Here is a 54639-nt window from a genome sequence, read left to right on the forward strand (position 1 = left end):
CCCGGCTGCCCTCCCCACCCCGCCCCGCTATTGGACATCCCGGGGTGCGCACCCCTCTGAAAACCTCATGCCGGCACAAGCTCGACGATCAGGCCACAGCGTCGCGCGGTTCGACGACGAGCATGGAATCAAGGTCGGTCCGCGGCCGAAGGTAGCGGACGGCGTGCCGGTGCCGATGCCCGTCCTTGGCCGTATCCACCAGGATCTCGACCACCAAGTCCGGCTCCACACACGTGAAAGCAAGAGGAGCTTTCTGGCCGTACGGGCTGCCCACCCGACTCGGCACCCGGCTCGGCCGTCGACTCTTCGGACGGCCCGGCGGAAGGTGTGGGCCGGTCGGGAGCGGGCTGCGGGTCCATCGGGGGCCTCGTGTCTGCTGGGGTCAGATCGGGTCAGGCGGGATCGGCAGGCGAGCGGAAGACGTTGTGCTGGGTGAGGTTCTCACCGACCTGGACGCCGTGGGCATGCCGCGGGTCCACCACGTACTTGCCGGTGCCGATAGACGGCTCATCGGCGTCACCGGGCCGGGGGCGCGCTCGTCGCCCCCGTTGTCGCCCGCGTCGGCGGGTGCGGGGACCGGTCGCCACCTGCGGGGTCTGCTGCTCGGCTGCTGTCGTCTCGGGCGGGGCGATGCCGGTCGGGATGCGGTCGGCGCGGGTCTGCGCGCGCAATGCCATCACCGCGACCACGAGCCCGGCCGCGCCCAGCAGCATGCCGGTGAACATGCCGATCACGCTGGCCCGCTGGTCCAAAGTGTCCAGCAGTTGCGGGGGCAGGTTCAGCGGGTCGGCGAAGAACCACAGCAGTCCCGACGCCAGAGAGGCCGCCAGCACTACGAGCGCGATGATCGCCATGCCGCGCCACAGCCGCGAACCCGTCGCTCGTCCCGCCTCGGGCGTCGTCTTCGACATGCCTCCAGAGTGCCCCCTGAACCGGCGCGAGTGGGGCCGAAAGTAGCGAACCTCGATTGAGACAGTCAAGATCGAATTCGCACTTCATGGTGGCTGGCAACATCCGTCACTGCAGGTAGCCGTGTCAGCGATCGGCGGGTGTTTGTGTTACTGGTTGTCGTTGAGGAGCTGTTGTGTGCGAGTGAGGAATGCCTGGCGGACCTCTTCTGGGTGCAGTATCTGGAGTGGTCGGCCGAGGCTGAGCAGGTAGCGGGCCAGGCCGTCGGCGTCTGGCCCGCCGATGTCGATGATCGTTGCGTCATCGCCGTCCGGGTGGTGGACGCCGACCGTTGGTGGCACCAGCCTGCGGGCCTCATCGGCCGGTACGGCCAGGCGGATGGTCACCCGCACCGGGTAGGGCCTCAGCGCGATGCCCGTGCTGACCATCTGTGCTGGATCTGGCGGGTCGGGCAGGGCGGTGGCCTGCCCGGTGGCTGTGGCATCGATGATGCGATCGGTACGGAAGGTGCGCCAGTCCTGCCGCGTCAGGTCGTAGGCGAGGAGATACCAGCGGCGGCCGGTGTAGATGAGCCGGTGGGGGTCTACTCGGCGGGTGGACGTCGTTTCGGCCCCGTCGCGGTAGGTCAACTGGGTGCGTTCGCCTCGCCGGCACGCGGTGGCCAGGTCGAGGAGCAGCGCGGGGGAGATCTGGCTGTCGTCGGGTCGTGCGGTGTGGGTGAACGCGGCGTCCAGCTCTCCGAGCCGGTCGGCGATCCTGGCCGGCAGTACCTGGCGTAGTTTCAGCAGCGCCGACAGGGCTGCTTGGTCGCTGCCGGAGACTCCGCTGAAGGCGGCTGTGCGCAGCCCGACAGCGACCGCGAGGGCCTCCTCCTCGTCAAGGATCAGTGGCGGAGTGCTGGTTCCGGGCCCGAGGTGGTAGCCGCCCCATGGGCCCATCTCCGATTCGATGCCGTAGCCGAGTTCACGTAGCCGGGCGATGTCCCGGCGAACCGTCCGTTCGGTGATCTCCAGTTGGGCGGCCAGATCAGCGCACGTCCAGGACTGCCGCGTTGACAGCAAAGACAGCAGTTGCAGCAGCCGCGCCGAGGTGTTGACCATGGCTGACAGTCTGCTCGATAACCAGGACCGTTTCTGACCGGGTCATACCGTAACGTCGCCGGCATGACCGAGAACTTCTCGGCCGAAAAGTCCATTACGACGATGACCTCCGCCAAGGTGCGTTAGATGACGGAACCGGACGGGCCGAGGTAACCGATGAAGGAGCAACACTGATGGATGCACGCATGAAGAGCGTGGCGAATTCCGACGTGATCACAGCGGTCCAGCATCTCCAGAAGGCGATTCACGCCGGTGGCGTCGACCCGCTCGTGCTCGAGCTGGTCCATCTGCGGGCCAGCCAGATCAACGGCTGCAGCCCGTGTGTGTTCGCCGGCGTCCAGTCGGCGAAGAAGCATGGAGAGACCGAGGAGCGGCTGCACAGCGTGGTCGCCTGGCGCGAGACCCCGTTCTTCACCGAGGAGGAGCGGGCAGCGCTCGCGCTGACCGAGGCCGCCACCCGGATCCAGGACGGCGCGCCAGGCGTGACCGACGAGATCTGGGACGCTGCTGCCACCCACTTCGACGAGAAGCAGATGTCGGCGATCATCTTGAACATCGCAATCACCAACTTCTTCAACCGGATCAACCACACGATCCGGGAGCAGGCTGGCAAGGCCTGGTGAAGGCGGGCGGCCGTCATCCGTCCAGAGGACGCGGTGGCGACGTGGCGAAGGACGAGATCGGCCGGCTCCACCGCTGGCCGATCCAGCGCCACTGCCGGCAGGCCCCCGTTCTGGGCTCTCACCTTCGGTGACCGCCGACAACCATCCCTTTGGTGATCATCAGGGGCACAATGACGATGAGCAACGAACTACTGGAACTGACCGTTGCCGATGCCCGAGCCTGGCGGGAGTGGCTCAGCAGGCACCACGACAGCTCGGCAGGGGTGTGGCTGGTCCTCGCCAAGCAGAACACGACCCGGCCCACCAGCCTGACCTATGACCAGGCGCTCGACGAAGCCCTGTGCCACGGCTGGATCGATGGCCGGCTACGACGGCGGGATGAGATCACCTTCTGCCGGCGCTTCACCCCTCGCGGAAGGCAAAGTCCCTGGTCAGCGCGGAACGTTTCCATCGTCACCCGTCTGATCAGCGAGGGCCGGATGCATCCGGCCGGAATGACCGAGGTCGAACGCGCCAAGGCCGACGGCCGCTGGGACACGGCCTACGCGGGACAAGCCGGCATCGAGGTACCAGCCGACCTGGCCGCCGCATTGGCCGCGAACCCCCAGGCACAAGCGATGTTCGACATCCTCACCTCCCAAAACCGCTACGCCGTTCTCTATCGGATCACGAACGCCAAACGCGCCGAGACCCGAGCCCGCCGTATCACCCAGTTCGTTGACATGCTCGCCCGCGGCGAGACGATCCACCCACAAAAGCGCGCCCTCGGCAGTTGAACGCCGGACCACTCCTCTCCCCGCCTCGCTCCTCCAAGCCCACGCACATGGCGGCGCGGCGTTCGGCCAGAGCCGGAACCTGACCCAGCCCCGAAGAACCGTCATTGGCATGCTCCACGTCATCGTCGCGCTCACCCAGACCGGCCCGTAAGCACCAGGGGGTGGCCCGCGCCCGGCGCGGGCCACCCCCGAGATCGTTTGTCGCTCAGAGCGGACCAGCTGACGGTTGACCCTCAGCGCCCGGCCCCGGCCCGAGGTCGAGCTGTTTGCTCATGTCGAGCTCGAACTTGCCGTACAGGTTCAGATGGGACCAGAACAGAGCCGACAGGGCGCGCCGGTCGGCGTCGGTGAGCTTCTTTCGCCACTTCGGCTCGGCGAGGACGATCTGCACCATCCTGGTGTTCAGGTAGACGATCGCGGCCTGGACCAGGTGAAGGGCCAGCGCGGAGACCTCGACATGCTCACGGTCGTCGCCGGTCAGATCACCGGCCTTACCATAGAAGATGTCCTTGTTGGCCGAGTTCCAGTTCTCCACCACGTTCAGGTGCTCGTGGATTTCGCGGCGCAGTTCCTCTTCAGCCAGGTAGTCGCAGATGAAGACGGTGCGGATCACTCGGCCGAGTTCCTCGATGGCCCGGTAGGTGGGGTGCTTGGGGCCGCCGCGGGTGAAGCGGCGCAGCATCTGATGGGCTTCGGCGGTGCCCAGCCGTAGCGCCGTCGCGTACTTGATCATCTGGTCGTACTGGTTGGCGATCAGCTCCCAGTCGATGGTCTTGCCCGACAGGACGCCCTCCAACTGCGGCCAGGCCTCGCCTTCGGTCAGGCCCGGCCGGTACAGGCGGGCCGAGCCGATGTTCTTCAGCCGGGGCAGCAGCTTGAAGTCCAGCAAGTGCGAGAACGTAAAGCCAACGATCGAAGCTCCGTGCGTATCGGTGTACTGGCGATCGATCTCCGCGCTGGTCAGATGGCGCAGCAGGCCCTCGATCATCGAGGCCACCTCGGAGTCGGTGGTGGAGCGCACCTGGCTGTAGATGCACACGTTTCTTGCGCTCGACGTGCCAATACACCATGATCCCGGCGCCGCCGTAGCGCTGGTGCCACTCGGTCATGAAGTTCGCCGACCAGGAACCGAACTTGCGCGAGTCCGACGCGCACGCCGTGCCCGGCCCCCACAGCGAGACGTCGCGCACCTCCAGCGTCTTGTTGACCACCGTGCGGATCGCGGCCCGCAGGTTGTCGCGGTTGACGAACAGCCGGCGGGTCCGGCGTAGCGCGGCCTCGGTGTCGGCCTCCATCCCCTCGATCGCCGCGGTGCCGTCGGCGACCCGTTTGATCCCCATGTTCGTGCCAAGCCCGAAGGTGCACAGCAGCAGCCGGCGGCGCAGCACCTTCGCATCAGTCACCGTGCGCGAGGCCACCGAGGTGAACTCGCCAGTGAACTTCGTGACGTGGTCGACATTCTTGATCAGGTCCAGCAGGTCGATCACGCCCCAGCGGCGGGCGATCTCCTCCTTCAGCGCCTCCAAGTTCTCCGGCTCGACCTGCTTGCCCAGGGGCGGCACGCTGATCCACGGCTCACCCTTCCTCCTGGTAATGCTCACCCCGCCCGTCGTGGCCTTCTTCAGCCCCTTGTTCAGCCGGTCCAGCGCCGCCACGTGCCGCTTCTGCAGGTCGGCGATAAAGTCGGCCGGGTCGCGGGGCTTGGCCAGCGCCTCGTAGTGCACATCCCGGTTGTCCTCAAAGTCAGCGGGCAGATCCTCATCGGGGCTGCGCCACGTGTTGGCGCCCTCCACCCAGATCTCACGGCGCCGGATCGCTTTGCGCAGCGCCACCAGCACACACAGCTCGTACGGGATCCGCTCCACCAGGCCGCTGTCCGGGTCCAAGACCGCATCACGCCAATCGTCGGGCACCACGTGCTCCAACGGCACCGCCTCGGCGGCCGCGTAGAAGTCGGCGTCGGAACCGTCGTAGCGTTTCAGCAGGTCCAGCGCGTCCATCACCGGCTTGAAGGTGTCGTTGCTGGAGCGCAACCTCACCGCCTTGAGCAGCTTGGGCAGGCCGCGCCGATAGTGGTGGGAGTAGGAGCCGCGCAGCTTGGTCCGCACCCGGGTACGCAGCTCCTTCTCGTTCGCCTTGGCCTCAGCGATGATGTCGGCCAGCGTCCGCTCACCCACCACCGGATACAGCGCCTTGCGGACGATCTCCTCCGCCAGCTCCAGCGCCGCCGTGGCGAGCTTCACCAAGATCCCGTTCTTGCCCTGCACCCGCCGGAACTCGGCGTTGAGCTCGCCCTCGACCTTCTTCTCCGCCCGAACACTGATCTTGTGCACGAGCTGGACCAGCAGCTCCACCAGCCCGTCGATCAGCTCCGCCTGCCGCACCTGGCACAACGCGGCCAGCAGCGTGAGGCGCACCGGCGGCGCCGCCGCCTCGAAATCGGACGGGTACATCTTCATCGCCCGGGCCCGCCAGCCCGCCACGACCTTCTCCGAGACACCCTCGAACAACGCGGCCGGCAGACCGACCGCCTTGACCCGCTCCAGCTTCCCGATCTCCGCCAGCAGCGTCTCCAACTGCAGCGGCCCCGGGTCCTCCTTCAGCTCCTGCAAGAACGCGCGCCGGCCGCCACTGGCGACAGCGGCGGCCTGGGCCTGCCCGTCCCCTTCCGGAGCGTCCCCTCCGGCGACCGGGACGACGGGCGGGGGAGCTTGGGCGACGATCAGCTCTTCCAGCTTTCCGACCGACTCCAGCGACAAGCGCTGCACGGTCGTGGCGGTGAAGTTCCGCTCGAACATCGCCTCTGCCGCGCCCAGCACGCGTTCGATCCGAGTCGTCTTCGGCGGCTCGATCCGGTCTTCGCGGCAGCGCGCCAGCAGCGCGCCGCGCAACCAATCCCGCGACATCTCCACCGGACAGATCTTGGTGGCCAGCCAGTCGGCAAGCTTGTCCTCATCGCCGACCGTCGGCTCGCGGAAGTGGTGGAACTTCCTGATCTGCGCCCGGTGGTACTCGATCGTGCGCCCGGACCAGTCGTAGGAGGCGAACAACTCCGCGTTCACCTTGACCTGTCCCGCCATAAACTCCACCGCTGGGCGAGGCAGGTCCTCCCGGCGAGGGAACCTGGCTTCCAGCTCGAAGAACTTCAGCATCAGGCCGAAGCCGAGCCGAGTCGCCCCGGACTTGTTCGCCAGCAGCGCGAGTTCCTCCTCATCCAGCGTCCAGCACTCGATCAGGTCCTCGATCTCCCATTCGCGTCGCATGTCCCGCACCCCTTCTCCCGGACCTCCAACGAGATCAGGAAAAACATGGGTCGTAACCGTCCGGCTACCAACTGGTATGTCGCACCCGTGATGGCGACGCAACGCGCCGGAGACATAACGTTTTGCTACTTCGCGGCCGGGCCTGCGACGGAGCCCATGGCCACATCGCATAACTCTGGTTACTCGACGCCGCTGATGTGGCCCTTCTCGAGACGGGTGTACCAGTCGGTGCTCACGCCGGCCAGCACGGCGACCTCCTCGCGGCGCAGCCCCGGCACCCGGCGGCGGCTGCCGGGGGCCAGCCCCGCCTGCTGCGGGGTGATCCTGGCGCGTCGGCTGACCAGGAAGTCGCGGATCTCGTCTCGGTTGTCATGCACCTCTTCACAGTAGGGAGCGGCCGCGGGCGGAAGGGGGTGGAGGTTGTCCCCCGATAAACGCGACCTCCCGCCGGCGAATGGGACCGGGTTGGCTGGACCTTGCCCAGCGGCGGGAGGCGATCGTCGTCCGGCAAAGGAACGCCGTGCAGGAGGTCATCTTCTCCTGCGGCGCAGATGATCGGACCGTTCACGGATACAGGGCGAATGAAGGAGGGGGATGCGTCTGTCGGGTCGTCCGGCGGCCCAGGCCATGTTCGGGGATATCGCTCCACAGCTGGTGCACCTGACCGATGACGTGCTTCGGCGAGGTGTGGCCAGATCCGGCCCTGTCACGGCGCTGTCGGAGTCAGGTGACCGTGGCGGCGCCGGCGGCCCTGTATCGCGGCAACGAACTGGCCTTCCACCTGAAGACGGCCATGGACAACGGGTTGAGCGCGAAGGAGCTGAAGCAGGTGGCGTTCTACGCCCGCCGGCCGAACGCGATGACCGCCATGACCGAGCTGAAGAAGATCGGAGCTGACCTGAAGATGGAGCTGATGACGAAGCCACCGACCAGCAATGCCCCGGCCGAGATGTTCACCGGGGACGCCTGGTGGGATGTCATCTACCAGGGCCGGGAGCCGTCCCGGGCGCATGCGAACATGGTGCGATTCGCGCCGGGCGCCCGTACCGCGTGGCATTCCCACGGCCTCGGCCAGACCTTGTTCATCGTGGCGGGCGTCGCGCTGATCCAATCTCGCGGCGAGCCGCTCATCGAGGCCCATCCGGGCGACATCGTGCACACCCCACCGGGCGAGGAGCACTGGCACGGCGCCGCACCTGAGCATTTCATGGTTCATCCGGCGCTGTGGGAGGGCGATGAGACCACCTGGCTGGAGCACGTCGGCGACGCCGTTCGGGGCGGTCCACTCCAGCCTGCGCGGCTGAGCTCGGCGGCCTGCCGACCGGCCACGTCACGGCACATCTGGTCTGGTCAAGGAGATCCATCATGCGTGGAGCAGTGTTGTACGCCCCTGGCGACGTGCGCGTCGAGGACCGCCAGGATGCGGCGATCATCGAGCCGACCGACGCGATCATCCGCCTGTCGGCGACGTGTATCTGCGGCTCGGACCTGTGGCCGTATCGGGGCGTGGAGAAGCTCGACGGGCCGGCCGTGATGGGGCACGAATACGTCGGCGTGGTGGAAGAGGTCGGCAGCGAGGTCACCACCGTCAAGCCCGGCCAGTTCGTCGTCGGCTCGTTCGTCGCCTCCGACGGCGTCTGCGAGATCTGCCGCTCCGGCTACCCCTCCTCCTGCGTCCACCGGGTGTTCATGAACGAGGTCGGCACCCAGTCCGAGCGCGCCCGGATCCCGCACGCCGACGGCACCCTCGTGGCCACCCCGGGCATGCCCGGCGCGGAGGTGATCCCCAGCTTGCTGGCCGCCTCCGACGTGCTGGGCACCGGTTGGTTCGGCGCGGTGGCCGCGCAGGCCGGGCCCGGTAAGACGGTCGCGGTGGTCGGCGACGGCGCGGTCGGACTCATGGCGGTGCTGGCCGCCAGGCAGCTCGGCGCCGAACGGATCATCGCGATGAGCCGGCACGAGACGCGTCAGAAGCTCGCGCGCGAGTTCGGCGCCACCGACATCGTCACCGAGCGCGGCGACGACGGCGTGGCTCAGGTCAAGGAGCTGACGAACGGGCTCGGCGCGCACAGCGTCGTCGAGGCGGTCGGCACCCAGGAGTCGATGCGGCAGGCCATCGGCTCCGCCCGGCCCGGCGGCCACGTCGGCTTCGTGGGTGTCAACCACGACGTCGCCCTCAGCGGCGAGGAGCTCTTCATCGCCCAGGTCAGCCTGCTCGGCGGCCCGGCTCCGGTGCGCCGGTTCCTGCCCGAGCTGATCGAGCTGATCTGGGAACGGAAGATCGACCCCGGCAAGGTCTTCGATCTCACGCTGCCGCTGGACCGGGCGGCCGAGGGATACCGGGCCATGGACGAACGCCGCGCGATCAAAGTCCTCCTGGAGCCCTGACCGGCGGTTCGGGTTGGCGTCTCGTCCGTTCCTCCTGCTGATGAAGGAGAAGTGAGGCTTCATGTCCGATGAGCTCTCCGGTCACGACCGTGGCGATGACGCGGTGACGCTGGGGTCCCGGCGGGCCTTCCTGTCGACGACCACACTCGGCGCGCGGCGGCCGGCGTCCTGTCGTGCGCCGTCCCCGCCGAGCAGGCCGAACTGGCGGCAGTGACAGCAGCACGCTGTCGGTGATGGTGAACGGATGCCGCACCACGTGACGATCGGCAACCGGACCTCGCTGCTGGACCTGCGGCGCGAACATCTTGCCCTGCCGGGCACCAAGAAGGGCTGCGACCAGAGGGCGTGCGGCGCAGTGCCCGCGACCGGTGCCCGTTGGAGGGGATCAGATGAGCGCCACGCGCGTGCGCTTCTGCACGCCCGATGCCGAGATTGTCGTGCGTATGGCCGACAATCCGACGAGCCGAGACTTCGTCTCCGAGCTGCGGCTGGCCCTGGCGTTTGAGGACTTCGCCAGATCAGCCACCTGCCTGAGCGCCTCATCACGGACAGCTCGCCCGGCAGCGTCACCCGAAACGGTGTCCTCATCTCCTACAAGCCGTGGGGCAACCCCGGCTTCTACTACAACGCCGACGGCGGCCACGACGACGACGTCATCGAGTCGGGCCTGCGGCAGCCCGACAGTCTCGAACAAGGCCAGGTCACCGTCGAGGTGATCGAGTAGCCGCCGCCCTGACCCGCAGGAACCCCGGGACGGACCCAGGGTCGTCCGCTCAAGCGCGGGCCGTCGGCAGCCGACCGAAGAAGGCCGGCACCCGAGCAGAGAGCATCACCAGCCAGGAGAGAACACGAGATGAATCCCACCTACGACTTCACCGGCCAGGTCGCCTTCGTCACCGGAGCCAGTTCCGGGATGGGACTGGCCACCGCCCGCGCCTTCGCCGAGTCCGGGGCCGCAGTCGCCCTCACCGACATCAACGCCGAGGCCCTGCAGGCCGCGGCCAAGGACCTCACCGGCGCCGGCCACCAGGTCCTCGCCCTCACCTGTGACGTCAGTGACGAGGACCAGGTCGCCGCCGCCGTTGATCGCACCGTCGAAACCTTCGGCCGTCTCGACATGGCTTTCAACAACGCCGGCATCCAGATCCCGCCCAGCGACGCCGCCGACGAGCCGGTCGAGGTCTTCGATCGCGTCAATGCCGTCAACCTGCGCGGTGTCTGGGCGTGCATGAAGCACGAACTGCGGCACATGCGCGCCCAGGGCAGCGGCGCCATCGTCAACTGCTCCTCCCTGGGTGGCCTGGTCGGCATCCCCGGCCGCGCCTCCTACCACGCCTCGAAGCATGGTGTCATCGGGCTCACCAAGAGCGCCGCCCTCGAATACGCGCCCCGCGGCATCCGCATCAACGCCATCTGCCCCGGCACCATCGACACCCCCATGGTCTCCGACATGGTCGCCAAGGGGGAACTCGACCGCGCCCAGGCCGAAGCCGACCAGCCCATCAATCGGCTCGGCCGCGCCGAGGAGATGGCCCAGGCGGTGCTGTGGCTGTCCAGCCCCGGCGCCAGCTTCGTCATCGGCGTCGCCCTGCCCGTCGACGGCGGCTACGTAGCCCGCTGACCCCCAGCGTCCCCGAGATCTCAAGCCATGCGATCGAAGGACACCGTGATCGTTGCGGGCCTGTCGGCATTGCTCGTCCTGACGGCATGCGGCACGCCCGCGCCGGACGCCGTCCCCTCAGCATCTGAGCGGCCAACGGCACCCACGGCCCCGACTCCCCGCTCCGACGAGTCATTGAGGCTGAACCAGCCAGGCCCTGTGGACATTCGTCGATGAATGTAGCTATCGTCCCGCAGGTCAATTCGCGCCCCGAGCCATTGTGTCCCCGGAGGTCCGCATGTTTCCCTTGGCCGCTCACGAAAGAAGGGGGGTGTGGCGAACCATCTCCGGCCTCGCTGTTCCTCTTTTTGTGGCCGGGTCCCTCAATTTCGCTGCCCAGCTCGGAATTATCGCCATTCTGGGTCGTATGGGGGGAGAGGCCATTTATGTGCGTTCCCTGTATCAGCCTGTCAGCCTCATCGTCCTTGCCCTGAGTGTGGGCTTCGCGGTCTGCAACCAGGTCGCCGCCGCGATCAGCAGGGGGGCCGGGCGCCCCCACGACGTCATGTCGAACGCCGCCAGCCTGGCCAGGGTATGGCTCGGGCTCGGCGCGGCCCTGTACGTGGTCCTCACGGTCGCGACTCCCTCCCTGACCGGTCTCCTCCATATGGACGCCGGGCTGCGGGACACGTTTGCCTCCTTCCTGCGCTGGACGAGCGCCGCCAGCCTGCTGGCCGTCGGGGAGGAGATGTGTGCGTCCAGCCTGCGTGGCTATGGGTATGTGCGACAGGCCACCGTCCTGGTCATCTGTACGGCGATCGTGCGGATCGGCCTCGTGGCCGGCCTCGGGCTCGGTGCCGACATCGGGATCGCGGCGGTGCCCATCGCCGAGGCGGCAGCGGGTCTGACCGGCCTGACCATGGGTCTGGTGCTGCTGCGCCGCACCGAGCTGTGGCATCCGCCGGCCGCCCGGATCTGGCGGCGCGAGGTGTTCACCGACCTGCGCCGCATCGGTGTGCCCATCGCCATGTCCTTTCTCGTGCTCTCCGCGTACAACCTCGCGGTCATCGGCGTCCTCGGGAACTACGGGGAGAACGCCGTGGCCGGGTTCACGGTCGCGTCCACCCTGCAGAGCGTCGTGCTGCTGCCGGGGATGGTCCTGGGTACAGCCACAGCGATCACCATCAACCAGCAACGCGGCGCGGGCGAATGGCGGCGCATACGTGAATCGATGCGCGGTGGCATCGAGGTCACCGTCGTGACCTACGTGGTGATCGCGGCGCTGGTGTGGTCACTGCATGACCCGCTGGCGCGGCTGATAGGCGGCGACGCCGGGGTGGCCGCAGCTACGGGCAGTTACCTGGGCTCCGTGGGCCTCACCTACGCCGTCCAGGGACCTGTGCTCGCCTCGCTGACCGTCATGGAGGAGACCGGCGGCGGCTTCCGGGCCATCGTGCTCAACGCCATCTACTTCGGCCTGATCGTCGCGGTCAGCGCGGCGGCGGCACACGCCGTCGGCAGCGCGGACGGCTTCTACGCCGCGGTGGCGTACTGCAACCTGATCGGCGTGACGGTGCCGCTCATCGCCGTACAACACATACGGAAACTGTCGGCCAGGGGCAGCGCCGCTCAGGCAGCCGCCGCGACCGGCTGAATGAAACGGGCCGAACGACGACGCGCGGGCTGCGCACGACGTCGTCGACCTGAACGACATTCCCGGCACCGCCGGCCGCATCGCCACGGCCCCGCGCAAGGAGTTCGCCGAGGCAAGCCGAGCGCGAGGAGCAGGCAACGGTGGAGGCCCGCTCAGCGGCGATTCTCCCGGGGCGTGATCACGAAGGTCAGGCCGTCGAGCAGGCGTTCCAGGCCGAAGGCGAACAATGACTCCAGGTCGAGCTCCGTGCCCGGCTCGGCGACCTGGGCGATCAGTGGCCCGTCCACGGGCAGCCTGGCTCTGACCCACTGCTTGCTGGTCATCCCCGTGTCCAGCTCGGCGACGGCCTCGCTCTCGATGTTCACCGCCGTGCCCCGGACGTAGTTCACGATCGTGGCGTAGACGTGCATGCGGGTGGTCGGGTCCAGGCCGAGGCCGTCGAGCGCCCGCAGGGTCCACAGCCCGTACGCCAGCAGTCCTGGCAGAGTGACCGGCCGGGTGATGGAGACGAGGCGCGGCAACCAGGGATGGCGCTGGTAGGTCGCCCACTGCAGCTGAGCGGCCACCCGTAGGTGGGAACGCCAGCCCGGTGGCGGCTCCGGATAGTCGATCTCGGCGAACGCGGCGTCGGCGATCAGCTGGGTGAGCTCGGCCTTGGCCTCGAGGTGCCGGTAGAGGGTCATGGTGGCGACCCCGAGCTTGGCCGCCACCGACCGCATGGACAACGCGGCCAAGCCGTCGGCGTCGGCGATCTCCATGGCCGCGCGGACGACGCGGTCGCGTTCGAGACCCCCGGCCGAACGCGAGGGCAGTCTCCGGGGAGCGACCACGGCGCCGACCCGAGAGGTGGACTCGATGGCGCCTGCCTGCTTGAGCGCGGCCAGCGCCTTCGTGGCGGTCGCCATCGCGACGCCCCATTCACGCATGATCGCCCTGGTGGTGGGGATGGCATCGCCGGGCCGCAGCTCTCCCTCGGCGATACGCCGCTCGATGTCGGCGACGATCCGGAGGTACGGCGGTTGCGGATCGTTCACAACGGCCATGCTGCCACGCCTCAGCGGTCAGGCAGCCAGTTGCCGTGCAGACCGAGCGGCACCCTGACCGGGAGGTGGACGCGCGCGACGGGCCCACCGGTGAAGTCCTGCGCCGACAGGATCACCAGGTCACTGGCGCCTCTTGAGGCATCGTGCACGTACGTGAGGAGGTACCCCGCGTCCTCCTCCTGCCCCGTGGCGGCGTACACCGCCTCCCCGACCGCCTCGTCCTTGCCGAAGGCGTGCACCTCGGCCGTCCCCCGTTCCAGGTCGTGCTTGACCAGGGCGTTGGTGAAGGCCTGGTCCGGCGGCATGCCCTCGGGCGCGAACGGGATCCCGTACAAGGCGGTCGCAGCCGAGTAGCCATATCGGTACGGGCGGGTGGCACGCGCCTCGTTCACGCGCGGGAAGTCCTGCGGCCGGTCGTCGACGCGCCGCTGGCGGATCTTGTCCGGCGTGATCACCCAGCGGTCCAGCATGGGCCGGATCGCCCCAGGATCGGCTGGATCGAACGGCCCGTCGGCCGTGACCAGGTCGACCACGATCGAGTCGCCGTCGTCGTAGGCGTTGAGCGTGTGGCTGACATGAACCGGGTCGATGTCCAGCCAGCGCACGTCCCCACCGGTCCTGGACATGACGCCCACCCGTGTCGGGTGCTCGGGCAGCCACCGGCACGCGAACCCGTCGAAGCCGAGCGGCGTGTCCCACAACACCACGTGGTTCTCGGTGAGCGCGAAGTCGTGCAGGAACGGCGTGCGCGTCATGGGGATGGCGGTGGTCTGGACGACGCCACCCCCGGCGTCGGTCACGATGTGCTGCACGAAGTCGCGGCCCGGCATGTACGACAGCGAGTGCAGCTCGCCGGTGAGCGGGTCGTGCTTGGAGTGCGCGCCTGCCGTGAACCCCTCCGCGGTCGCTCCCAGCTCGCACCCGCCCACGGTGTTCAGCTCCTCGTCCAGCTCGGCGGGCGGCAGGCCACCCTCTGCCATGGCGAACGTACGCTGGGCGTGCTCGATCACGTGCACCATGGGCGCGAAGCCGGGCGTGCGCACGAAGCGGTTGCGATACCACTCGGCCCGGCCGTCACGCAGCCGTACTCCGTGCACCATGCCCTGGCCCATGCCCCAGATGTGCACAACGGGGTCTTCCACACCCAGCGGGTTGGGCCCGTTGCGCAGGTAGCGGCCGTTGAGCTCGGCCGGGATCCGCCCGGTGACAGGGAGGTCGTAGGCGGTGACTTCTTCAGTGACGGGCGCGAAGGGCCCTTCGAGGTATCTCACGTGAACACCGTACGCAGGACAACAGGCGAGGCCCCGATCACGGCGGGAAAGGTCGTGCTGTGCACTAGTGCAATGCTGGTGCCTGGACTCATCCGGCTGCGGCGTTCAGAGGGGTGTTCGATCCGCTACCCGGTTACCCGGGAGCCGGCGAAGGCACCGGCCGATGCGGCGAGGACGGCGGTTCTGGCCGCATGGTCGGGGAGATCCGGGTCGGGTGGCGTACGGAGCAGCACCAGGTGGTGGTACAACGGCGCGGTGGCGGCGACGAGCAGTCGCCGCGCGTCGGTGTCCGGCGGGAGTTCGCCGCGGCGAACGGCTCGGCTGACGATGACCTCGCAGCGGGCGTAGCGGTCCTCCCAGAGCCGACGCAGGCCGCGGGCGGCTTCCGCGGAGCGGAACGAGGCGGCGATCAGGGCTGCGGCGATCGACGGCCGCTCGGTCAGGGCCGCCTGGTTCTCGTGGTTCAGTGCCGCCAGGTCGCCCCGCAGGGAGCCGGTGTCCTGGGGCTGCCAGTCATCGTCACCCGTCGCTTCCAAGAGGTCGGCGAGCAGGCCGCCGACATCCCGCCAGCGCCGGTACACCGTTGCGCGATGGACTCCCGCACGGGCCGCGACGGCGTCCAGGGTGAGCTCGTCGTAGCCGCGCTCGCCGAGCTCGGCGCGGACCGCGTCGAGCACCTGTTGACGGATGCGGCTGGTACGGCCACCCGGCCGGCGTCGGATCGGCGGGGCCGACGGGCCGCCCTGCGGTGATGGAACCGCGGAAGTCAACGATCTGTCTCCGGTTTGCTCAGCGGACAACGTCCATGACAACATCTTAATGTAGCAGTTGTCGCGTTAGTGGCGGTCTCGATGCTTTGGAAGCAGCGCGCCGTGCCGACGGTCTCCGCCAGGTCCTGACGCCCCGCGAGCACCTGCCGTCAGCAGGACTTCGAGAGGAAACGATCCATGCAGCCCCGCGTTCCCGCCGATCCGACCGTGGTGCATCCCATGCCCGAGCAGCCGCGGGTGGTGCTGCTCCGGCCGTTGGTCACGTCGCCGTTGATCGAGGTGGGGGAGTATTCGTACTACGACGATCCGGACGATCCGACCGCGTTCGAGACGCGCAACGTGCTCTACCACTACGGGCCGGAGAAACTGGTCATCGGCAAGTTCTGTGCGCTGGGCACGGGGGTGCGGTTCCTCATGAACGGCGCCAACCACCGCATGGACGGCCCGTCGACCTTCCCCTTCCCGACCATGGGCGGTTCGTGGTCCGAACATTTCGACCTGCTCACCGGCCTGCCCAACCGCGGGGACACCGTCGTCGGCAACGACGTCTGGTTCGGCCACGGCGTCACGGTGATGCCAGGCGTACGGATCGGGCACGGCGCGATCATCGGCGCCGGCGCCGTGGTCACCTCGGACGTGCCCGACTACGGGATCGCCGGAGGCAACCCGGCCCGTCTCATCCGCACCCGCTACAACGAGCGGGACATCGCCCGGCTGCTGGCCGTGGCCTGGTGGGATTGGCCCGCGGAGCACATCACCGAGCACGTGCGGACGATCATGTCGGGCGACATCGGCGACCTGGAAGCCGCTGTCCCGAACACCTGACGTACGCGACACCGGCACGGGACTCCCATGCCGGTGTCCCCTTCCTGCTCGGACGGCCAGGCGGCTAGCGACCTCGCGCACGATCCGGAGATCCGTCCAGCATGGTGACGAGGACACGGAAGATCACTCGTTCGTGTCAGCGGCCGTGTCAGCACGACAACGGCGCGGTATCAGCGCGGTCGGCGATGGTGGATGCCGTGAACGGATCAGCGATCGCGGCCCGACGAGAGGAATGATCATGGAACATGTCGTCACCACGCTGCCGACCACGCGTCAGCCCGGCTGCCCCTTCGACCCGCCCAAGGAGCTGATCGAGGCCCGCGAGCACGGCCCGATCAGCCGCCTGCCCTTCGCCGACGGACACCAGGGCTGGTTGATCACCGGATACGACCTGGTCAGGTCGGTCCTGGCCGACCAACGCTTCAGCTCCCGCAGGGAGCTCATGCGCCACCACCCGACGATCGACTACGGCGAGATCGAGGTCCCGCCGGCGCCGCCCGGCGAGTTCCTCCTCATGGACGAGCCGCAGCACAGCCGATACCGCAAACCGCTGGTGGGCAAGTTCACCGTCCGGCGGATGCGGCAGCTCACCGAACGCGTCGAGCAGGTCACCGCCGAGCACCTGGACGCGATGGAGAAGGCCGGGCCCACGGCGGACCTGGTCACCGCGTTCGCCAAGCCCATCCCCGCCATCATGATCTGTGAGCTGCTGGGCGTGCCGTACGAGGACCGGAGCTCCTTCCAGGAGCAGGTCGACTTGTTCATGAGCGGGGAGACGAGCGACGAGGACCTGATGGCGGCCTACACCGCGACCCAGAACTACCTCGCGGAGCTGGTGGCCGCCAAACGCGCCGACCCCACCGACGACGTGCTCAGCGACCTGACCGACAGCGACTTCACCGACGAGGAGCTGAGGGGAATCGCCCTGATCCTGCTGGCGGGCGGTCTCGACACCACCACCAACATGCTGGCGCTGGGCACCTTCGCCCTGCTGCGGAACCCGGAGCAGCTGGCCGCGCTGCGCGCCGACCCCACGCTCACCGACAACGCCGTCGAGGAGCTGCTGCGGTACCTGACCGTCGCCAAGACGGGTCAGCGGGTCGCGCTGGAGGACGTCGAGCTGGGCGGTCAGACCATCAAGGCCGGTACGACGGTCATCCTGTCGCTCAACACCGCCAACCGGGATCCCGAACGTTTCACCGACCCGCACGTGCTCGACCTGCGCAGGCAGGACGGCGGGCATCTGGCCTTCAGCCACGGCATCCACCAGTGCCTCGGCCAGCAGCTGGCCCGCGTCGAGATGCGGGTCGCCTTCCCCGCTCTGATCCACCGCTTCCCCACGCTGCGCCTGGCCGTACCGGCTGAGGAGGTCGCCCTGCGCCCGGAGACCGCGGACATCTACGGGGTCAAGAGCCTCCCGGTCACCTGGGACGCGTCTTGAGCACCTGAAACCCCCGATGAGCACGGTTCTTCCGGCGAGAGCCCGCAGCGCCGGGGTGACGGGCCGAGCCGGCCTACGGCGACCTGCCTGGACAACTTTGGGCGCGCCGGCGGAAAACCGGCACACTCCGCCAGACGTGCAACGGTAACGATCCGATGAAGGCCGGCGGTGTTCGCGGCTGGTGCGCAGTGGCGATTCGTCGGTATTCGCCATGGTTCGGCACAATTGCCGATGTGCGAGTTGAATTGCTCGGGCCGTTCGAGGTCCGGAACCCCGATGGGGCCGTGGTGGAGGTTCCTGGAATTCGGCTGCGCGCGCTGCTCGCCGCACTCGCCCTCGAACCTGGCCGGATCGTCACGCGTTCGAGGCTGGTGGACTGGATCTGGGGGGAACGGCCACCCGCGGACGAAGTGAATGCCTTGCAGGCGTTGGTGTCCCGGCTGCGCCGGGTGTTGCCGGACGGTGTGATCGAGGCGCACTCCGGCGGGTACCGGCTGGCCGTGGCGCCTGACGCCGTGGACGTGTACCGGTTCGAGCACCTGGTCGGTCAGGCCCGCGCCGCCGACCCTGCGGCACGGGCTGATCTGCTGCGCTCGGCCTTGGCATTGTGGCGCGGTACGCCCATGGCGGACATCGCACTGCGCGACAGCGACGCGTTCGACGCCGTGGTCGCGCGTCTGGGCGAACTTCACGTCGCCGCGCTCGGGGATCGGGTGGACGCGGATATCCGCCTCGGCCGCGGCTCGGAGTTGGTCTCCGAGCTGACCGAGCTGGTCGCCGCGTATCCGCTGCGGGAAGGGTTCGTGGCGGCCTTGATGCGAGCGCTCGCCGAGGCGGGGCGTGGGAACGAGGCGCTGACCGTGTACCAGCGCACGCGCGAGCGGCTCGCCGAGGAGCTGGGCGCCGATCCATCGGCCGAGCTCTCCGCGCTGCACACCGCGTTGCTGCGGGGCGAGCTGGGCGAGCGGGCGGAGAATCGCCGGACGAACCTGCGCGCCGAGCTGACGAGTTTCGTCGGCAAGGACGGTGACGTCGGCGCGGTCGCCGGTCTGGCCATGAACCACCGGCTGGTCACCCTGACGGGGCCGGGCGGCTCCGGCAAGACAAGGCTGGCCACGGAGACCTCGCGGACGATGCTCGCCGAGCTCCCGGACGGGGCATGGCTGGTCGAACTGGCCTCGGTGCGGGCAGGCGGTGAGCTGGCGCAGGTCGCCCTTACCGCGATCGGCCTGCGTGACCAGGCCTTGCTCGGTGGTGCGCGGGGTGGCGAACCGATGGATCGGCTCATCGCCGCGGTGCGGGAGCGCGCGATCCTGCTGGTCCTGGACAACTGCGAGCACGTGATCGAGGCGGCCGCGGCTTTGGCGGATCGGCTCCTGGGGGAGTGCCAGAGGCTGCGGATTCTGGCCACGAGCAGGGAGCCGCTCGGTATCACCGGGGAGGTCCTGTGGCAGGTCGAGCCACTCGCGCTGCCCGCGAAGGGAGCAGACCCCTCCGAGGCAGGGTCCTCGCCCGCGGTGCGGCTGCTGCGGGACCGCGCGGATCTGGTGCGCAAGGACATCGGCTCCGACCCGCACACCTTGTCGGCCATGGCGCGGATCTGCCGGGCGCTCGACGGGATCCCGCTGGCCATCGAACTGGCCGCGGCACGGCTGCGCACCATGTCCGTCGATCAGCTGGCACATCGGCTCGATGACCGATTCCGGCTGTTGACCAGTGGCAGCCGTACGGCGCTTCCCCGGCACCAGACGCTGCGCGCGGTCGTGGACTGGAGCTGGGATCTGTTGACCGAGGCCGAACGTGGTGTGCTGCGGCGGCTCTCGGTGTTCTCCGGCGGGGCGAGTCTGGAAGCGGCCGAACGGGTGTGCGGCGACGAGACGTTCGCGGGGGAGCAGCTGTTCGACGTGCTGGCCGCGTTGATCGACAAGTCGCTGCTGCTCGCCGACGGCGAGGGCACACCGCGCTACCGGATGCTCAACACCATCAGGGAGTACGCGGCGCACCGGCTCGACGAAGTGGGGGAAACCGAGGCGGCGCGCCGGGCGCACCTCGCCTACTTCACCGAGCTGGCTGAGACGGCCGATCCGCATCTGCGCCGGGCCGAGCAGCTGGAGTGGTTGTCCACGCTCAAGGCCGAGCACGACAACCTCAGTGCGGCCGCGCGCGGGGCGATCGCCGAGGGATGGGCCCATGAGGCGATGCGGCTGGTCGCGGCCGTGGGCTGGTACTGGTTCCTCGCGGGACACCGGGCGGAGGGCACCGAGTTGAGCATCGCGGCGGCCTCGCTGCGCGGTGAGGTGCCCGATGAGGTGCGGGCGATGGCGTACACCATCGTGACGATATTCGTGTCCTCCGGGCCCGGCGGCGATCAGTATCAGGCGCGGGAGTGGATCCACGAGGCGCACCGGTTCATCCAGCGCAGCGGGTATCGCAACCCGCTGCTCGGCTTCGTCGTGCCGCTGGAGCGGATGCTGCACGGGCCGACGGAGTTCCTGCCCGCGTTCGACCCGCTCATCGCCGACGACGATCCATGGGTGCGCGCGCAGGCCAGGCTCTCTCGTGGCCGGCTGCGGCTCACGCTCGGCGGCGACGAGACCGACGTGGACAGCGACCTCGAAATCGCCCTCGCCGAGTTCCGCACGCTGGGTGACCGGATGGGGATCTCGCTGGCGCTGACCTACGTGGCCGATCGGCTCGCCATGCGCGGCGAGTTCGCACGCGCGTGTGAGCACTACGAAGAGGCGGTCGTGGCGGTGACCGAAGTAGGCGCGACCGAGGACGTGGTCGGGCTGCGGGCGCGGCAGGCTCAGCTGTACTGGTTGCTCGGCGATGAGCGATCCAGCACCGCCGCCATGACGGAAGCTCAGCGGTGCGCGCGTGGCGAGATCGCCTGGCCGGACACGCTCGCCGATCTGGCGGTCTCGAAGGCGCAGCTGGCCCGCTGGCGCGGTGAGCCGGACGAGGCACGCCAGCACCTGGCCACGGTGCGGACGATGCTGGGCGACGCGGAACCGAAGAACGTGCTCCGCGCCAAGGCCATGGACCTGCACGGCTACCTAGCCGAGGACCTCGAGGAGGCCCGCGCGCATCGGACCGAGGCGTACCACGCGGCCATGGAGCACGCGTATCCACCGATGATCGCCGAGGTGTTGATCGGCATCGCGGATCTCGCGCTGCGCCAGGGACAGTACGAGCAGGCCGTGCGGTTGCTCGCGGCAAGCGACGGCGTCCGCGGTACGCCGGATCGTTCACAGCCGGACGCCTCCAGGATCGCCGCGGACGCGCGGAATCGCCTCGGTGAAACCGCGTTCAGCGAGGCGACCCGTGCCGGACGGCTGCAGGATTGGCGTCAGCTGGCGGAGATCACCCTCGCTTCGTGAACGTTGTGCGCGCCCACAGGTAGCCGATCAACGTGAGTCCGGCACACCAGGGGATCGCCGTGATGGCCGGGCCCGCCGACGGCGCGCCGGTCGGCAACCCGCGCGGGTTCTCGATGATCGAGGTGAACGGCTGGTGCTCCGCGCATTCCCGCACACCCGGCCCTACCTTGTCGGCCGGCACGAATGCGCTGCTCGAATAGGGAAGGAGCATCAACGGGACAGCGGCGAAGCCAAACCCGACCTCCCCGCCCGCTTCGCCCACGGCATCCCGCTCAACGCCACTGATACCGCCCGCCTGTACGCCCACGGACCTGCCGGGTACATCGACTACCCCCGCACGGACGCCAGATCCCGCACGCTCTCAGGAGCGTCGGCTCAACGGCTGATCTCGGTTGCTGAACTGGTCAGTGACTGGCTCGGGCGGCCTTCGGCCGTGCGCCTCGGGTACGACCAGCGCCATCCGCCCGCCCTGAGCTGCGCACGAGGCCGCCGGTGCGCCTCCGCGGCCGCTCGGGCGTGGGCACGGGCCGCGTCCTCGTCGCCGAGGCGGCGGGCCAGCCGCTCCAGGACCAGGTGGGTGGAGCCCCAGCAGGCGGTTCCCATGCCGGCCACGACGAACTGGTCCGCGTAAGGCGCGAGGCGGTCATAGAGCGCACGAGGGCCCGGAACGCCGAGGTGGGCGGCGACCAGGCCCCAGACCGGGAGGAGGAAATCGGCGACCCAGTCGTCGGGGACGTGGGTTCCCCACCGGTCGATCAGCTCGCGGGCCAGCGCGGGACGGTCCGCCTCGACGGCCGCGAGCACGGCGACGGGCCGCAGGGGTAGGAGGTGCGGCTCGTCGGCGGCGGCCAGCAGCTCGTCCAGGATCTCGGGGACGCGGCCTTGGGCGCGGCGGCAGGTGAACGTGGTGACCAGGCGCCGGAACGGCCTGCCCCACAGTGTCGATCCGAACCGCATGTCGCCGTACCTGGCGAGCAGCTCTTCGGCGTCGTCCCACCTGCCGTCGAGGGTGGCGCGGGCGGTCTCGGCGATGCGGACCATCGCCAGCAGCTCCGGACGCGGCCGCGTGCCCAGCAACGCCTCGCAGCGGGCCAGCTCGCGGTCCCAGCCGGGCAGGTCGCCGTCGCGCAACAGGCAGGACATCAGGAAGACCCGCGCCATCACCTCGCCGCTCGCCGGGAGCCCGGGCAGGCCGGCCAGCTCTTCGGCCACCGCGCGACGCTCGGCGTTACGGCCGGGGCGGAACGCGGCGAGCAGGTAGTTGTTCATCGTACGGGCCAGGAGCGGCGTGTCCCCGGCCCGGCGTGCGAGGCCGACGGCCTCGGCGGCGTGACGCTCGCCTTCGGCGCTGCGCGGGCCGTAGTGCAGCTCCAGAGCGAGGGCGCCCAGGAGCCCGGCGCGGTCGGCGTCCGGGAGCGGGCCGTCCAGCAGGTCCTCGATGACGGTGACCAGGTCGTCGTCGACGACGCCGTACGGGCGCCAGTTCCACAGGGCCGGTCCGCCGATGGCGGTGACCGCGGGGATGAGCGCCTCCCGGTCGCCGATTGCGCGGGCCAGGCGAATCGCCTCCTCCCAGGCGCGCAGCGCGTCCTGCGGCCGTCCGGCGGCGCGGTGGGCGTGTCCCATCTCGGGGAGAACGCGGGCCCGTTCGCCGTCCCGGCCAGGCGGGAGCGCCGACAGGGCCATGGTCCAGAAGTCGACCGCCTCGGTGTACGCGAGCTGGCCGATGGCGTGCCTGGCGGCGCGGGAGGCGTACTTCACCGTCTTGTCCGGCTGGCCCAACCGGCCCGCCTGCGCGAAGTGGTGCGCCAGCGTGGCGGACTCCGATTCCGGCAGAACGGGTTCCAGCGCCTCACCTGCCCGCAGATGGAGACGTGAGCGTTCCAATCGGGTGAGCCCGGCATAGAGCGCCTCGCGGACGAGGGCGTGCGAGAACCGGTAGTCGGCCCCGGACTCCGGCTCGGCCAGCAGGCCGGTCGCGACGGCGGGCTCAAGGGCCGCCATCACCTGCTCCGCGGTGGTGTCGGTGACGGCCTCCAGCAGGTCGATGCCGAGGTCGCGGCCGACGACCGCGGCGGCCGCGAGCATGGCACGCGTCTCCTCGGGCAGCCGGGCGACCCGGCGTCCGATCACGTCCCGTACGCCGCTCGGCACTTTTCCCTCGCTGCCGTGCAGGCGCAGAACCTCCCCCAGGAAGAAGGGGTTGCCGCCGGTTCGCTCCAGCAGCGCCTCGACCAGGCCCGGCTCTTCGGCGACCTTCCTGGTACGTAGGTACGACGCCACGTCGTCGGCCGTGAACGCGGGCACCTCCAGCCTTTCGCCGGACCGCGACAGCACGGCCAGGGTGTCGCGCAGCGCATCGGGGTGGTCGCCAGGCTCCGGACGGCAGGTGACGAGGACGAGCAACCGGTGGCGGGCGGCGGACTCCGCGACGAAATCCAGCAGCCGCAGCGACGACACGGCCGCCCAGTGCAGATCGTCCACGACGACCGCCAAGGGCGACTCTTCCCGGGTCAGGACGTCCACGACCTGCTCGTACAGACCGAACAGCGCGGCGGCCGGATCCTGCTCGGGCACCGGCGCCGTTCCGGAGAGCAGGCCGGAGACGTCTCCGGCCGCACGCAGGATCTGCGTCCACGGCCAGAACGCCGGTGCGGTGCGGTCCGCGCAGCGCCCCCAGGCGACCCGGAAGCCGCGCGCCGCGGCGAGTTCGGCGGCCGCGCTCGCCAGCCGGGTCTTGCCGATTCCCGCCTCGCCGGTGACCAGGACGACACCGCCCCGGCCGCGCCGCGCCTCGCTCAGCCGCAGCTCCACCAGCTCCAGCTCGGCCGACCGCGCGATGAGGCCGTCCGGCTCCGGCGCGGTGACGACGACGGGGGCGGCCGGTTCCGGCACGGGAAGGCGCAGCTCCGGCGCCTGGTCGAACACCGCCCGTTCCAGTTCCCCCAGGTCGGGTCCGGGGGTCAACCCGAGGTCGTCGGCCAGCCTGGCACGCACCCGGCGCAGCGCGGCCAGCGCGTCGGCCTGCCGGCCGGCCCGGTAGAGCGCGCGTACGAGCAGCGACCAGGCGCGCTCGCGGTAAGGCCCGTCCTCGACGAGTGTCTCCAGCCCGGGGACCAGGGACGCGGCCTCGCCCAGGGCCAGCCGGGCGTCGAAGCGGTCCTCCAGCGCGGTGATGCGTGTCTCGGCGAACCGGGTGACGACGGGCTCGGCGAACTCCTGATCGGCGAACTCCCCGAGGGGATCGCCCCGCCACAGATCGAGGGCCCGGTCGAGGGACTCGAGGGCCTTGTCGTGCGCGCCTCTGGCCAGCGCCGCCCGGCCCTCGTCCGCCCACGCGACGAACCGCCACAGATCAACCTGTCCCGGCGCGACGGCGAGCAGGTAGCCCGGTTCGCGGGTCAGCAGGACGTCCGGCGGCGTGCGCGGCGGCCGATCGGGTTCCAGGACCTTGCGCAGGTGAGCGATGTAGGCCTGCAGGGTGCGGGTGGCGCGGGCGGGCGGGTCGCCGGCCCACAACTCCTCGATCAGCCGGTCGAGCGACACCACCCGCCCGGGTTCCAGCGCCAGCATCGCCACCAGGGCGCGCTGTTTGCGCGTGCCGAGATCCAGCACACCCCGCTCGCCGCCGGGCACCTCAAGAGGGCCGAACAGCCGGAAATCCAACCGCGCCATATCGCCGCCAACCCTACGGCACCTCAACTCGATCCCAACTCGATGCCAGCCCCGGCCGGACATGATGCAGCCATCCACGAAATATCAGCGACGAAAGGCAATAAGTCATGAACATTGGGGACGAACTGCGCGGCGTCGTCCGCGGCACGGTGCTCGCGGCGGGCGACGAGGGGTTCGAGCAGGCGCGGCGGCCCTGGAACCTGGCGGTCGAGCAGCACGCCCTGGCCGTGGTGGAGGCCGCCGACGCCGATGACGTGGCCGCCCTGGTCCGGCACGCGAGTCTGGCCGGGCTGACCATCGCGACCCAGCCCAGCGGCCACGGAGCCGGCGGCGACACCGGTGAGGTGATCCTGCTGCGTACCACCCGCCTGGACGAGCTGGACATCGATCCCGGCGAGCGGATCGCCCGCGTGGGGGCGGGCGTCACGTGGGGGAGTGTCCTGGAGGCCGCCGGCGCGTACGGGCTCGTCGGTCTGGCCGGCAGCAGTCCGGTGGTCACCGTCACCGGCTACACCCTCGGCGGCGGCCTCAGCTGGTTCGGCCGCAAGCACGGCTTCGCCTCCCAGAGCGTGTGCGCGTTCGATGTCGTGGACGCCACCGGCGCCCGCGCCCGCGTGACGGCCGAGACCGACCCCGACCTGTTCTGGGCGCTGCGCGGCGGCGGCGGCGACTTCGCCATCGTGACCGCGATCGAGTTCGCCCTCCACCCGGCGCCGCGCCTGTACGGCGGGCGGCTGTTGTGGCCCGCCGACCACGCGGCGGCCGTCCTGGACGCCTACCGTCAGATCACCGGAACCGCCCCGGACGAGCTGACCCTCTGGTACGACCTCCTGCGGTTCCCCGGCGCCGCCCCGATGGTCGCGGTCGACGCCACCTTCCTCGGGGACGGCGGCGACGCCGAGGCCCTGATGAGCCCGCTGGACAAGATCCCGGAGCGGCTCTCCGACTCCCGCGCCATGCTGCCGATCGCCCGGCTGGGCTCCATCACCGCCGAACCGACCGACCCCGGCCCGGGCCAGTCCCATGCCGAGCTCCTGACCGGCCTGACCGACGAGGTGGCGGCGGCGCTCCTGCGGCGCCCGATCGACCCGCTGCTCAGCGTCCAGCTGCGCCACCTCGGCGGCGCCCTCGCCTGCCCGTCCGGCACACCGGCGGGGCACCTGGACGAGCCGTTCGCCCTCTACCTGTTCGGCGTCCCCGGGCAGGACGGCGGCGCCGCCGTACGCGAGCGCCTGCGTCAGATCGCCGGCACGCTCGTCCCGCACACCAGCGGCCGCAAACCGTTCACCTTCCTGGCGGCGGGCGAGCACGCCGCGAGCGCCTTCACCCCGGACACCCTGGCCCGGCTCAGGGCACTCAAGCGCGCCCGCGATCCGCGCGGCACCTTCCGCAGCAACTTCCCCGTACTCGGCGTCAGCGGAGGTGGACGGGGAGGGCGGTCAGACCGTTCATGATCAGGGATGGCGTCCTGGTCAGGGTGTCCGCCGGCGCCGCCAGGCGGAGGTCCGGGTAGCGGTCGAGCAGGGTGCGGAACACGATGCGGGCTTCGACCCGGGCGAGCGGCGCGCCGACGCAGTAGTGGATGCCGTGCCCGAAGGCGACATGGGTGGGAGCCTCGCGGGTGATGTCCAGGGTGTCGCCCTGCGGGAACTGCTCCTCGTCGCGGTTGGCCGCCATCAGCGCGAACAACACCCCCGCGCCCGCGGGCAGCGTCACCTCGCCGATCTCGACGGGCTCCACGGTCCAGTACGGCAGCGAGCTCTGGACCGGCCCGTCGTAGCGCAGCAGCTCCTCGATCGCCGGTTCGAGCAGTTCGGGACGGGCACGGAGCAGGGCGAGCTGGTCCGGATGGGTGAGCAGGGCCCGTACGCCGTTGCCGATGAGGCTGACCGTCGTCTCGTGGCCGGCCAGCACCAGCAGGTAGATCATCGAGGTGAGCTCGTCCTCGGTGAGCCCCTGGCCGTCGTCACGGGCGGCGATCAGGTCGGAGAGCAGGTCGTCCTGGGGGGCGTGGCGCTTCTTGGCGATCAGCTCGCGGCTGTACCGGAGCAGCGAGGTGGCCGCGTCCTGGTACTCCTCGAAGCTGTAGACGCCGGGGGAGACGGTCGGGGTCGCCCACGCGTGGAAGTCGGTTCTGTCCTCCTCGGGGATGCCGAGCAGATCGCAGATGACGGAGATCGGCAACGGGTACGCCAGCGCGGAGACGAGGTCGACGGTCTGCTCGCCTTCGGCCGCGGTGAGCAGCTCGTCGGTCTTCTGCTGGATCCGCGGGATCAGCTTCTCGACCCGTCGCCGGGTGAACGTCGCCATGACAAGCTTGCGCAGCCGGGTGTGGTCGGGCGGGTCGCTGTTGAGCATGGTCGTGTGGATGCCGCGGGCCACGTCCTCGGGCAGTTTGTCGGCGTACACGGCCGCTTTCCAGCCGCCCTTGACCAGCCGCGGGTCGGCCATCAGCGCCTTCGTCACGGCGTAGTCGGTCACCAGCCACGCCTTCACGCCGGTCGGCGCCGTGACGTGATGGACGGGGCCCTTGGCGGCGAGTGCGGCGTAAATCGCGTGCCGCTGCTCGTCGAGCACGGCGGTGAACGGGCTCGGCCCGGTGTCCACGGGCGGGAGTTCAGACATGATGGTCCCCAGTGATCAAACTGATTGAAAACTGGAATATACCGACAGGCCTGATGGGTGCTCGGCACCGGCTCCCACCGTGGCCGGTCAGCCAGGCACCTTGGCCAGGAAGGAGCGCAGGTTGGCCCGCGTACGGGCGACCTTCTCCTCCAGGGTGAGCGACTCCTCCACGGCCGCGCCTCCAGCGGCCTGCCGCTTGCCGCGGGTGTAGAGGGAGCAGGCGAGGTCGGCGCACATGTACTGGCCCACGGTGTTGCCCTGACGGCCCGCCTCGCCCGTGCGGCGCGCGGTCATCAGCGCCACGCCGCCGCTGGTGTGCGTGGTCAGGCACAGCGAGCACATGCTGCGCGAGGTGAAGGCACGGGAGGCGCCGGACGTCACCCGCAAGGCGATCCCCACGAGGGAGTCGTCACGCTCGGCGACCAGATACGCGCGTGCGGGCGCGCCTGGATCCCGCCAGCCGAGGAAGTCGAGGTCGTCCCACGGCAGGTCGGTGAAGCCCCTGGGCAGGCCGAGCCGCTTGGCCTCGCCTCTGGAGCAGTTGACGAAGGACGCGCGCAGGTCCTCTTCGGTGATGGGTTTCATGGGCGGGCACGCTAGCCAGTCCTAACGATAGTATGCAAACGATTAAAGCCTTTAAGGAGACTGCATGGCACGTGCGGGCGTGACCACGGAACGCCTGACCCGGGCGGCGGCGGACCTGGCCGACGAGATCGGCTTTCAGAACGTGACGGTCTCGGCGCTGGCGCGCAGGTTCGGCGTCAAACCCGCGGCTCTGTACTCCCACGTCAAGGACCTGCAGGACATCAAAGTGCGGGTGGCGTCGCTGGCTCTGTCGGAGCTGGCCGACCGGGCCGCCGAGGCCCTGGCCGGCCGCGCGGGCAAGGACGCGCTGACGGCTTTCGCCAACGCCTACCGCGCCTACGCCAGGCGACATCCGGGCCGGTACGCCGCGATGCAGATCGAGCTCGACTCCGAGGCCATCGACGTCGCGGCGGGGGTCCGGCACGCGGAGATGACGCGGGCGATCCTGCGCGGCTACGACCTGGCCGAGCCCGACCAGACCGACGCCGTACGCATGCTGCACAGCACGTTCCACGGATACGTGAGTCTGGAGACGCAGGGCGGCTTCCGCCGTCACCCGCGCGATGCGGACGCCTCCTGGTCCAGGACTCTGGACGCCCTCGACGCCGTTCTGCGGAACTGGCCGCCGGCGGGATGACGGCCGGCGCCCATCGCCACGGCGAGGGCGTCAGGGGCCGATGCCCAGGAGTTTGCCGAGAAGGGTGCTCAGCTGAGCACGCTCCTCCGGCGTCAGCGAGCGGAAGGTGTCATCGAGGAAGGCCGGGACCGACGTCTGGGCCTGGGCCAGCCGTCGCCGGCCCGAGTCGGTGATGGTGACGGCGTAGGAGCGGCGGTCGCGGGGGTTGCGTTCCCTGTGGACGAGATCCTCCTGTTGCAGGTCGTCGCAGATGCCCACCATGACGCTGCGGTCGATGCGCAGCTCCTCGCTGAGCGTCTGCTGGGAGCAGGGGCCGACGGCGTCGAGCATCTGGAGCACGAGATGCTGCCCCACCCCGAGCCCCGTCTCGGCGGCGTGCGCGTCGGCGGGGGCCGACATCTTCCTGCGCGCCCTGCCGCTGACCACCGCCCATCCGTTGACCGGGCGCGACGTGTGGCGCATGAACTACCACCGCGGCTCCACCGAGCGGGTCTTCGACGGCCTGCGCCACCTGGCCGACAACATCCACCGGGTGCCGGCGTTCGTCATTCCTGGCGTGGAAGGACGCACCGACAACGCGCCCGTGGCCGTGCAGGCGGGGGCGTGGGGTTCGATCCGGCCCGCCGTGTGGAGTTTCATGCTGGCCGCACGGGCGCGTGGGCTCGGCACGGTGTGGACCACCGCGCAGGGACCGCTCGAACGCGAGCTGGCCCAGGTGCTCGGCGTGCCGTACGAGGAGGTCATGCTGGCGGCGTTCATCCCGCTGGCCTTCACCATCGGCACCGACTTCAGGCCCGCTGCCCGCATTCCGCGCAAGGAGGTCCTGCACTGGGATCGGTGGTGAGCGGGAACATCTCCCCGCCTCCCTCCAGGCAAAGGACACGCACGAGGGCGGTCAGTGCTTCTGGTAGTGCTCGGCGAGGGTGGTGAAGGCGGCCTTGGGCTCCCAGGGCATGTCGGGATAGGTGGAGCCGTGGCCGGTTTCGAGCACCTTGACGATGCCGGGGCTGGCCAGGTCGAGGTCGTCGCGGGGGTCGCCGTCCGGGCGGTGCACGTGGTCGTAGAGGGCGAAGAGGAAGACGAAGGCGCTGTCGACCCCTTCCGCGTCGAAGAGCTCCAGCAGTTCGCGCAGGTACGCGGCCTGGCCGTCCTCGTCGCGCTCGTAGCGCCCGTTGAGCCGGAGCGGCCTGCCGGTCTGCTCGTCGTACTCGACGATCTCCAGGATGCGGGCGCCCATGTCGCCGGCGCCGCGGAAGGCGGAGGAGCCGAACTCCGTGATCGCCAGGGGCTTGCCGCTCTGCGTCACGAGCGTGCGGACACCCTCGGCGAAGCGGCCGGCGACCTCGGCCGAGCGGTAGAGGTCCACGGAGACGATGTCGAACGGCGTCCAGTCCACGCGCTCGAGCGGGATGGAGGCGTAGGTGATCCGGCCGCCGAAGCGCTCGCGGACGAGCGCCGCGGCCTCGGCCAGGAAGTCGTTGACGCCCGCGCTGATCTCGGCGACCCGCTCGCGCAGGCCGTCCGGCCGGGTGAGGAGGGCGACGCGTTCGTCGGTGGTGTCGCCGGGCAGGAAGCCCGGGTTCATCAGGCTGAGCTCGGCGCCGGTGACGAACACGACCTCACAGCCCGGCCGCCGCAGCCGTTCGGCCCGGTCGGCGCAGTCGGCGAACAGCGCCAGCATCTCCTCGCGGGCCAGCTCCAGCGGGTACGGCGAGAACCAGACCTCCAGCCCGAGCCCGGCCGCGAACGTGGCGGCGGTCTCCATCCGGTCGGGGTCGCCGCCGGTGACGCGGACGGCGGTGCAGTGCAGGTCGTCGCGGATGACGCGCAGCTCCCGCTCGACCAGCTTCGGGTCGAAGCGCTCGCGGGCGACGGTTGCGCCGCGGACGAAGCCGGTGTCGTAGGTGATGCCCTTGGCACGCATACGTGGGTGTCCGTTCCATCGAAGATAAGGTACGTTTAGTACCTTAATTGCCGCGGGGAAGGTGTCAAGGGCAGGATTGCGAGGCACCGTCCGTACCGATGGGGGAGGTCCATGACGCAGACGCGCAGGCGCGGCGCCGCGCTGGAGGAGGCGATCCTGCGCGCCGCGGTCGAGGAGCTCACGGAATCCGGGTACGCCGGGCTGACCATGGACAAGGTCGCCCAGCGCGCCGGCACCAACAAGAACGCGATCTACCGCCGCTGGCCCAACCGCCTCGCGCTCGGCGTCGCCGCGTACCGGCGGCTCACCACCGCCGTCCAGCCGCCCGACACCGGCGACCTGCGTGAGGACGCGCTCGAACTGCTGCGCCGGGCGAACCGCCACTGGAGCTCACCGCTGGGCGCGATCCTGCGCGAGCTGATGGCCGCGGCCGGTGGCGCGGCGGAGTTCTTGGCGCAGCTGCCGGAGCAGTCCACCGACACCATGGCGGCCACCTGGCTGACCGTGCTCGGCCGCGCGGTCGCCCGCGGCGAGGCGGCCCCGGAGGCGCTGCACCCACGGGTCGCCACGGTGGCGATCGTGCTGCTGCGCAACGAGTTCGTGGTGCGGGGGGCGCCCACCGCGCCCGACGAGGTGCTCGTCGAGATCGTCGACGAGGTCTTCCTGCCGCTGGTCCGGCGGCGCGGTATTGACAGCGCGACGCCGTCATTGTGAACTCATGTTCATGAACGTTCATTCATGATCGGAGCTCGCGATGGCTGTGCGTAACACCGAGCAGTACACCGCGTGGAACGGGCCAGAGGGGCAGGCCTGGGCGGCGGGGGCCGAGCAGGACCCGTCCGAGGCCGAACTGATCGACCGGCTGCTGGACGCCGCCCGCGTCGGGGAGCACGACCGGGTGCTCGACATCGGCTGTGGCGCGGGCGTGTCCTCCCGCGCCGCCGCGCGGCGGGCGGCGCGGGGACGGGTGCTCGGGGCCGACCTGTCGGGGCCGATGCTGGAACGCGCCCGGCTGGACGCGGCGGGGATCGGCAACGTCGTGTTCGAGCAGGCCGACGCCCAGGCGCATCCGTTCCCCGAGGGCGCGTTCGACGCGGCGATCAGCCAGTACGGCGTGATGTTCTTCACCGACCCGGTGGCCGCGTTCACCAACATCGGGCGGGCCCTGCGGCCGGGCGGGCGGCTGGTGTTCGTGGTCCCGCAGCCCGCCCAGGAGTGCGAGTGGTACGTGGTGCCGGTCGCCGCGCTGCTGGGCATCGCGCCGCGCCCGCAGGCCGTGGTGGCCGCGTACCCGGGGCAGGCGCCGGCGATGTTCGCGTTGTCGGATCCCGTCCGCATCCGGCAGGTGCTCGCCGCGTTCGCGGACGTCTCGATCGAGGCGCTGCACGTGCCCCAGTGGTTCGGGCGCACGCCGGCCGAGGCGGCCGAGGGCTTCCTGAGCAGCGGGCCGACCCGTTACCTCCTCGAACGCGACGCGGCGCTGACCAGGGAGGAGGCGCACGCCAGGCTCAGCGCCGCGCTGGCGCCGTACGCGGGGGACGGGGGAGTGGTGCTGCCCGGCGCGCAGTGGCTGGTGACCGCGCGGTGGACGGGAGGTGCGGCGGCGCGGTGATGTGCCCGAGGAAGGCCGCCGCCCTGCGCGACGCCGGCGAGGTGAGTCTGCGCGACCACCTGGTCGCCACAGCCGAATGTCTCATCCGGCGGCGCGGGCTGGCCCGGCTCACGGTCCGCGACATCGCGCGCGAGGCGGGCGTGGCCGACGGGGTGCTCTACAACCACTTCTCCGCCAAGGAGGAGCTGCTGGCCTACGCCCTGCGGGCCTGCGTCCGGTCCGCGGGGCTCGCGCTCGGAGATCCGCCGCGGGCCGGTGAGGGAGCCGTCGAGGACGGTCTGCGCGCGTACGTCCACTACGGGCTGGCGTTGCACGCGAAGCTCCTGCCAGTGCTCGCCGAGCTGCCCGCGCAGCCGAAGGTGCTGGCCCGGTTCGCCGCGCTGACCGCGGACGATCCGCGCTGGGAGCTGCGACCGGCGCTGGCCGGCTACCTGCGCGCCGAGCGGGAGCTCGGCCGCATCGCCCCGGACGCCCGGGTCGAGGCCGCCGCCACCATGATCGTCGGGGCGTGTCACGAGGTGGTGCTCCCGCAGGTGTTCGAGCGGACGGCCGGGCCGCTGCGCGTGCCGCCCGGGTTCGTCGACGATCTCGTGGCCACGGTCCTGGACGGCATCCGCGCGTGAACGCTCAGGAGAACGCACGGCGGGCGCAGGCGACCAGCTCGCGCACCGCCGGGCCCGGCTCGCTCCGCCACACCAGGGCCAGCAGGGCGGGCGTGTCGACGTCGGTGATCGGCAGGGCGGTGAGCCGGTCGGCGTAGGCGGCGGCCATCGACTCGCTGAGCACGGCCACCGCCATCCCACGCGTGGCCAGGGCGGCGATCGCGTCGGCGGCTCCGGCCTGCAGCGTGATCGCGGGCCGCAGCTCGCGGGCGGCGCAGGCCCGGTCGAGCACCGTGCGCAGCCCGGTCCCGCGCGGCATGCACACCAGCGGGTACGCCACCAGCTCCGCCAGCGTCACCGCCCCGCTCCCGGCCAGCGGATGCATGGCCGGGACGGCGGCGACCAGCCGCTCGCTCACCACGGTGTACGCCTCCAGCCCCTCGGGCGGGGCGCTCGCCGCGCCGATGAGCGCCAGGTCGACGGCGCCGCCGCGGACGTCGTCGGCGAGGCGGTCGGAGGCGTCCTCCAACAGCGTGATCTCCACGCCTGGGTGGGCGGCGTGGAAGGCGGCGAGCGCGTCGAACAGCGGCGTCACCGTGCAGCCGACCACCATGCCGACGGTGAGCCGGCCACGGATGAGCGCGGCCACCTCGCCGACCGCCTGCTCGACGGCCTCGGCGGCGGCCAGCGCGGCGCGGGCGTGCCCGAGCGCGGCCCGGCCGGCGGGGGTGAGCGTGGCGGTGCGGCTGGAGCGGTCGAACAGGTCGGCGCCGAGCTCGTGTTCGAGGCGGCGGATCTGGGCGCTGACGCCGGACTGGCTGATGTGCACCCGCTCGGCGGCGCGCGTGAAGTTCTGCTCCTCGGCGACCGCGACGAAGTACTCCAGCTGCCTCAGTTCCATAACCGCAGATTCTAGTTTCCATGAAAAGCATCTGTTCGACTTCTGATACGGGCGTCCGCAAGGCTGGAGCCATGGAAGAGACGCAGGAGAAGGCCATGCGGCCAGAAGACATCACCCGCCTGTTCGTCGAGCGGTCCAACGCGGGCGACGCGGCCGGGGTGGCCGCGCTGTACGAGGAGGACGCGGTGCTGGCGTACCCGCCGGGCAGTGTGACGGTGGGCCGGGAGGCGATCCGCAGGTTGTGGGAGAAGGTGCTGGCGGGGCGGCCCACGTTCGAGCCGGAGACGCCGCTGCCGACGCTGGTCTGCGGCGACCTCGCGCTCACCTCGACGCCGCCGCGCGACGGCGCGGGCGCACGGGCCCAGGTGGTTCGGCGCCAGCCCGACGGAAGCTGGCTGCGCGTGATCGACCAGCCCGAGTTCGTGACGCCGTCAGGAGGGTGAGCCGCGTTCGGCCACCAGCCGGACGGCCTCGGCCTGCGCGGGCGTGAGCCCGATCGACCGCGCAGGCGGGCTCAGCGGAGGTGACCGTACAGGAACGTGTGGATGCCCGCGGCGACTGTCTCGGTGAGCTCTTCCGGGGACAGAGAGGCCTGATGCGCCGGCAGTTCGGCTGCGATCAGCAGCAGCAGGTGCAGCGCCGCGCGGTCGGGGTCGTCGATCCGCAGCAGTCCGCGGTCGGCCAGCTGTCGCAGATGACCGGCCAGCTCGCGGCGGACACGCCGCGGCCCGGTCTCCTGCCAGGCGTCGATCGCCTCTTGGGGGATGTGGCCCGCCTCGGCTTTGATCTGTTCGACCAAGGAGAAGTGGGCGGCGCTGTCGGGCCGCGGCGTCACCCAGTCGCGGCCGAAGTCGATGAGGTCGGCCTCCAGGTCGGTGACCTTGCGCAGGTGGCGGTCGATGACGGCGATCTGGACGTCGGCCGCCCGGGTGGCGCTCTCCTGAATCACGGTCAGGAACAACTCGGTCTTGTCGGCGAAGTGGTTGTAGATGGTCCGGGTGGACACGCCGGCCTCGGCCGAGATCGCGTCGATGCTGGCGCGGGTGTAGCCGTCGCGGGCGAACACCGTCAGGGCGCCGTTCAGGATCGCCTGCCGCTTGCCGGCCAGCCCCCCGCGAGGGCGCGGCGTCGTGCCGTTTTCCCTGGTCATCAGGATCCTCCAGCATAATTACAGTCATCGTTTTACTTTTTACAACGCACGTTGTACTTTACCTCATGCCCCCGCGACACACCATGAGGAGAAACGCCCATGATCAGGATCGCCGTCGTCATCGGCAGCACCCGCCCCCGCCGCCGGAGCGCGGTCGCGGCCCGCTGGGTCGGCGAGGTCGCCGCCCGCCACCATGCCGTCACCGCCGGAGAGGCGACCTTCGAGATCGTCGACCTGGCCGAATACGGCCTCTCCGTACTGGATGAGCCCGTGCCCGCCCTGTTCGGCGACTACCACCACGCGCACACCCACCGATGGGCCCAGACCATCTCCTCTTTTGACGGTTTCGTCTTCGTCACCCCCGAGTACAACCACTCGGCCCCGGCCGCGCTGAAGAACGCCGTCGACTTCCTGTTCGCCGAGTGGAACAACAAGGCGGCCGGCTTCGTCAGCCACGGCGTGCACGGCGGCGTGCGTGCCGTGGAGCACCTGCGGCAGATCATGACCGAGCTGCAGGTGGCCAACGTACGCACCCAGGTGGCGCTGTCGGCCTTCACCGATTTCGAGATCACCGACCCCGCCGAGCCGGGCACGATCGCCCCGGGACCACATCAGGAGCCGACGCTGAACGAGTTGCTTGACGAGGTCATCGCCTGGTCGGGAGCCCTGAAGAAGCTCCGCGCGCCCGCCGGTCCGGCGGTGGCGATGTGAGCATGCGCCACCGGTTGCCGGGCCGTACCGGGCCGGCGCTCTGCGGCGAGGCCACTGCCGGGCTCGACGGAAGGCGCCTCCCATGAGCGTGGTGGTCGCCCACCGACGTCAGGGCCGGCCGGCGGTGACCTTGGCCGCGGTGCTGCTGGGCTTCCTCACCCTGCCGATGCTGATGTCCGGCACGACCGTCGCGCTGCCGCGAATCGGCGTCGACCTGCACGCCACCGGACCGGCCCTGCAGTGGGTGCTCGTCGGCTACTTCCTGGCCGCCTCGTCACTGATGCTGGTGGCCGGCTCGCTGGGTGACCTGTTCGGACGCCGTCGCGTCTTCGCCGTAGGCGCCGTCCTTTACACCGCCGGAGCCGGGGCCGGCGCCCTGGCAGGCGACATCATCCTGCTCAACGCGGCCAGGACCCTGTCGGGGATCGGCGCGGCCGGCGTGATGGCCGGTGGAGGCGCGATCCTTGGCGCCGGCTTCAGCGGAACGGCCCGCACCCGGGCGTTCGCGGCCATGGGCACCACCGCCGGAGTCGGCTTGGCCGCGGGCCCCACCCTGTCCGGTGTCCTGGTGGATTCGCTCGGCTGGCGGACCACGTTCGCCGTCTTCGCCGCCGCGGGCATCCTGCTGTGGGCGGCGACGTGGTTCATGCCGGAATCCCGGGCGGCTGACCGGCGCGGGCTCGACCTGCCGGGCATCCTCACCCTCATCGGCGCGCTCGCGCTGGTCATGTTCGGGGTCAACCAGGCAGCCGAAGCGGGATGGGGCGACGTGCGAGTACTTGGGCCCATCGCGGCCGGGGCGCTCCTGCTGGCGGTCCTCACGCTGATCGAGCTCCGCAGCCCCCACCCGGTGCTCGATCTGAGCGTGCTGCGCGACCGGAGGTTCATGGCGTGGTCGCTGGCCGGCCTGTTCGTCGCGGCCGGGCCTGCCGGAGTGGAGATGTACCTGCCCATCTACCTGCAGGGCGCGGTCGGCTCCTCGGCCCGGTCCGCGGGCCTGACCATGCTGATGCTGACCGCCCCGGTTCTGCTCCTGCCGCAGGTCGCCGGCAGGCTGGTCGACCACGGCATCCCAGCACGGATCCTCATCACCCTCAGCCTGCTGCTGATCGCGGCCGGCAACGCGTGGCTCACCGTGCTCCACCCCGCCATCACCGCCCTCGGGCTTCTCGGCCCGTTGGCCACCATCGGCATCGGCCTGGGGCTGGGGGCCGGCCTTGCCGACGCACAGGCCCTCCACCAGGTGACGCCTGACCGCATCGGCATGGCCACCGGCCTGCTCAACACCATCCGCGCCGGTGGCTCCACCCTGATCGTGACAGGCTTCGGCACCGGCCTCATCACCCTGCTCCAGTCGCGGCTCGGGGCCGCAGAGCCCGCCGCCCGAGTCGCCGCAGGGGATCTCACCGGCCCGGACAGGGCTCTGGATGCCGCCCTGTTCACCGACGCCTGGCAGCTGGCGCTCTCTTCCGTCGCCGCCGTGTGCGCGGTGATCGCCCTTGCCGTCTGGATCTTGCTGAACCCGTCCCGGCGACGACCCCCCGCCGGTCGCCCCTTCCAGCCCTGACTCCCTGCCACGGCGGAGCCGAGTCGGCAACCGTACGTCGCCTGGACTCGCCGGGAGTGCGGAACCTGCGCGGGTACAGGCGCCGAACGGTCTGCATTGCAAACCTCGCACCCGGGTCCTAGACTGCGAGCAAGGTCTGTACCGCAAACCGGAAGGTCCGATGGTCAACTCATACGAACTCGATCGCCTCGATCGCATCCGCCGATCCACCGCCGAGTACGCTCAGCGCCGAGGGCTCTATCTGGCCGCCTTCGGCCTCATCGTCGGGTCCTTCGCGTTCGACGGCGTCCGGGAGAACCATGTCCCCCCCGTCCTGCTCTTCGCCGTTCTGCTCGCCGCTGTGACCCGCTACTACCGCGGGACCTTCGGCACGGTCATCCCGCGGCGCGACGGTGCCAGGTTCCACGCCTTCTGGCTCATCCCTGTGCTGCTGTCGGGCGTGCTCGTGGTGGTCACCGCCGCCAACGTCGCCGGGACGCCCGGACATCTCACCGGCGGTCTGATCTTCGCCGTCTTCCTCGCGCTGATCGGCGGACCACCCTGGCCTGGGCGCGGACACTACCCTGCCTCGGCCGTGGCGCTCATGGCCCTCACCCTGGCCCCGCTCGGCGTGCTCACCCCGTCGGGAGAGCACCCCTTCGCCTCGGCCGATCCCCTCTGGCTGCTCCTGGCCATCGGCGCGCTGCTCGTCGTCAACGGCCTGCTCGACCACCGCGCTCTGGTGCGCTCGCTTCCGCGACCTGCCGGCGAGGAGGAATGAGGTGGGCACCCCGTTCGCGGACATGACGGAGATCGACCGGCTGGTCCACGATCCCTCCCGGCTGGCGATCACCAGTGCGCTGTCGGCCTGCGAAAGCGCTGACTTCCTCTACCTCCAGCGCATCACCGGCCTGTCCAAAGGAAACCTGTCCAGCCATCTGGCCAAGCTGGAGAAGGGCGGAGTCGTCAAGATCGACAAGACCGCCGAACGCCGTCCCCGAACCGTCGTCAGCCTCACCGAGCCCGGCCGTACCATCGTCGCCGAACATTGGGACCGGCTGGTACGCCTGCACGAGGCCGCCCGCGCCTGGGTCCCCTCCGAGGCCTGAATTTCCCCTGACGTGACCTTCTGCAGTGCCGGTGGAAGACTCCGACGTCAAGCCGGGCGCAGCGCCTTGAGCGCGAGCTCGACCAGGGCGTCGGCGTAGTCGGCGGTGAGCGGCCCCGAGCGCAGCAGCCAGCGCTGGTACAGGGGCGCGTACAACAACTCCAGCGCGAGGTCGAGGTCGGCGTCGGCGGCGATCTGGCCCGCCTGCTGGGCGCTGCGCAGCCGGGCCTTCTTGGCCTCGTCGACGGGGCCGGCCACTTTTTCGCGGTAGAGGGCGGCCAGCTCAGGGTCCTGCAGGATCTCGGTGTTGAGCGCCCGGATCGGCGCCTCGAAGCCCGGGTCGGCGAACTCGGCCACCGTCGCCCGCATCACCGTCTTGAGGTCGGCCTCGATGTCGCCGGTGTCGGGCAGCGCCACGCCGTCGTCACCCTCGCTGAGGGTCAGCACCGCGTCGAAGACCACCGCTCCCTTGGAACGCCACCAGCGGTAGATCGTCTGCTTGCCGACGCCGGCCCGCGCGGCGATGGCCTCGATGGACAGCTTGGCGTATCCGACCTCGGTGACCAGCTCACGGGCGGCGGCGAGGACGGCTTGGCGGGAGCGCTCGCTGCGCCGGGACGGGTCGGGTTGCTTGGCCATGAGGGACAGCCTAGCACCATCACAAGACGAGACGGTCCGTCTTGGATTTGACGAGAATAAATGAGTGGCACGGCGCCGGAGGTGGTCGTTAATGTCGGACACGAAGAAAGACGGGGCGGGTTCGAATTCCGCTTCACGGTGAATTACTCAGGGAAAGGCCGGGCCATGCGGATCGCACTCGAGCGGGAACTCCGCTGTCGCCGATGCGCCGCACCGGCCAGGCAGGCTTCGGGATAATCCACGCCAGGACATCCGAAGGCCGCCAGGTGAGAACCAGGCGGCCTTTTCTTTTCCGCACGTCAAACCGCCGTGGGCCGATGGTGAAAAGGCATCACACCTGCCTTGCACGCAGGAGTTCGGGTTTCGAGATCCCGTCGGTCCATTCTCGCGTCCGTGGCCCAATGGCAGAGGCACCGGTTTAAGGAACCGGACGGTGCGGGTTCGAATCCCGCCGGACGTACGCAAGGCCCCGTTGGTCCAGCGGTCAGGACGCCCGGCTTTCACCCGGGAAATCGCCGGTTCGAGTCCGGTACGGGGTACGGCTCCATAGCTCAGTGGACAGAGCGCCGGTCTACGAAACCGGGTCCGCCGCAGGTTCGAGTCCTGCTGGAGCCACGCATGCGCGAGCTGGGCACACGGTGAGCCCACCCGGCTGTAAACCGGACGCTTCGGCTGTGGCGGTTCGACTCCGTCCTCGCGCACGTTCACCCCGACACGATGGGGGCCGGGGCGGCCCGGCGCAGTTCGCGGGTTGCGGAGGAAGGCCTGCAAAGCCTGACCGTGCGAGTTCGACTCTCGCCTGCGTCTCCACACGGGGTTGACAGCGGTCGGTGAACGATCGTGTAATGGCGGTCGCGTCGCGTGCCGCCGCCCGCAGAGGACGGGGGTGGCATGGAGGCGCCGAATCCAAGGGGATGACGCCGTGACCGCTCACTTCATCGGTCGTGCCTGAGCACGCTGCCCCCGCGCGTCGTCCCATGCCTCCAGCGGTGTCGTAACACCCGTCCGCGCCGGCATGCCCGTGCGGGTTCTCCCATGTCATCGACACCCTCACGCTTGGAGCCGTACTCAGCATGCCCGATGACTTCAACCAGCAGATCATCGAAGAGTTCCGCGCCAACCAGGGCCGCGTCGGCGGCGTCTTCGAGGGAGCGCGGCTGCTCCTGCTGACGACCACCGGAGCCCGTACGGGCGCCCCGCACACGACGCCGCTCGGCTACCTGCCCGACGGCGACCGCCTGCTGATCATCGCCTCGGCCGGGGGCGCGCCCGCCCACCCGCAGTGGTACCACAACCTGCGCGCCCACCCCCAGGTGACCGTCGAGGACGGCGTCTTCACCTACCCGGCCAAGGCCGTGGTGCTGGAGAGCGAGGAACGCGAGCGGATGTTCGCCCGCGCCGTCGAGGCCGACCCGGGATGGGGCGACTACCAGGCCCGCGCCGGGCGGCCACTGCCGGTGGTGGCGCTGCTGCCGGTCGACGCCGGGCCGCCCGCGGGCCCCCTGGGCGACGCCCTGATCAGGATGCACGACGCCTTCCGCCGGGAACTGGAACTGATCCGGGCGGAGGCGGCCGCGTCCGGGCCGCGGCTGGGCGCACAGTTGCGCGTCACCTGCCTGACCATGTGCCAGGGCCTGCACGTCCACCACGAGCGCGAGGACGGCTTCATGTTCCCCGCGCTGGAGCGCCGCTACCCCGAGCTGGCGCCGGTGATGGACCGGCTGCGCGCCGAGCACGCGACCGTCGCCCGGCTGCTCGGCGAGCTCAAGGCCCTCCTGGCGGCCGACGACACCGACCCGGGGACGCTGCTGGCCGAGGTCGAGCGGCTCACCCGCGAGCTTGAGGCCCACCTGGACTACGAGGAGGAGCACCTCGTCCCGTTGCTCAACTGACCGCACACCGGGGTGTCCCTGTGACAACAGGGACAGGCGGGACGTATTCTGAAAGGGCGTCCGGGCCCGGCGCCACACTTCTCACCACCTCGCGGCGGCACTCTCGTGCCGTCACGCCGCCGGGCGCCCCCGCCTCCCCGGCGGACATACGCCTCCAAGAGCCCGGTCATGATGACGCTCGCCGCCCGGCGGCTCCATGTCTCCGGTCGACCACGCCATCTTGCTCGCGCTGAGCGAGGCGGACGGACGCCGACCGCGGCTTCGGGCCCGCCACTCGGGTACGTGCGACCAGCCCCAAAGCAACTCTCTGTAACATTTCAGGATCGCCACGTAGTGGTCACGGATGAGCGGTACGGAGCCGTAGCGACATCTGTACCGAGCAGGGTGCTTGCGAAGCTTCAGTGCGATCGGGGGAGAAAGGGCCCCTGCCGATGCGCAGAGAGTGGGAGCTGGAGAACCTCATCGAGTGCTGGGCACTGGATGAGGCCGAGGTCGAGTTACTGGCGAACAAGAGCGGTGCCACCCGTCTCGGATTCGCGCTGCTGCTCGGGTTCTTCGAGTCGGAGGGCCGTTTCCCGCGCCGGGAGGACGTGCCGACAGGCCGCGGTGGACTAGGTGGCGGGCCAGGTGAAGGTCGATGCGGCCATGTTCGCCGAGTACCGCTGGTCGGGCAGCACGATGGAGTATCACCGGGCGCAGATCCGCCGGTTTCACGGCTTTCGCGAGCCGACGGTCGCTGATGAGGACAAGCTGACGTTCTGGCCGGCCGACGAGATGTGCCCGGTAGAGACGTCGCGGGAGCGGCTGCGTGCCGCATTGCTGGCCCGCTGCCGGGAGGAACGGACCGAGCCGCCCACACCCAAGCAGATCGAGCGGCTGGCCGGCGCGGCCGAGGCGCTGTTTGAGCGGCAGTTCACCGCCACCACGACGCGGCGGTTGCCGGTCTCGGCGGTGGCCGCGCTGGAGGATTTGATCGCGGTTCCCGACCCCGACCCGGAGGGCGAGAGTGAGGCCGGGGCTGCCGGAGCGCGCAGCTTTCTGCAGGAGCTGAAGGAGGACCCGGGCCCGTTGCAGCTCGAGACGCTGCTGGCCGAGATCGTCAAGCTGGAGCGGGTCAAGGCGATCGGGTTACCGGAGGATCTTTTCGAGGGAGCTTCGGAGAAGGTCGTGGAGGCGTGGCGGGCGCGAGCGATGCGCATGTACCCGTCCGACTTCGCCGCCGCACCCGAGCCGATCAGGCTGACCTTGCTGGCGGCGCTGTGCTGGGTGCGTAAGGCGGAGATGATCGACGGCCTGGTGGAGCTGCTGATCCAGCTCGTGCACAAGATCAGCGTGCGGGCCGAGAGGAAGGTCGAGAACGAGATCAGCAGCGAGTTCCGGCGGGTGCAGGGCAAGAACGGCATCTTGGCCCGGCTCGCCCAGGCGGCCCTGGACCTGTCCGAGGAGCTCGTCCGCACGGCGATCTATCCGGTGGTGGGCACGGCCAAGCTGGCTGACATCATCGCCGAGGCCAAGGCGAACGAGAAGGAGCTCCGTACCCGGGTGCGGGTCAAGCTGCGCGGCTCCTACTCGCGGCACTACCGGCGTGGGCTGCCCAAGCTGCTGCGCGCGCTCAGGTTCCGGTGCAACGACACCGCCTTCCAGCCGGTGATGGACGCGCTAAGGCTGCTGGACCGCTACGCCGACTCCGAGGTCGTCTTCTACGACCGCGCCGAAACGGTCCCGATCGAGCACGTGGTACCCGAGGACTGGCAGGAGGCGGCGGCGAACATCTTCTCCACACCGTCGGCGGTCAACTCCCGGCGTGGCCGGTTCATGCCGACATTGTTGACCAAGACGTCCAGCGCGTTGCAGCGCTCGGCGATCTGGGATCGGAGCTGGAGCAGCCCGTGGAGGCTGGTGAGGTCGGCGGCGAAGGCGCTCACCCGATCGTGTCCGGCGCTGGTGCGGATGTCCTGCGCGGCTTGCTGCGCTTGGGCGTGATCGATCCCTACCAGGATGACGGAGGCTCCCAGTTTGGCCAGGCCGCGGGCTGTCTCCATGCCGATCCCCGCGGTCTTGCCCGTCATGTCGCTGAGTGTCATCTGTGCTTTCTCCAGGTTGGTCGGGACGCTGTCGTCCGGGTCGGTTAGGTGGAGCATCGGAACAGGGCATGGACATGGCCGTCAGCGCGAGATCAGTTCTCGCGTGAGGCCATGGAGGCGTAGTGCGTCATGCCGGTCGAATGCGCGGCCGTCCAGTGGCAGTCGGCGCTTCTGCCAGTGGGCGGTGAAGGGCCCGGCCGGCGGGTCGTCCAGGAGCGCGGTCATGGGTGCTATCGCCCTCGGGACCGATGTGGCGAACAGGGTGAAGAACGTCTTGGTCGTCGCACGTAGTGGTTGTGGCAGGCTCGCGGGCATGCCGGTGGAGACCACGCCGGGGTTGTAGCCGATATAGGAGACGCCGCTGTCGGCATGCAGAACGCCGAAGGCGACTCCGAGGAGGTCGTTGGCCCGGAAGGACTGCAGGGTGGCTTTGGTCCCGCTGTAGGTACGTGTCAGCTGCAGGTCATCCCAGTGGATGCGGCCCAGCGGCACACCGGGCGTGCCTACGTTCATGATGACCGGACTGCGGGCGGCCCGCAGCGCGTCGTGGAGGCCGTGGCTCAGCACGAAACGGCTGAGGTAGGCGAGCGCGAAGCTGTGCTCAAAGCCCTCGTGGGTGGTCACGCGGTCGCCGAAGAGCCGGTATCGCTGGGCGCAGAGGACCAGCTTGTCCACGACCGGTTGATCCTCGCCGAGCCGTTCGACGAGTTCCTGGGAGGCGGCCACCGAGGTGAGATCGGCGCGCACGAAGCTGGCCCGTCCGGTCGGCAGGGCTTTCGCTTCGGCGAGCAAGGCCTGTCCCTTTGCTGCGGTGCTGCCGACGGCGATGACGTGAGCGCCTTGGTGGAGGTAGTGGAGGGCCAGCCCTTTGCCGAGCCCATCGGTGCCTCCGGTGATGACCACGGTCTGCATGTTTCACCTGCTCTTCCCGCATACCCACCGAAGTGGATATGACATATCCGCTTATGTCGGACAGCCTAGCACGAAGTGGATATGATGTATCCATTTATCCGGACGGATGGGATGCCATGAGCGAAGAGACACCGGTACTGCGCCGCGACGCCGAGCACAACCGGCTGCGCACGCTGGCGGCGGCACAGGAAGTATTCGCCGCGCGCGGGCTGCAAGCCACGCTCAACGACGTTGCCCACCACGCGGGACTCGGCGTCGGCACCGTCTACCGACGCTTTCCCAACAAAGAGGCCCTCGCCGAGGCCATCTACGCTGGCAAGCTGGATGACATCCGTGCCGCGGCACAGGCCGCACTGGCAGGGCAGGACGCCTACGAAGCCCTGAGAGCCTTCCTCGAACATGCTTTGGAACAAGCCGCGACCGATCGCGGGCTCCGCGAACTTATACGGCAGGGTGCGGGCGAGAGCAAGCAGATCGCGCGCACCCGGGAAGGCATCGTGGAGTGCTGCGGCTGCCTCATCGCCCGCGCCAAGGAACAGGGCACGATGCGCGACGACATCACGGTGGGCGACATCGCGCCCATCGTTGCGATGATCGACTCCGTGATGGATCTGCCGTCCGCCGGTGCCGTTCAACCGTGGCGCCGCTACCTCGCGCTCATCCTCGACGGCCTACGGGCCAGGCCGGACCACCGAGGCCAGCGCTCTTCATAGAGCGAACGTGCCGACGGATCGGCGTTGGACGACATAAGTTGGAGCGCATCATCAAGAACCGCCCCATCAACTGGGACCTGATCGCCCACCACTACGGCCAGATGATCAAGTACGCCACAGCGCTCCGGTTGGGCACCGCCGAGGCCGAGCAGGTCCTGCGCCGTGGGCTCATCTGAAGCGATCGCTGGTGAACTTGGCGAAGAAGATCCTCACCGAGCTCGCTCGTCTGATCAAGACGAGACCGAAGCGGATGCAGTATCGTCCCGGGCTGATCAGCGGCTTTATCGCCAAGACCGGACTCGACCCAGAGCCGCCATAACGTCAGCCTTTAAGCCTCTCTACCTCGCCGGTGAGGAATTCCAGGCCGATGCCGGCGGCGCGCAGTGTCGCTTGTGAAACAAGCCCCGAACGGCCCTTGGAAACACAATCCGTGAGCGTGATTACAGAGAGCTACTTTGGGGCTGGTCGCGCGGACCCGAGTGGAGGGCCCTTCGGGGAGCGCGGGTTCAGGCGGAGCCTTCACCGTGCTGCGTGTCGTGCCTGTCGGTCGCGGCCGGGATGTGGGGGACCACGGGGGTCAGCATCGCGGAGCCGAGGAGCGCCAGCTTGTCGGCGTCGTCCGTGCCGGGATCGGGGTGATAGACGACGAGCATGATGCCCTCCGTCCCAGGGATGAGAAGTTTCTCCCTGTTGAGGGTTATTTCGCCCACCTGGGGGTGGTTGAAGGGCACTGCCGCGCCGCCCCGGGGCCGCACGTCGTGGCGGGCCCACAGCTGCCGGAAGAGCGGGCTGGCCAGGGAGAGCTCACCGACGAGTTCGATGAAGCGCGGATCGGTGGTGTCGGTGCCGACCGCCTCGCGGAAACCGGCGACCAGCCCGGCGGCGGCTCCCTCCCAGTCGGGGAAGAGGGCCTGCTCGCCGCGGTCGAGGAACACGTCCCGCAGCCGGTTGGCGCCCGCGACGAGGCGCGGCGAGAGGGCCGTGGCCAGCGGATTGGCGGCCAGGACGTCGAGGTAGCGCCCCTCGACGAACGCCGGTACGGGGAGCATCGCCACGAACTTGGCGGTGCTGAGCGGGACGGTCTCCTTCCGCCGGCCTTGGCGGCGGCGGGGTTTCTCCGCGGTGAGTCCGAGCAAGTACGCCCTCATGTCGTCGTCGAGGCGCAGAACGCGGGCCAGCGCTTCGAGGACCTGCGACGACGGGTTGCGGTCGCGACCGCGTTCCAGGCGCAGGTAGTAGTCGGCGCTGATGCCGGCCAGCATGGCGACTTCCTCGCGGCGCAGGCCCGTTACCCGCCGCACGCCCAGGACGGGCACGCCGGCCTCTTCGGGGGTGACGAGCTCACGGCGAGCACGGAGAAAGGCGCCCAGCAGGTTCGGCTCCTCGGTCATATCCCCACGGTAAGCCGCGAAGGACGCCCGCGCGGGGGCCCTGTCAGACCCCTGGCTCGTGAAGGTCCTGGCTAGGGTCGGTCGCCGGCCGGATCGTTGTCGAGGGCGCTGACCTGTCGCGGAGCCGCCCAGACCATCCCACCGATCATCGGAGCGAGCACATGATCACAAGTGGACAGCGCGTCCTCGTCACCGGCGGGTCCGGTTTCATCGCCGGCCACTGCATTCTCCAACTCCTCGAACACGGCTACCTCGTGCGCACGACCGTACGGTCACTGAAGCGTGAAAGCGCGGTGCGGGCTGCGCTCGCTGACGCCGGCATGGTGAACCGCGACGCTCTGAGCTTCGTCGCAGCCGATCTCACGAGCGACACGGGATGGGCCGAAGCCGTCCGCGGGTGCGACTTCGTGCTGCATGTCGCCTCTCCTGTGCACACCGACAACGTCAAGAACGAGGACGACGTCATCGTCCCCGCTCGTGACGGCACTCTGCGCGTGTTGCGCGCCGCCCGCGGCGCCGGCGTCAAGCGGGTCGTCCTCACCTCGGCATTCCACGCCGTCGGCTTCGGGCACCCCCACACCGACCGCACTTTCACCGAGGACGACTGGTCCGTCCTCGACGGACCGGGCGTGGACGCTTACGGCAAGAGCAAGACCCTCGCCGAGCGCGCCGCATGGGACTTCATCTCGGCCGAGGGCGGTTCGATGGAGCTGACCACGATCCTGCCCGTCGCGGTCATGGGGCCCGTGCTGGGCAAGGACGTCTCCGGCGCGAACCACATCGTGCGGCGAAGCCTTGATGGGCAGATGCCGGGCTACCCGAACATGTGGATCCCGATCGTCGACGTGCGCGACGTGGCAAGCGCCCACGTGGCGGCCATGACGGTTCCCGGCGCCGCGGGCCGGCGGTTTCTCGTCGCCGGCGGGCCCGCGATCGCGATGAAGCAGATCGGGACGACCCTGAAGGAACATCTCGGTGACGCCGCCAGGCGGGTGCCGACCAGGACCATCCCCAACATCGTCGTGCGGATCGCCGCCCTGTTCTCGCCGGAGTTCCGTCCCGTCGCGGCCGATCTCGACCACGTCAAGAAGGTCTCGACCGAGAAGGCCCGCCGCGTGCTGGGCTGGCAGCCGCGCAAGTCGGAGGACGCCATCATCGCGTCCGCACAAAGCATGATCGCGAAGTCGCTCGTCAAGCACTGACCCACCTGCCGTCCGCGGTCTACTCCCGGCGTCGTAGTCCGGCGGGTCGTTGATCCCTGAGGGGTAGTCGGAGATGACTCCGCTCGTAAGACGCCCCTGACCAGCGACTGGACGACGATTGCGGTCATGAGGACCTCGGTCGGTACATCCACACGCTCTGCGCGGCCGGGACTCACCCTCGCCGCGGTGGCCGTCGTGCAGTTCATGGTGTCGCTGGATCTGTCGGTGGTGAACGTCGGGCTCCCGGAGATCGCCGCCGGCCTCGGCTTCAGCGCGGTGGGCCTGACCTGGGTGATCCACGCCTACGCGCTCACCTTCGGCGGGCTGCTCCTGCTGGGCGGCAAGGCGGCCGACCGGTACGGCCGCAGGCGGGTCCTGCTCCTCGGGCTCGGCCTGTTCGGTCTCGCCTCACTCGTCGGCGGCTTCGCCCAGGAGCCCGGCCATCTGATCGCCGCCCGAGCCGCGCAGGGCATCGGGGCCGCCGCGCTGGCTCCGGCCGCGCTGGCGCTGCTGACCACGACGTTCCCCGCGGGCAAGGCCCGCGTCCGGGCCTTCGGCATATGGAGCGCGACGAACGCCGCCGGGGGAGCGCTCGGCGTCCTGATCGGCGGCCTGCTCACGGAGTACGCCGGCTGGCGCTGGGTGATGTTCGTGAACGTGCCCATGGCCGCCTGCGCGCTGGCCCTGGTCTGGCGGGGCGTCGCCGGAGGCCCGCCACCGGCGCGCGGCAGCCGTCCGGACGTCCTCGGGGCCGTGCTGGCCACGGCGGGCGTGACGCTGCTGGTGTTCGGCGTCGTCCGGACCGGCCAGTATCCGTGGACCTCGCCGGTCACCGTGACGACCCTGGCGGTCGCCGTCGCGCTGCTGGCCGCGTTCGTCCACGTCGAGCGGACCACCGCTCGCGACCCGCTGATCCGGCTCGGCCTGTTCGCCAACCGCTCCGTCGCCGGTGCGAACGCCTACAACCTCCTGGCCGGTGCGGCCATGGCGTCGGCCTTCTACTTCGTGTCCCTCCACCTGCAACGCGTGCTCGAAACGGGACCGGCGCTGACCGGGCTCATGTTCGTGCCGCTGGCCCTCGGCGTGATCGCCGGCTCCGTGCTCGCCGTCAAGCTCGGCTACCGTCTCCCGCCGCGTACGCTGCTGATCACCGGTGGACTGCTGACCGCGACCGGGATGGCGTGGTTCGGCCTGATCAGCCCGGACGGTGCTTTCGTCACCGACGTGCTCGGGCCTTCCATCGTGGCCGGCGTCGGTTTCGGGCTCTGCCTCGGACCAGTCGTCTCCATCGGCACCGCAGGCGTGGCGCACCACGAGACCGGCACGGCATCGGGCCTGCTCAACAGCTCACGCCAGATCGGCGCCTCACTCGGGCTGGCCGCACTCGGCACCGCGGCGCAGCACCGCACCGGGCAGACCGTCACACCCGAGACCCTCAACGACGGGTACGCGCTCGGCCTGACCCTCAGCGCCGGGCTCCTGGTCGCCGCCGTCCTCATCGCCCTGACTGTCCTGCGCCGGGCCGGCCCTCCGTCATGGGCCGAGCAGACCGATGACCGATCGACCGGCACCCCGGCAGTCGCACGAAGGAAGGATGCCCCGGCATGACCACCACCCCGATCGATCTGTTCGCGTCGCTTCTCCGGCTTCACCAGGACGGCGAGATCCACGCCGGGACGAGAGCCCTGGACTGCGACGAGGACGGCTGGCGGCTGATGGCCTTCCACGCGAAGACCGACGCCGACGTCCACGCCGACCGCTGGGAGGTGCATCCCGAGGCCGAGGAGATCGTGTGCTGCCTCATCGGAAAGTTTCGCCTCTACCTCCGCCCGGAACGGCCCGGACGACGGGAGGAAGAGATCAGGCTGCCGGCCGGCACCGCCGCCATCGTCCCGCGCGGGCGCTGGCACCGCATCGAGCTGGACATCCCCAGCACCATCATGGCCGTCACCCTGCCGCGTGGCACCCGGCTGGAGAAGCGGATCGAAGCCTAGAACCGGCATGGAGGGTCACACGATGAAAACGGAGCAGGCGGAGCCTACGGCCGTCGTAGGTCTCGGGGAGTTGTCGCGTCCCGTCCGGCCCCGGCTGGGCATCGCGATCGGCCTGCAGGCCGTCGCGGCGGTGGTCGCCGTGGTGCCGTTCGCGGCGGTGGCGGAGCTGGCCAGGGTGCTGCTGGCGGCCGGTCCGGCCGACCGCGGCAGAGCCTGGGCGGTCGCCGCGATCGCGGCGGGCGCGCTGGCGGTATGGCTGCTGCTGACCACCGCGGCGGGAGCGCTCGCACATCACGCGGATCTGGATCTCCAGTTGTCGGTACGGCGGCGTCTGGTCGACCGGCTGGGCCGCGTTCCGCTGGGGTGGTTCACCGATCGGGGCGCGGGCGGCATCGGGAAGGCGGTCCAGCACGACGTGGACGCGATGCATCACCTGGTCGCGCATTCCCTGCTGAACTTCACCGGGAGCGCCGTCACACCGCTGGTGACGCTGGTCTACCTGTTCTGGGTGGACTGGCGGATGACGCTGATCCTGCTGATCCCGATCGTGATCGGAATCGCGCTGTTCGTCCGGCTGGTGATCAGCCTGAACGCCGGGACGGCGGCCTACGACGATGCCCAGCAGCGCATCGTCAGCAGCGTCATCGAGTTCGTCGAAGGCATCGCAGTGGTGAAGATGTTCGGGCAGGCCAGGCGCGCGCATCGGCGCTACACGCGGGCCGCCGACGATTTCGCGACGTTCTTCATCGCCTGGATGTCGACGAGTTTCCGGGCGAGCGCGGTCTCGGCGCTGGTGCTGAGCCCGGTCACCGTTCTGCTGACGGTGCTGGCCGGCGGCACGGCGCTGGTCTCCACCGGGAACCTGGACGCGCTCGACCTGCTGCCGTTCGCGATCCTCGGGCTGGGGCTGGCCGCGCCCGTGCAGGCGCTGGACTTCCACAGCCACGACCTGGAGATGGCGAGTGCGGCGGCCAAGCGGGTGGGTGCGCTGCTCGCGGCGCCGGCCCTGCCGCTCCCCGCCGAGCCTCGGCAGCCGGACCTCGACGGGGGCGTCCGGGTGGAGTTCTCCGGGGTGGAGTTCGCCTATGACGCGGATCGGCCGGTGTTGAGCGGTGTCGATCTGGTGCTGGCGCCGGGCACCGTGACCGCGCTGGTCGGGACGTCCGGTTCGGGGAAGACGACCCTGGCGAAGCTGCTGCCGCGCTTCTTCGACCCGACCGCGGGCACCGTCGCGGTCGGCGGCGTCGACCTGCGCGAGATCGCGCCGGACCAGCTGTACCGGCTGGTGTCGTTCGTCCTGCAGGACGTCCAGCTGCTGGACGCCAGTGTGCGCGACAACATCCGCCTCGCCCGTCCGGACGCCGACGAGGAATCGGTGCGCCGCGCCGCGCGGGCGGCGGCCATCGACGAACGCATCTGTGCGTTGCCGCGCGGCTATGACTCGGTGGTCGGCCGGGCCGTGCGCTTCTCCGGCGGTGAGGCACAGCGGATCTCCATCGCCCGGGCCATTCTCGCGGACACCCCGATCGTGGTGCTCGACGAGGCGACCGCACATGCCGATCCCGAAGCGGAGGCGCTGATCCAGGACGGCTTGTCGGAGCTGGCGGCCGGGCGGACCGTGCTCGTCGTCGCGCACCGGCTGGCTTCGGTGGTCGGCGCCGATCACATCGTGGTGCTCGAACAGGGCCGGATGGTCGAGCAGGGCACCCACGAGGAGTTGCTCGCCGCCGACGGCCGGTTCGCGCGGATGTGGCGGCTGCAGGAGCAGACCGGTCTCGGAGACGCCTACGCCGGGGCCGGCGGGACGAAGGAGGAATGACGATGATCCGTCGACTGTTCAACGCGCTCGGCCCTGAGCACGGCGGCGCGCTGCGCCGCCTGCTGGGCTGGTTCACCGCCGCGGCGCTGCTGCAGGGAGTGGCGTTCGTCCTGCTGGTCCCGGCGCTGCGCGAGCTGCTCGGCGCGCAGCCGGAGCGGGCCTGGCCATGGGTGATCGCCCTCGCGGTGCTGTGGGCCGGCTATGCGGCGGTGAACTACCCGGCGACGCTGATCGGTTACCGGACCTGTGCGGATCTGCTCCGCGACCTGCACCGCCGCATCGGTGACAAGGTCGCGCGGCTGCCGCTGGCCTGGTTCACCGCCGATCGCGTCGGCGGGCTCGGGCGCCTGGCCTCGCAGCGCGTGATCGACGTCATGGGGCTGCCCGCTCACCTGCTGCGGCAGCTGGTCGACGCCTTCGTCACACCGCTGGTCGTGGTGCTGGCCATGGTCCTGTTCGACTGGCGGCTGGCCGTCTCGACGGCCGTCGCCGCGGTGGCGGTCGCGGTGGTGTACCGCGTGGCCGGCCGGGGCATGCAGGCCGCCGACCGGGAGGCGGACCGCATCCACGCCGACGCCGCCGGGCGGGTCGTGGAATTCGCGCGCGCCCAGCCGGTTCTGCGGGCCTTCGGCCGCACGGTGGAAGGGCATGCCGCCCTCAATGAAGCGCTCGCGGCGCAGCACGCGGCCGGTGGCCGGATGCTCCGCGCCGGCATGCCGGGCATCGTCGGCCTCGGCTTCATCGCGCAGGCGGCGTTCATCGCGCTGCTGTCCCTGGGCACCTATCTGGTGCTCGACGGTTCGCTGGCGACGGCCGAACTGGTCGCGCTGCTGGTGCTGGCGGCCCGGTTCGTCGAACCGGTCATGCTCACCGCGGAACTCGGTGGCGCCATCCGGGTCGCCGAGAACGCGTTGACCGAGATCAACGCCCTGCTCGACATCGAGACGCTGCCCGAACCGGAGACGACGCGGCGGGCGGCCGGCGCCGACGTCGAACTCGACGGCGTGCGCTTCGGATACGACGGCACCCCCGTGCTGGACGGGCTGTCGATGCGGGTGCCGCAGGGCCGGATGACCGCCCTGGTCGGCCCGTCCGGTGCGGGCAAGACGACCGTGATCAAGCTGATCGCGCGGTTCTTCGATCCCGACGCCGGCACGGTACGGGTGGGCGGTGTGGACGTTCGCGACATGCGGACCGAAGACCTGACATCACTCATCTCGGTGGTCTTCCAGGACGTCTACCTCTTCGACGGCACGATTCTCGACAACGTGCGCATCGGGCGGCCCGATGCCACCGACGAGGAGGTCTACGCCGCCGCCCGCACCGCGCGGGTCGGCGACATCGCGGACCGCCTGCCAGGCGGCTGGGACGCTCCGGTCGGAGAGGGCGGCAGCCGCCTGTCCGGCGGTGAGCGGCAACGTATCTCGATCGCGCGCGCCCTGCTGAAGAACACCCCGATCGTGCTGCTGGACGAGGCGACCGCCGCGCTGGACGCCGACAACGAGCACGCCCTGCGGGAGGCCGTCGCGGCGCTGGCCGGGCAGCGCACCGTACTGATGATCACTCACCGCCTGCAGACCATCCGCGACGCCGACCAGATCGTGGTGCTGGCCGACGGAGTCGCCGCCGAGACCGGAACCCACGAGGAGCTTCTCGCCGCGGGCGGCCGCTACGCCCGGTACTGGCGGGAACGCAGCCGCGCGGCCGGATGGCGCCTGACCCGCCGCGACACGCTCACCGTCCCGAGCTGACGCCACCTGTCCGCGATCAGCTGGGTCGGAGTGCTGCTTCTCCTGCCCGGCCGACCCCCAGGGCGCCATCCAGAAAAATGCAACGTACTCCAAATTTGTGGTAGACTCCATCAATGTGGCGGAAGGACTGCGGGAGCGGAAGAAACGGCTGACCAGGCAGCGCATCTCCGAGACGGCCGTGCGGCTGTTCGTGGAGCGCGGCTTCGACAACGTGACGATCGCCGAGGTCGCGGCCGTCGCCGAGGTGTCGGTCAACACCGTCTACAACTACTTCCCGGCCAAGGAGGACCTCGTGCTGCCGCCCGAGGAGGCCTCGCCGCGGCGGCTGGCCGACATCGTGCGCGAGCGGCCCCCGGGGCAGTCCGCGGCCGGGGCGGTGCTCGCGCGGCTGCGCGAGGAGGTGCGCGAGCGCGAGCGGCGGGTGGGCCTGAGCGCCGGGTTCGGGCGGGTGCTGGAGATGATGCGGGCCGCGCCCACGCTCACCGCGCGGCTGGAGGAGCTGGGTCACCAGATGACGGAGGCGCTGGCCGCCGTCCTGGCGCAGGAGACCGGCGCCGAGGCGGACGACCCGCTGCCGCGGGTGGTGGCCTGGCACATCGGCTGCCTGCACGCGCTGGCGCTGAGCGAGATCGCCCGACGCACCGCCGCCGGGCAGCGGCCCGAGGAGATCGCCGGGGCCGTGCTGGAGCTGCTGGACGCCGCCGAGAGCGTGCTGGGCGAACGCGTCCTGACCTATGCCGTACGAGAGGAGCCCGTGTGTTCAGGGTGACGATCAGGGGGAAGTTCGCCGGGCTCGACGACGCCGGGCGGGCCGCCGTACGGGCGGCGGGCGGCATGGCGTTCACCGAGGCGGGGACGTTCACGCACGACGCGAGCGTGTCGGCGTTCACGTTCCGCTGCCAGGTGCCGGCCGGGCCCGACGACGGCGAGGACGAGGCCGCGCTGGGTGCGATGGCGGCGCTGGAGGCGCACGGCCAGCCGCACGAGATCCTGCGGCTCGCCGTGACCGACATGCGGGAGATCAAGATCCGGCGTCGCCAATGATCTCAGATCTGGGATACATTCCCGGATGTGATACAGGACGTCGAAGCGCGGCTGGCCGAGCGGCTCGCCGCGTTGCGCGCCGGACGCGGCTGGTCGCTGGAGGAGCTGGCGAGCCGCTCCGGGATCAGCCGCTCCACACTGTCCCGGCTCGAACGCGGCGAGATCAGCCCCACCGCGGCCCTGCTCGGCAGACTCTGCGCCGTCTACGAGCGCACGATGTCGCGGCTGCTGGCCGAGGTCGAGTCAGAGCCGCCGCAAGTCGTCACCGCCGCCGGCCAGCCCGTGTGGCACGACGAGGAGTCCGGGTTCGTACGCCGCTCGGTGTCGCCGCCGCACCCCGGGCTGCGCGGCGAGGTCGTCGAGGGGCGGCTGCGGGCCGGGGCCGACATCGCCTACGACACGCCGCCCGTGCCCGGGCTGGAGCAGCACATCTGGGTCCTGGAAGGGACGGTGGAGATCACCGCCGACGGGCGTACGCATCGGGTGGAGACGGGCGACTGCCTGCGCTTCCGCCTGTGGGGCGCCTCCCGGTTCCGCTGCCCCGGCCCCGTACGGTACGCGATCTTCGTCGTCCTGCCCTGACCCCCGATCGGAGGAGTGCATGCCCAGCATCGAGCGCGTATCCGCCGCGGAGTTCGGCTCCTGCGTCAAGGAGCTGGCCGGCCTGCTGGCCGACGCCGTGGAGGGTGGCGCGTCCGTCGGGTTCGTGACGCCGTTCGACCACGAGGACGCCGCCGCGTGGTGGCGGGCGCAGGCCCCGGCGGTGGCGGCCGGCAGCCACCTGGTGTGGGCCTGCCGCGAGGACGGCGTCCTGCTCGGCACCGTCAGCCTGGTCCTGGCGAGCAAGCCCAACTCCCGCCACCGCGCCGAGCTGGTCAAGCTGATGGTCCGCCGCTCCGCGCGCGGACGGGGCCTGTCGCGCGCCCTGCTGGCCACCGCCGAGCGGGCCGCGGCCGAGGCGGGGATCGAGCTGCTGATGCTCGACACCGAGACCTGCAGCACCGCCGAGCGCGTCTACCTCACCGGCGGCTGGACCCGTTACGGCATCGTCCCCGCGTACGCCGGAGCGCCCGACGGGA

Annotated in this window: 51 protein-coding genes, 6 tRNA genes and 4 pseudogenes (1 of these 61 cut by a window edge); 39 read left to right on the forward strand and 22 right to left on the reverse strand. The window is 70.2% G+C overall.

Going from position 1 to position 54639, the window contains the following annotated elements:
- Positions 1–88 precede the first annotated feature (88 nt).
- From ACIBP6_RS07275 to ACIBP6_RS07285, 3 genes are all read right to left on the reverse strand, one after another.
- A complete protein-coding gene (locus tag ACIBP6_RS07275; protein ID WP_397049710.1) occupies positions 89–217 on the reverse strand; it encodes a hypothetical protein in 129 nt (42 codons plus the stop codon).
- 175 nt (positions 218–392) lie between these two features.
- On the reverse strand, positions 393–911 hold the full coding sequence (locus ACIBP6_RS07280; protein WP_397049711.1) for a hypothetical protein: 519 nt from the start codon (positions 909–911) through the stop codon (positions 393–395).
- Between the two features lie 147 nt (positions 912–1058).
- Positions 1059–2009, reverse strand: a complete 951-nt coding sequence (locus ACIBP6_RS07285) for a helix-turn-helix transcriptional regulator (protein ID WP_397049713.1) — start codon at positions 2007–2009, stop codon at positions 1059–1061.
- Between the two features lie 173 nt (positions 2010–2182).
- Here ACIBP6_RS07285 and ACIBP6_RS07290 point away from each other — a divergent pair, with 173 nt between their 5' ends.
- Together ACIBP6_RS07290 and ACIBP6_RS07295 are read left to right on the forward strand one after the other, a co-directional pair.
- The gene (locus ACIBP6_RS07290) at positions 2183–2632 is read left to right on the forward strand and encodes a carboxymuconolactone decarboxylase family protein (RefSeq protein WP_397049715.1); all 450 of its coding nucleotides are present in this window, start codon (positions 2183–2185) and stop codon (positions 2630–2632) included.
- Between the two features lie 176 nt (positions 2633–2808).
- Positions 2809–3408, forward strand: coding sequence for a YdeI family protein (locus tag ACIBP6_RS07295; protein ID WP_397049717.1), 600 nt, complete (start codon positions 2809–2811; stop codon positions 3406–3408).
- 205 nt (positions 3409–3613) lie between these two features.
- On the opposite strand, the gene ACIBP6_RS07300 is transcribed toward ACIBP6_RS07295, so the two are convergent.
- The 3 genes and pseudogenes from ACIBP6_RS07300 to ACIBP6_RS07310 all read right to left on the reverse strand — a co-directional run.
- Entirely contained in the window at positions 3614–4396 is a 783-nt protein-coding gene (locus ACIBP6_RS07300; RefSeq protein WP_397049719.1) for a Tn3 family transposase, read from the reverse strand.
- A gap of 64 nt (positions 4397–4460) precedes the next feature.
- Positions 4461–6842: pseudogene (locus ACIBP6_RS07305) on the reverse strand (Tn3 family transposase); the annotation flags it as partial.
- 14 nt (positions 6843–6856) lie between these two features.
- A pseudogene (locus ACIBP6_RS07310) lies at positions 6857–7048 on the reverse strand (transcriptional regulator); the annotation flags it as partial.
- Between the two features lie 290 nt (positions 7049–7338).
- Between ACIBP6_RS07310 and ACIBP6_RS07315 the strand changes: the two are divergent.
- On the forward strand, positions 7339–8205 hold the full coding sequence (locus tag ACIBP6_RS07315) for a (R)-mandelonitrile lyase (protein ID WP_397049721.1): 867 nt from the start codon (positions 7339–7341) through the stop codon (positions 8203–8205).
- The gene (locus tag ACIBP6_RS07320; protein WP_397051479.1) at positions 8103–9059 is read left to right on the forward strand and encodes a zinc-dependent alcohol dehydrogenase family protein; all 957 of its coding nucleotides are present in this window, start codon (positions 8103–8105) and stop codon (positions 9057–9059) included. Before ACIBP6_RS07315 ends, ACIBP6_RS07320 begins: the two co-directional genes overlap by 103 nt.
- Before the next feature lie 385 nt (positions 9060–9444).
- On the opposite strand, the gene ACIBP6_RS07325 is transcribed toward ACIBP6_RS07320, so the two are convergent.
- Entirely contained in the window at positions 9445–9753 is a 309-nt protein-coding gene (locus ACIBP6_RS07325; protein WP_397049723.1) for a hypothetical protein, read from the reverse strand.
- Between the two features lie 159 nt (positions 9754–9912).
- On the opposite strand from ACIBP6_RS07325, the gene ACIBP6_RS07330 reads away from it, so the two are divergent.
- Positions 9913–10680, forward strand: coding sequence for an SDR family NAD(P)-dependent oxidoreductase (locus ACIBP6_RS07330; RefSeq protein WP_397049725.1), 768 nt, complete (start codon positions 9913–9915; stop codon positions 10678–10680).
- Between the two features lie 310 nt (positions 10681–10990).
- Entirely contained in the window at positions 10991–12313 is a 1323-nt protein-coding gene (locus tag ACIBP6_RS07335) for an MATE family efflux transporter (protein WP_397049727.1), read from the forward strand.
- A 152-nt stretch (positions 12314–12465) separates the two neighbouring features.
- Here ACIBP6_RS07335 and ACIBP6_RS07340 read toward each other — a convergent pair whose 3' ends face one another.
- The 3 genes from ACIBP6_RS07340 to ACIBP6_RS07350 all read right to left on the reverse strand — a co-directional run bounded on the left by ACIBP6_RS07340 (position 12466) and on the right by ACIBP6_RS07350 (position 15304).
- Positions 12466–13347 (reverse strand): GntR family transcriptional regulator, encoded by an 882-nt coding sequence (locus tag ACIBP6_RS07340; RefSeq protein WP_397049729.1) that lies wholly within the window; start codon positions 13345–13347, stop codon positions 12466–12468.
- Positions 13348–13367: 20 nt separating this feature from the next.
- Entirely contained in the window at positions 13368–14627 is a 1260-nt protein-coding gene (locus ACIBP6_RS07345; RefSeq protein WP_397049731.1) for a carotenoid oxygenase family protein, read from the reverse strand.
- A 125-nt stretch (positions 14628–14752) separates the two neighbouring features.
- Positions 14753–15304 carry a TetR/AcrR family transcriptional regulator gene (locus tag ACIBP6_RS07350; protein ID WP_397049733.1) on the reverse strand — a complete coding sequence of 184 codons (552 nt, stop codon included), beginning with the start codon at positions 15302–15304 and terminating at the stop codon, positions 14753–14755.
- 270 nt (positions 15305–15574) lie between these two features.
- Between ACIBP6_RS07350 and ACIBP6_RS07355 the strand changes: the two genes are divergently transcribed.
- The 3 genes from ACIBP6_RS07355 to ACIBP6_RS07365 all read left to right on the forward strand — a co-directional run bounded on the left by ACIBP6_RS07355 (position 15575) and on the right by ACIBP6_RS07365 (position 21043).
- Positions 15575–16222, forward strand: coding sequence for a CatB-related O-acetyltransferase (locus ACIBP6_RS07355; protein WP_132618352.1), 648 nt, complete (start codon positions 15575–15577; stop codon positions 16220–16222).
- A 238-nt stretch (positions 16223–16460) separates the two neighbouring features.
- The gene (locus ACIBP6_RS07360; RefSeq protein ID WP_397049735.1) at positions 16461–17663 is read left to right on the forward strand and encodes a cytochrome P450; all 1203 of its coding nucleotides are present in this window, start codon (positions 16461–16463) and stop codon (positions 17661–17663) included.
- A 233-nt stretch (positions 17664–17896) separates the two neighbouring features.
- Positions 17897–21043 (forward strand): BTAD domain-containing putative transcriptional regulator, encoded by a 3147-nt coding sequence (locus ACIBP6_RS07365; protein ID WP_397049737.1) that lies wholly within the window; start codon positions 17897–17899, stop codon positions 21041–21043.
- On the opposite strand, the gene ACIBP6_RS07370 is transcribed toward ACIBP6_RS07365, so the two are convergent.
- Both ACIBP6_RS07370 and ACIBP6_RS07375 read right to left on the reverse strand, forming a co-directional pair.
- The gene (locus ACIBP6_RS07370) at positions 21027–21350 is read right to left on the reverse strand and encodes a hypothetical protein (protein ID WP_397049739.1); all 324 of its coding nucleotides are present in this window, start codon (positions 21348–21350) and stop codon (positions 21027–21029) included. The two genes, ACIBP6_RS07365 and ACIBP6_RS07370, sit on opposite strands and share 17 nt — an antisense overlap.
- A 68-nt stretch (positions 21351–21418) precedes the next feature.
- The gene (locus ACIBP6_RS07375; protein WP_397049741.1) at positions 21419–24718 is read right to left on the reverse strand and encodes a BTAD domain-containing putative transcriptional regulator; all 3300 of its coding nucleotides are present in this window, start codon (positions 24716–24718) and stop codon (positions 21419–21421) included.
- Between the two features lie 107 nt (positions 24719–24825).
- On the opposite strand from ACIBP6_RS07375, the gene ACIBP6_RS07380 reads away from it, so the two are divergent.
- A complete protein-coding gene (locus tag ACIBP6_RS07380; protein WP_397049743.1) occupies positions 24826–26172 on the forward strand; it encodes an FAD-binding oxidoreductase in 1347 nt (448 codons plus the stop codon).
- Here ACIBP6_RS07380 and ACIBP6_RS07385 read toward each other — a convergent pair.
- Together ACIBP6_RS07385 and ACIBP6_RS07390 are read right to left on the reverse strand one after the other, a co-directional pair.
- Positions 26132–27343: a cytochrome P450 gene (locus ACIBP6_RS07385; protein ID WP_397049745.1), complete on the reverse strand. Its 1212-nt coding sequence runs from the start codon at positions 27341–27343 to the stop codon at positions 26132–26134. The two genes, ACIBP6_RS07380 and ACIBP6_RS07385, sit on opposite strands and share 41 nt — an antisense overlap.
- A gap of 87 nt (positions 27344–27430) precedes the next feature.
- Entirely contained in the window at positions 27431–27928 is a 498-nt protein-coding gene (locus ACIBP6_RS07390) for an FBP domain-containing protein (RefSeq protein ID WP_397049747.1), read from the reverse strand.
- A gap of 64 nt (positions 27929–27992) precedes the next feature.
- Here ACIBP6_RS07390 and ACIBP6_RS07395 point away from each other — a divergent pair, with 64 nt between their 5' ends.
- A complete protein-coding gene (locus ACIBP6_RS07395; protein WP_397049749.1) occupies positions 27993–28565 on the forward strand; it encodes a TetR/AcrR family transcriptional regulator in 573 nt (190 codons plus the stop codon).
- Positions 28566–28595: 30 nt separating this feature from the next.
- On the opposite strand, the gene ACIBP6_RS07400 is transcribed toward ACIBP6_RS07395, so the two are convergent.
- Entirely contained in the window at positions 28596–29027 is a 432-nt protein-coding gene (locus ACIBP6_RS07400) for a MarR family winged helix-turn-helix transcriptional regulator (RefSeq protein WP_397049751.1), read from the reverse strand.
- On the opposite strand from ACIBP6_RS07400, the gene ACIBP6_RS07405 reads away from it, so the two are divergent.
- Positions 29026–29409 (forward strand): nitroreductase family protein, encoded by a 384-nt coding sequence (locus ACIBP6_RS07405; protein ID WP_397049753.1) that lies wholly within the window; start codon positions 29026–29028, stop codon positions 29407–29409. The genes ACIBP6_RS07400 and ACIBP6_RS07405 overlap by 2 nt on opposite strands.
- Before the next feature lie 51 nt (positions 29410–29460).
- Here ACIBP6_RS07405 and ACIBP6_RS07410 read toward each other — a convergent pair whose 3' ends face one another.
- Positions 29461–30489 (reverse strand): hypothetical protein, encoded by a 1029-nt coding sequence (locus ACIBP6_RS07410; protein ID WP_397049755.1) that lies wholly within the window; start codon positions 30487–30489, stop codon positions 29461–29463.
- 111 nt (positions 30490–30600) lie between these two features.
- Between ACIBP6_RS07410 and ACIBP6_RS07415 the strand changes: the two genes are divergently transcribed.
- The 3 genes from ACIBP6_RS07415 to ACIBP6_RS07425 are packed head-to-tail and all read left to right on the forward strand — an operon-like array spanning position 30601 to position 32724.
- The gene (locus ACIBP6_RS07415; RefSeq protein ID WP_397049757.1) at positions 30601–31203 is read left to right on the forward strand and encodes a TetR/AcrR family transcriptional regulator; all 603 of its coding nucleotides are present in this window, start codon (positions 30601–30603) and stop codon (positions 31201–31203) included.
- Positions 31204–31243: 40 nt separating this feature from the next.
- Positions 31244–32101: a class I SAM-dependent methyltransferase gene (locus tag ACIBP6_RS07420; protein WP_397049759.1), complete on the forward strand. Its 858-nt coding sequence runs from the start codon at positions 31244–31246 to the stop codon at positions 32099–32101.
- Positions 32101–32724, forward strand: a complete 624-nt coding sequence (locus ACIBP6_RS07425) for a TetR/AcrR family transcriptional regulator (protein ID WP_397049761.1) — start codon at positions 32101–32103, stop codon at positions 32722–32724. The genes ACIBP6_RS07420 and ACIBP6_RS07425 overlap by 1 nt, the downstream gene beginning before the upstream one ends.
- A 4-nt stretch (positions 32725–32728) precedes the next feature.
- Here ACIBP6_RS07425 and ACIBP6_RS07430 read toward each other — a convergent pair whose 3' ends face one another.
- Positions 32729–33604 (reverse strand): LysR family transcriptional regulator, encoded by an 876-nt coding sequence (locus ACIBP6_RS07430; RefSeq protein ID WP_397049763.1) that lies wholly within the window; start codon positions 33602–33604, stop codon positions 32729–32731.
- 71 nt (positions 33605–33675) lie between these two features.
- Here ACIBP6_RS07430 and ACIBP6_RS07435 point away from each other — a divergent pair, with 71 nt between their 5' ends.
- Positions 33676–34047, forward strand: a complete 372-nt coding sequence (locus ACIBP6_RS07435) for a YybH family protein (protein WP_397049765.1) — start codon at positions 33676–33678, stop codon at positions 34045–34047.
- Between the two features lie 71 nt (positions 34048–34118).
- Here the strand turns inward: ACIBP6_RS07435 and ACIBP6_RS07440 are convergent, their stop codons facing one another.
- Positions 34119–34754 carry a TetR/AcrR family transcriptional regulator gene (locus ACIBP6_RS07440; RefSeq protein ID WP_397049767.1) on the reverse strand — a complete coding sequence of 212 codons (636 nt, stop codon included), beginning with the start codon at positions 34752–34754 and terminating at the stop codon, positions 34119–34121.
- Between the two features lie 99 nt (positions 34755–34853).
- On the opposite strand from ACIBP6_RS07440, the gene ACIBP6_RS07445 reads away from it, so the two are divergent.
- The 4 genes from ACIBP6_RS07445 (at position 34854) to ACIBP6_RS07460 (ending at position 38120) form a co-directional block, all read left to right on the forward strand.
- On the forward strand, positions 34854–35465 hold the full coding sequence (locus ACIBP6_RS07445; protein ID WP_397049769.1) for an NADPH-dependent FMN reductase: 612 nt from the start codon (positions 34854–34856) through the stop codon (positions 35463–35465).
- Between the two features lie 82 nt (positions 35466–35547).
- A complete protein-coding gene (locus ACIBP6_RS07450) occupies positions 35548–37032 on the forward strand; it encodes an MFS transporter (RefSeq protein ID WP_397049771.1) in 1485 nt (494 codons plus the stop codon).
- Positions 37033–37192: 160 nt separating this feature from the next.
- Positions 37193–37792 carry a hypothetical protein gene (locus tag ACIBP6_RS07455; RefSeq protein WP_397049773.1) on the forward strand — a complete coding sequence of 200 codons (600 nt, stop codon included), beginning with the start codon at positions 37193–37195 and terminating at the stop codon, positions 37790–37792.
- A 1-nt stretch (position 37793) separates the two neighbouring features.
- A complete protein-coding gene (locus tag ACIBP6_RS07460) occupies positions 37794–38120 on the forward strand; it encodes a transcriptional regulator (RefSeq protein WP_397049775.1) in 327 nt (108 codons plus the stop codon).
- Positions 38121–38167: 47 nt separating this feature from the next.
- On the opposite strand, the gene ACIBP6_RS07465 is transcribed toward ACIBP6_RS07460, so the two are convergent.
- Positions 38168–38758, reverse strand: a complete 591-nt coding sequence (locus ACIBP6_RS07465; RefSeq protein ID WP_397049777.1) for a TetR/AcrR family transcriptional regulator — start codon at positions 38756–38758, stop codon at positions 38168–38170.
- A 311-nt stretch (positions 38759–39069) separates the two neighbouring features.
- On the opposite strand from ACIBP6_RS07465, the gene ACIBP6_RS07470 reads away from it, so the two are divergent.
- The 8 genes and pseudogenes from ACIBP6_RS07470 to ACIBP6_RS07505 all read left to right on the forward strand — a co-directional run.
- Positions 39070–39140, forward strand: a tRNA-Ala gene (locus tag ACIBP6_RS07470).
- 5 nt (positions 39141–39145) lie between these two features.
- Positions 39146–39218 (forward strand) — tRNA-Leu (locus tag ACIBP6_RS07475).
- Positions 39219–39224: 6 nt separating this feature from the next.
- A tRNA-Glu gene (locus tag ACIBP6_RS07480) sits at positions 39225–39297 on the forward strand.
- 1 nt (position 39298) lies between these two features.
- Positions 39299–39373 (forward strand) — tRNA-Arg (locus ACIBP6_RS07485).
- A gap of 5 nt (positions 39374–39378) precedes the next feature.
- Positions 39379–39459 (forward strand) — tRNA-Tyr (locus tag ACIBP6_RS07490).
- 35 nt (positions 39460–39494) lie between these two features.
- Positions 39495–39568, forward strand: a tRNA-OTHER gene (locus ACIBP6_RS07495).
- A 263-nt stretch (positions 39569–39831) separates the two neighbouring features.
- The gene (locus ACIBP6_RS07500) at positions 39832–40650 is read left to right on the forward strand and encodes a nitroreductase/quinone reductase family protein (protein ID WP_397049779.1); all 819 of its coding nucleotides are present in this window, start codon (positions 39832–39834) and stop codon (positions 40648–40650) included.
- 627 nt (positions 40651–41277) lie between these two features.
- Positions 41278–41526, forward strand: a pseudogene (locus ACIBP6_RS07505) (DUF4158 domain-containing protein); the annotation flags it as partial.
- Between the two features lie 824 nt (positions 41527–42350).
- Here ACIBP6_RS07505 and ACIBP6_RS07510 read toward each other — a convergent pair.
- The gene (locus ACIBP6_RS07510) at positions 42351–42791 is read right to left on the reverse strand and encodes an SDR family NAD(P)-dependent oxidoreductase (protein ID WP_397049781.1); all 441 of its coding nucleotides are present in this window, start codon (positions 42789–42791) and stop codon (positions 42351–42353) included.
- Positions 42792–42815: 24 nt separating this feature from the next.
- Positions 42816–43646: an SDR family NAD(P)-dependent oxidoreductase gene (locus ACIBP6_RS07515; protein WP_397049783.1), complete on the reverse strand. Its 831-nt coding sequence runs from the start codon at positions 43644–43646 to the stop codon at positions 42816–42818.
- A 116-nt stretch (positions 43647–43762) separates the two neighbouring features.
- Here ACIBP6_RS07515 and ACIBP6_RS07520 point away from each other — a divergent pair, with 116 nt between their 5' ends.
- The gene (locus tag ACIBP6_RS07520; RefSeq protein ID WP_397049785.1) at positions 43763–44359 is read left to right on the forward strand and encodes a TetR/AcrR family transcriptional regulator; all 597 of its coding nucleotides are present in this window, start codon (positions 43763–43765) and stop codon (positions 44357–44359) included.
- A 50-nt stretch (positions 44360–44409) separates the two neighbouring features.
- A pseudogene (locus ACIBP6_RS07525) lies at positions 44410–44523 on the forward strand (Tn3 family transposase); the annotation flags it as partial.
- A gap of 342 nt (positions 44524–44865) precedes the next feature.
- On the opposite strand, the gene ACIBP6_RS07530 reads toward ACIBP6_RS07525, so the two are convergent.
- Positions 44866–45750, reverse strand: a complete 885-nt coding sequence (locus ACIBP6_RS07530; RefSeq protein ID WP_397049787.1) for a helix-turn-helix domain-containing protein — start codon at positions 45748–45750, stop codon at positions 44866–44868.
- A gap of 161 nt (positions 45751–45911) precedes the next feature.
- Between ACIBP6_RS07530 and ACIBP6_RS07535 the strand changes: the two genes are divergently transcribed.
- The 9 genes from ACIBP6_RS07535 to ACIBP6_RS07575 all read left to right on the forward strand — a co-directional run.
- Complete coding sequence (locus ACIBP6_RS07535; RefSeq protein WP_397049789.1) at positions 45912–46952, forward strand: SDR family oxidoreductase; 1041 nt, start codon at positions 45912–45914, stop codon at positions 46950–46952.
- A gap of 186 nt (positions 46953–47138) precedes the next feature.
- Entirely contained in the window at positions 47139–48560 is a 1422-nt protein-coding gene (locus ACIBP6_RS07540) for an MFS transporter (protein ID WP_397049791.1), read from the forward strand.
- Positions 48557–48946 carry a cupin domain-containing protein gene (locus ACIBP6_RS07545; protein WP_397049793.1) on the forward strand — a complete coding sequence of 130 codons (390 nt, stop codon included), beginning with the start codon at positions 48557–48559 and terminating at the stop codon, positions 48944–48946. The genes ACIBP6_RS07540 and ACIBP6_RS07545 overlap by 4 nt, the downstream gene beginning before the upstream one ends.
- Positions 48947–48968: 22 nt before the next feature.
- A complete protein-coding gene (locus ACIBP6_RS07550) occupies positions 48969–50765 on the forward strand; it encodes an ABC transporter ATP-binding protein (protein ID WP_397049795.1) in 1797 nt (598 codons plus the stop codon).
- 2 nt (positions 50766–50767) lie between these two features.
- The gene (locus ACIBP6_RS07555) at positions 50768–52516 is read left to right on the forward strand and encodes an ABC transporter ATP-binding protein (RefSeq protein ID WP_397049797.1); all 1749 of its coding nucleotides are present in this window, start codon (positions 50768–50770) and stop codon (positions 52514–52516) included.
- Between the two features lie 115 nt (positions 52517–52631).
- The gene (locus ACIBP6_RS07560; RefSeq protein ID WP_397049799.1) at positions 52632–53285 is read left to right on the forward strand and encodes a TetR/AcrR family transcriptional regulator; all 654 of its coding nucleotides are present in this window, start codon (positions 52632–52634) and stop codon (positions 53283–53285) included.
- Positions 53273–53560, forward strand: coding sequence for a DUF6204 family protein (locus tag ACIBP6_RS07565; RefSeq protein WP_397049801.1), 288 nt, complete (start codon positions 53273–53275; stop codon positions 53558–53560). Before ACIBP6_RS07560 ends, ACIBP6_RS07565 begins: the two co-directional genes overlap by 13 nt.
- 27 nt (positions 53561–53587) lie before the next feature.
- On the forward strand, positions 53588–54142 hold the full coding sequence (locus ACIBP6_RS07570; protein WP_397049803.1) for a helix-turn-helix domain-containing protein: 555 nt from the start codon (positions 53588–53590) through the stop codon (positions 54140–54142).
- A 19-nt stretch (positions 54143–54161) separates the two neighbouring features.
- Positions 54162–54639 carry the 5' portion of a GNAT family N-acetyltransferase gene (locus ACIBP6_RS07575; RefSeq protein ID WP_397049805.1) on the forward strand. It continues 41 nt past the right edge of the window, so the window shows 478 of its 519 coding nt (coding positions 1–478); the start codon lies at positions 54162–54164; its stop codon lies beyond the right edge, outside the window.

The organism is Nonomuraea terrae (assembly GCF_044465245.1).
Lineage (GTDB): Bacteria > Actinomycetota > Actinomycetes > Streptosporangiales > Streptosporangiaceae > Nonomuraea > Nonomuraea terrae.

Bases quoted from the DNA above. Each gene is read 5' to 3' on its own strand.
- ACIBP6_RS07280 (WP_397049711.1), bottom strand. From the start codon at position 911: ATGTCGAAGACGACGCCCGAGGCGGGACGAGCGACGGGTTCGCGGCTG.
- ACIBP6_RS07285 (WP_397049713.1), bottom strand. From the start codon at position 2,009: ATGGTCAACACCTCGGCGCGGCTGCTGCAACTGCTGTCTTTGCTGTCA.
- ACIBP6_RS07290 (WP_397049715.1), top strand. From the start codon at position 2,183: ATGGATGCACGCATGAAGAGCGTGGCGAATTCCGACGTGATCACAGCG.
- ACIBP6_RS07295 (WP_397049717.1), top strand. From the start codon at position 2,809: ATGAGCAACGAACTACTGGAACTGACCGTTGCCGATGCCCGAGCCTGG.
- ACIBP6_RS07300 (WP_397049719.1), bottom strand. From the start codon at position 4,396: ATGATCGAGGGCCTGCTGCGCCATCTGACCAGCGCGGAGATCGATCGC.
- ACIBP6_RS07315 (WP_397049721.1), top strand. From the start codon at position 7,339: ATGACGTGCTTCGGCGAGGTGTGGCCAGATCCGGCCCTGTCACGGCGC.
- ACIBP6_RS07330 (WP_397049725.1), top strand. From the start codon at position 9,913: ATGAATCCCACCTACGACTTCACCGGCCAGGTCGCCTTCGTCACCGGA.
- ACIBP6_RS07355 (WP_132618352.1), top strand. From the start codon at position 15,575: ATGCAGCCCCGCGTTCCCGCCGATCCGACCGTGGTGCATCCCATGCCC.
- ACIBP6_RS07360 (WP_397049735.1), top strand. From the start codon at position 16,461: ATGGAACATGTCGTCACCACGCTGCCGACCACGCGTCAGCCCGGCTGC.
- ACIBP6_RS07375 (WP_397049741.1), bottom strand. From the start codon at position 24,718: ATGGCGCGGTTGGATTTCCGGCTGTTCGGCCCTCTTGAGGTGCCCGGC.
- ACIBP6_RS07380 (WP_397049743.1), top strand. From the start codon at position 24,826: ATGAACATTGGGGACGAACTGCGCGGCGTCGTCCGCGGCACGGTGCTC.
- ACIBP6_RS07385 (WP_397049745.1), bottom strand. From the start codon at position 27,343: ATGTCTGAACTCCCGCCCGTGGACACCGGGCCGAGCCCGTTCACCGCC.
- ACIBP6_RS07390 (WP_397049747.1), bottom strand. From the start codon at position 27,928: ATGAAACCCATCACCGAAGAGGACCTGCGCGCGTCCTTCGTCAACTGC.
- ACIBP6_RS07395 (WP_397049749.1), top strand. From the start codon at position 27,993: ATGGCACGTGCGGGCGTGACCACGGAACGCCTGACCCGGGCGGCGGCG.
- ACIBP6_RS07405 (WP_397049753.1), top strand. From the start codon at position 29,026: ATGAACTACCACCGCGGCTCCACCGAGCGGGTCTTCGACGGCCTGCGC.
- ACIBP6_RS07400 (WP_397049751.1), bottom strand. From the start codon at position 29,027: ATGCGCCACACGTCGCGCCCGGTCAACGGATGGGCGGTGGTCAGCGGC.
- ACIBP6_RS07410 (WP_397049755.1), bottom strand. From the start codon at position 30,489: ATGCGTGCCAAGGGCATCACCTACGACACCGGCTTCGTCCGCGGCGCA.
- ACIBP6_RS07415 (WP_397049757.1), top strand. From the start codon at position 30,601: ATGACGCAGACGCGCAGGCGCGGCGCCGCGCTGGAGGAGGCGATCCTG.
- ACIBP6_RS07420 (WP_397049759.1), top strand. From the start codon at position 31,244: ATGGCTGTGCGTAACACCGAGCAGTACACCGCGTGGAACGGGCCAGAG.
- ACIBP6_RS07425 (WP_397049761.1), top strand. From the start codon at position 32,101: ATGTGCCCGAGGAAGGCCGCCGCCCTGCGCGACGCCGGCGAGGTGAGT.
- ACIBP6_RS07430 (WP_397049763.1), bottom strand. From the start codon at position 33,604: ATGGAACTGAGGCAGCTGGAGTACTTCGTCGCGGTCGCCGAGGAGCAG.
- ACIBP6_RS07435 (WP_397049765.1), top strand. From the start codon at position 33,676: ATGGAAGAGACGCAGGAGAAGGCCATGCGGCCAGAAGACATCACCCGC.
- ACIBP6_RS07440 (WP_397049767.1), bottom strand. From the start codon at position 34,754: ATGACCAGGGAAAACGGCACGACGCCGCGCCCTCGCGGGGGGCTGGCC.
- ACIBP6_RS07445 (WP_397049769.1), top strand. From the start codon at position 34,854: ATGATCAGGATCGCCGTCGTCATCGGCAGCACCCGCCCCCGCCGCCGG.
- ACIBP6_RS07450 (WP_397049771.1), top strand. From the start codon at position 35,548: ATGAGCGTGGTGGTCGCCCACCGACGTCAGGGCCGGCCGGCGGTGACC.
- ACIBP6_RS07455 (WP_397049773.1), top strand. From the start codon at position 37,193: ATGGTCAACTCATACGAACTCGATCGCCTCGATCGCATCCGCCGATCC.
- ACIBP6_RS07465 (WP_397049777.1), bottom strand. From the start codon at position 38,758: ATGGCCAAGCAACCCGACCCGTCCCGGCGCAGCGAGCGCTCCCGCCAA.
- ACIBP6_RS07500 (WP_397049779.1), top strand. From the start codon at position 39,832: ATGCCCGATGACTTCAACCAGCAGATCATCGAAGAGTTCCGCGCCAAC.
- ACIBP6_RS07510 (WP_397049781.1), bottom strand. From the start codon at position 42,791: ATGCTCCACCTAACCGACCCGGACGACAGCGTCCCGACCAACCTGGAG.
- ACIBP6_RS07515 (WP_397049783.1), bottom strand. From the start codon at position 43,646: ATGCAGACCGTGGTCATCACCGGAGGCACCGATGGGCTCGGCAAAGGG.
- ACIBP6_RS07520 (WP_397049785.1), top strand. From the start codon at position 43,763: ATGAGCGAAGAGACACCGGTACTGCGCCGCGACGCCGAGCACAACCGG.
- ACIBP6_RS07530 (WP_397049787.1), bottom strand. From the start codon at position 45,750: ATGACCGAGGAGCCGAACCTGCTGGGCGCCTTTCTCCGTGCTCGCCGT.
- ACIBP6_RS07535 (WP_397049789.1), top strand. From the start codon at position 45,912: ATGATCACAAGTGGACAGCGCGTCCTCGTCACCGGCGGGTCCGGTTTC.
- ACIBP6_RS07545 (WP_397049793.1), top strand. From the start codon at position 48,557: ATGACCACCACCCCGATCGATCTGTTCGCGTCGCTTCTCCGGCTTCAC.
- ACIBP6_RS07550 (WP_397049795.1), top strand. From the start codon at position 48,969: ATGAAAACGGAGCAGGCGGAGCCTACGGCCGTCGTAGGTCTCGGGGAG.
- ACIBP6_RS07555 (WP_397049797.1), top strand. From the start codon at position 50,768: ATGATCCGTCGACTGTTCAACGCGCTCGGCCCTGAGCACGGCGGCGCG.